We start from the raw sequence: 56,115 nt of genomic DNA, 5'->3' as shown, positions 1-56,115 counted from the left end.
GCGGTGGCCGAATAATGCATCAAAGTCAACTAAGTTTAAGAAGCTAAGACCTGTAAAGTCCATATTTAATGTATCTACAAGCTTATCCATTCCATCCATGTTAGACTTCGTACGAAGTGATTCAGTTACCCCTTCACCATCATAAATATCAGAGATTTTACCAATAGCAATTACATCGTAGTCACTATCTTTTAATTCGTTCATTACTGTACGGCCGAATGGTTTTAATGCATAGTCATGACGATTTGGTGTACGTGTAAAGTTTCCAGGTTCACCAACGAATGGACGAGCAATAACACGACCTACCATGTATTTCTCATCTAATGTTAATTCACGTGCAATTTTACAGATTTTATATAACTCATCAAGTGGCACTACTTCTTCGTGTGCTGCAATTTGCAATACGCTATCAGCAGAAGTATAAACGATTAAAGAGCCTGTTTCCATTTGCTCTTGACCAAGTTCATCAAGAATCTCAGTTCCAGAAGCTGGCTTATTACCGATAATTTTACGGCCTGTTTTTTCTTCTAATTCATCAAGTAATTCTTTCGGAAATCCTTCTGGGAACACTTGGAATGGTGTATCAATGTAAAGGCCCATGATTTCCCAGTGACCTGTCATTGTATCTTTACCAGTAGATTTCTCTTGCATTTTTGTGTAATATCCAAGTGGTTTCTCTACTTTAGAGATACCTTTCATTTCTCGAATGTTACCAAGACCTAATTTCACCATGTTAGGCATTTGTAACCCATTCATATGTTCAGCAATGTGACCAATTGTGTCAGATCCTAGATCACCAAATTGCTCAGCATCTGGTGCTTCACCGATTCCCACAGAGTCCATTACGACTAGGAATATACGTTTATATTTATTCATAACTGCGACCTCCTATAAGTTCAGTTCTACTTCTTGTAGTATGTTCAAAACGCTATAAAGTGAAACTGTTATCCAAAAGAATTCTCATTGTCAAACAGTACTTCTTTAAATCATTTTCTAACCTATTTCGTTTACTTGAAACGATTCAAAAACATTTCTAGTTTTTTCTAAGTCAGATGTCAGACATCTGATACTGATATCATAACATGTTTACGCTTTCTTTTTAATACATTTTCGTAGAATTTCTCATTTTCTTCACACTTCTATTGTAATCCATTCTGCAACGAAGTGCTAATTTTTTTATGATTTATTTCTTCATATTAAAAATAAAAAGTAGCTCTAAAGAGCTACTTTTTATTTTACTTCTATTGTTTCTTCTTTATGTTCATGCAATTCGCCTTTTCTTACATGTACTTTCACTTTGTAAGCACCGTTCTCTTTGAAAGTATGTTTCGTTTCATACTCTCCTTTATTCCCTTCTTTCGCTGGAATAAATTCGTGTTTTTCAACACCATCTTTCCAAATCTCTAGTTGTACTTCAGCACCAGTTAATGCTTCTTCTTTTTGCTTTAAATGAACTTTCATTGTAGATTCAGCATTTGCCTTTATGTCTCCAGCCATAAGATGGATCATTGTGTCACTTTTATGATCTCCATGTCCTGCACTGTGATCACTATTTTCTTTTTTCGCATCTTCTACTTTCGCATTTCCTACAGCAACTTTCACTTCTGGCATAACGTGCATTTCACGTGCATTTGTGTGAGCAATAATATGGTATACTCCATCCGTTTCGAATGTTTTCTCTACTGCATAAACACCTTTTCCTTTATGCTTACCATCTAACATCTCGTGCTTTTCGTCGCCATCTTTCCAAATTTCAAACTTTACATCATCGGCATCCGTTACTTTTTCTTTCCCTTGTGTAACAAGTGCTTGTACTTCTGTTTTTTCACCTGGTTTAATTTCTTTCGGATTTGTTTGGACTGCTACTTTTACAGCTTCAAGTTTCTGTTCTTTTTTCGGTTCTTCTTTGTTTGTATTACAGCCAGCCAACGCTAGCATCGCGATAAATAAAGTTATAATCAGTTTTTTCATCATCATTTCCTCCTTTATACTTTATTTAGTATAGAGGAAATACATTGTAATATTCTAGTCTTCTGCTGAAAACAATATACGAAATGTTTGTGAAGTTTCTGTGAAACGGTCTTCCCCTCTTAATCTATGAAAAAAAGAGCATAGTAACTATGCTCTCGGATGAAACTGTTTATATACATCTTTTAATCTAGTTTTTGAAACGTGCGTATAGATTTGCGTAGTTGAAATATCTGCATGTCCAAGCATTTCTTGTACAGCACGTAAATCTGCTCCATTTTCTAATAAGTGCGTAGCAAACGAGTGACGCAACGTATGAGGTGTAAGTTCTTTTTCAATATTTGCCTCTTTCGCTAATCGTTTTAATATTTTCCAAAATCCTTGTCTTGATAATCGATTACCATGATGGTTTAAAAAGAGTGCATCTACTACTTTTTTCCCCATTAATTCTCTTCTTCCTTTTTCAATATACTTTTGAATCGCTTCCGTTGCTAAACTTCCTAGTGGAATAATTCTTTCTTTATTCCCTTTCCCTATGCAACGAACAAATCCCATCGTTAAATGTACATCTTCTAAATTGAGTGCAATCAATTCTGAAACACGAAGTCCTGTCGCATACAGTAACTCTAGCATCGCCTTATCACGAATACCAAAAGCACTTGTCATTTTTGGTGTTTGAAGTAACGCCTCTACTTCATCAACTGATAATACCTTTGGTAATTTCCGTTCCCCTTGTGGCGTTTCAATATGTACGGATGGATCGTGTTCTACCGCTCGTTCACGAAGTAAAAATTGGTGGAACGAACGAATTGATGCGATATGACGCGCCAATGTTTTCGAAGATTTTCCGTTCTCTTTTAAATACTGCAAAAAGTTAACAATGTGTAAACGGGTCACTTCATGAAAAGTTTTCGTCTGTTCCACATTTTGCAAATACTTTACGTAGCTTTTTAAATCCCGTTCATAAGATACTACTGTATTCTTTGCTAATCCTTTTTCGACAACCATATAATGAATAAAATCTTTTAATTGATCTTCCACTCTACACTACTCCCCATTTTCATAGAAAAACATCATTCTATTTACGAAAGCATCCTTTGCCGGTTCTTCATTCCCTGATACTTTTTCTACAGTCTCTTCTTTAGGTTTTTCATAACGATGATAGCTTTCATATTCTTCATTTATCCATAGTATAGCGAAATAAAACAAAATCGTACAACTTGTAAATAATAAAAATACTTTTATTCCATCAAAAGTTAATTTTAAAGCTCGGCGCATTGTAAATTCCTCCAAAATATAAGTTATTACAACATATGCCAAGCTTTCACCAATTTATACCTTATTCAAATAAAAAACCTCTTCCTAGATAAATAGGAAAAGGTTATTTTTCATCCGTTTCATTTTCTTGACAATTTTTACAAATCCCATGGAATGTTAAACGATGATCTTTCACCTTAAAGCTCCAGTCTCGTTCTACTTTCCTTTCCACTTCACCAAGTAAATCTTCTTGTATTTCTTGTACAGCACCACATTGTGTACAAATCAAATGATGGTGGAAACGCTGCGCACCTTCTTGGCGTAAGTCATAGCGTGAAACACCGTCTCCGAAGTTAATCTTATCGACAACTTTTAACTCAGATAATAGTTCTAAAGTTCGATAGACGGTTGCTAATCCGATCTCTGGCGACTTTTCTTTTACAAGGAGGTAAACATCTTCTGCGCTTAAATGATCTTCTTCATTTTCTAGCAGCACACGAACTGTTGCTTCACGTTGCGGTGTTAATTTGTAGCTCGCTGCATGTAATTGCTTCTTAATTCGTTCAATTCTTTCTTCCATTCGGTACTACTCCCTCCTCGCCACTCTTACACCATTATATCAGAAGAAGGGCTTCTGTCAAAAGAAAAAACAATAAAAACAAATTGATAATTATTCTCAAAAAGTATTTATTTTTTATTAATAGCCTCAACGACTTCTTTCATTAAAACTGGTGATGCGTAAGCCTCCACACTAGAAGCAAGTGCTAACACCACTCCAATTACGAGAAAGAAGCATGTATAACGGATTAATAATGGTAATAGTGGCTCGGTTATTTTTCTAATAAATTGATGCCTAATCATCCGTAAAGAAAAACTTGCAGCAATGGTTGTCATAACGAGAAAGACTGGAATGATAATTAAATTTTGTGGCAAAACAGATACAAATGCTAATAATAGTCCATTCCATCCATGCTGACTTACTAAAAAACCAACTGTAAATCCAACGACAACTCCTTTTACAAATAATAAAATAAAAATAAGTGGTAATCCAATAATTGAAATTCCTAAAATCCAAATAAATCCGATGTATTTTAATTGCGAAAAGTAACTTTCTCGAAACATTTCGCCCGCAATGGCAAATTCTCCTTTAGAGACTTGTCCAAAAAAACGTTGTAAATAAAATGATAAATCTTGTTTTTGATTGATTTGTAAACTATTCACGAGAATGGCTCCGAATATTACTCCCATCAATAATAAAACAGCGTTAAATATATATAATGAAGAGTTTTCCTGTATGTGAGACATTACACGGTCTTGCCAATTTTTTCGCCACATTTTTCTTCCCTCCGTTCACACTCTTATTAAAAATGTATGAAAGAAAGAAAAAAGTATGACGAATTAACATTGAAATTCCGCTCTACTTTGCTAAACTAAAAAGTAGAGAATAGGAGGGATTTCTCTTGAAACCATTATTATTAGATTTTCCAACATTATTTCAAACTGAACGCTTGCAAGTTCGTAAACCATTTCCAGGTGATGGTGCAGAAGTATATGAAGCAATCCAAGCTTCTCTAGAAGACTTAGTACCGTGGATACCAATTAACGCTGAAACAGAAGAGAGTGCTGAAGAAATTGTTCGCGAAGCTCACGGACAGTTTTTACTTCGTGAAACACTTGATTTTCACTTATACGATAAAGTATCTGGTACATTCATCGGAGCAATTACACTAAAGCCTGAAAACTGGGATATTCCAAAGTTTTCACTTCACTTCTGGCTACATAGTGCCTATACAAAACAAGGCTATATGACCGAAGCTGTTAAAGGTGCAATTCAGTTCGCCTTTGATAAACTAGGCGCTAGAAGAATTGAAATTCGTACTGATGCAACAAATATAAATGCATGTAGCTTAGCAGAACGTCTAGAATTCATTCTAGAAGGGACAATGGAAAATGATTTCCTAGCACCAGATGGTAGCTTACGTGATGCACGTGTATATGCAAAAATCAATTAAAAAACACTCGCCTTTGGCGAGTGTTTATTTTTGTAGTTGTAAATATTGTACTGCAAACATCGTCTTCGCATCATGAATACGAAGATCTTTCATAAGAGTAATCGCTTCTTCTAACGATACTTCCATTAATTCCACAAACTCATCTTCATCTAACTCAGCTTTATTTTCTTTTCTTGTCAAACCTGTCGCTTTATATACATATAAAATTTCATCTGCGAATCCTGGAGATGTATAGAAAGAAGTAATGAGCTCCATATTTTCACATACATATCCTGTTTCCTCTTCTAATTCACGAACTGCTGTTACCTCAGGTTTTTCACCAGGTTCTAACTTGCCAGCCGGAATTTCTATAATCGCCTTTTCAAGTGCTTTACGATACTGCTCAACAAGCACAATTTTCCCCTCATCAGTAATAGCAATAATAGCAACTGCACCAGGGTGATTTACAATTTCACGTTTACTCATTGCTCCATTTGGTAATACTACATCATCAACACGAACTTTTATAACTCTACCATCAAAAATTGGCTCAGTTTTTACTGTTCTCTCTGCAAGATTACTCATACTACTTCATCTCCCTGTTCTATTTCCTATTCTTTCCTCATACATTTTACCACATTGAAAGGAGCGTGATAGAAATGAAAGTTTATATTTTACCAAATCGCGTCACTTTAGTCGGAAAAGCATGGCAAATTCGCCATAAGCTAAAGCAATATAGCAAAGAGTATACAACTGTACAAGAGTGGATTACAGCAAATAAAGTGAAACATTAATCATGCTTTTACGGGCAGTTAATGCGAAGCGGAAAGTAAACGTTTGTCAACCTCTTTTCCCTCTCGTACAATAAAGGTAAGGAGGTTGACCTATGAAAAAACGTCAATTAGGAAACTCAGATTTGTTTGTTACAGAAATGGGCCTTGGCTGTATGTCTCTCGGTACATCTGAAACAGAAGCTATGCATATTATCAATGAAGCGATCGATTTAGGAATTAATTTTTTTGATACAGCAGATTTATATGATTACGGATTAAATGAAGAATTTGTTGGAAAAGCCTTGAAGGGAAGAAGAGACCAAATTGTACTTACAACGAAGGTTGGAAATCGTTGGACAGAAGAAAAAAATGGCTGGTCTTGGGATCCTTCTAAAGCTTACATAAAGACTGAAGTAAAGGAAAGTTTACGTAGACTTCAAACTGATTATATTGACCTTTACCAACTTCATGGCGGAACAATTGAAGATCCAATAGATGAAACAATTGAAGCTTTTGAAGAATTGAAAAAGGAAGGTATTATTCGCCATTACGGTATTTCTTCTATACGCCCAAATGTCGTTCGTGAATATGCAAAACGCTCAAACATCGTTAGTGTACTAATGGAATATAACCTTTTAAATCGTCGTCCAGAAGAATGGTTCCCCCTTCTAAATGAACACCAAATTAGCGTCATTGCCCGCGGGCCACTTGCAAAAGGAATTTTAACTGACAATAATGCAAGAAAGATAGAAAGAGTAAAGGAAAAGGATTATCTCTCTTATTCTTACGATGAATTACATGCAACTCTAGCAAGTGTAAAAGAAATGATTGGAGAACGCTCTTTAACAGGAACAGCTATTCAATATTGCTTACATAATAAGACTGTTGCAGCTGTTATACCTGGTGCAAGCTCTCTTCAACAATTACAGGAAAATATACGAGCTAGTCAACAGTTACCTTTAACGAAAGAAGAATATATACAACTTCAAAAGATTGTTAAATATGACACATATGCTTTGCATCGTTAAAAATATCGAATTACCGATAAAACAGAAGACTGTCTCCAGTATTAGGAGACAGTCTTTTTTATAACGTATCATATTTATCAGGATTCGTTCCTACATGTAAATCACGATTCAACGTGTTAATTTGACGTATCTCTTCTTCAGTTAGTGCAAAATCAGAAATAGTAAAGTTTTCTTTAATACGAGATGGTGTAACAGATTTAGGAATTGTAACAATCCCGCTTTGAATATCCCACCTTAATATAACTTGTGCAGGTGTTTTTTCATATTTGTTAGCAATAGCCTGAATGATCGGATGCTGGAATACTTCTCCGCCCCTCATTAACGGACTCCATGCTTCCATTTGAATTTGCTCATCTTGACAATAATTTCGCAACTCAAATTGCGTCAACATCGGATGAAGTTCCACTTGGTTTACCATCGGCTTCACTTTGCAATTTGGTAATAATAGTTCTAAATGATGTTTATGAAAATTAGAAACACCAATCGCACGCACTTTACCTTCTTCATACAATTTCTCTAAAGCTCGGTACGTATCAACATACTTCCCTCTTACCGGCCAATGTATTAAATATAAATCTACATAGTCCATTTGTAATTTTTTCAAACTCTTTTCAAACGCCTCGAGTGTCTCCTCATATCCTTGATCGTCGTTCCATACTTTTGTTGTAATAAATATATCTTCTCTTGGAATTCCTGATTCACGTATCGCCTCTCCGACACCGCTTTCATTTTCATATACAGTTGCTGTATCAATCGAACGGTATCCAACTTCTAACGCTGTTTTTACTGCTTGCTTTACTTCGTCTCCTTCTTTCGCTTTATATACGCCTAGACCAATCATCGGCATTTTCACGCCATTATGAAGTGTAGTTGTTGGAATATGCACAGTCGTCTCCCTTTCATTGTTACATTTTTTATAAGCCACAATTTTATTTCAACAAGATTCATCCCAAAAGTCAAAACATACGTACAGTTTACATAACACTTTTATATAGCTAAAAAATAGCGTGAACTCATTCATTCACGTTATTTTTTCTCCATTCTTTCGCTTTTTCATCCACATTGCGCACAAACTCATTTTTTCCTTCCGTATATAACTCGCCATCATATGTATACTTTTCGGCTAATTCTTTCTTTAAGGTTGCATATGCCTCTGCTTCTTCACAATGAGCCATCATATAATCACGAAATGCTAAATGCCTTACTATCTCTGGATTTCCTTTTTCAAACACGTGTAAATGATACGAGCGTTTTTCTTCAGTTCCATGAATAAAATATCGGCGTCTTGAAATACCATTTTCCCCTTTTACGATGTAACCAAGCTCTATAAATCGTTCATTCCACCCATCTACTCTTTCGATATTTTCTACTTCCATGATCATATCAATAATAGGTTTAGCTGCCAGTCCGGGAACTGACGTACTTCCAATATGATAAATTTTTACCGTTTCTGGCATCGCTGATTTTAATCTTTTAGCCTCCATTTGAAATTTTTCACTCCAATGGTTTTCATGTGGAACAACGACAATTTTTCTCATTCTAACTCCCCTTTTCTTACAAGCTCGTCAAAAAATGATCAGTGGTATTTCACTGATCATTTTTTTATTATTTAAAGTCTTTCCAAGTAAGGTTACTTTCACTTAGCAGTTCTTCAAATGATTTATTCTTTTCACGTTCTTTTTGTTCTTGGCGCTTTCTTTCCAGTTCAGCTGCCTCTTTTTCCTCTTCCCTCACTTGCAACTCTTTCTTCTTACTCTTTAATTGTTGCATGAGTGAATCATTTAATTGATCGCCTAATGTAAGTGTTTCTTTCTTTGGTTGATTCACTTGTGATTGTCTTTGCATTTGTCTTTGTTTCTTTTTCTTCATGCTACTCACCTTTTACTTTTTTCTCCATTATAGTAGATACACAATGAAATCGACAATAAAAAAGGGTCTTTACTCTATTATTCACTTTTTGTAAATATGTTAATTTTTCGAAAAGACTAAATTTTTATGTAGCTATAATCCTATGAATCTATTAAAATTATGTCGTATGATGTCAGATTATAAAAAAGGAGAATTATATTATGTGGAAAAAAATTATTCCTGCCGTTGCTGTTTTAAGCACCATTACTTTTTCAAGCGTATTTGCCGCTCCCCCATCTCAGAATCCAGCTGAACAAAACCGCTACATAGACGTACAAATGCTTGGTATTAATGATCTCCATGGACAACTAGATACTGTTAAAAAAATCAATAATAAAGAAGCTGGTGGCGCTGATTACTTAGCTACTTATTTAAAAGAACATAAAAAACAAAACCCTAATACACTTCTCGTACATGCTGGTGATATCGTCGGAGCTAGTCCACCAATTTCAGCATTATTACAAGATGAACCGACGATTGAATTTTTAAATGACTTAAAATTTGATGTCGGTACAATCGGGAACCATGAATTTGATGAAGGCATTGATGAAATGAAACGCCTCATTTACGGTGGATATCATGAAAAAACAGGAAATTTCAAAGGGGCTAACTTCCCCTATGTAGCTGCTAATTTCTATAACAAATCAACTGGCCGCTTATTTTTACCACCATTTACTGTAAAAATGGTAGATGGTGTTCCTGTAGGATTCATTGGGGTTGTTACAACTGATACACCAAATGTCGTTATGCCTACGATGCTTAACAATGTACAAATTACTGATGAAGTAGAAGCAATTAATAAATCAACACAACAATTAAAACGCCTCGGCGTTAAATCTATCGTCGTTCTTGCTCATGTCGGTGGAACAACCGATGAGTCTGGGGTAACAAATGGCGATCTTACTCGAATTGCAAATGAAACAGACCCAGAAGTTGATGTTATTTTCGGTGGACATAGTCATACGTATGTAAATGGTACAGTAAACAATAAACTAATTGTCCAAGCAAATTCATACGGAATGGCTTTCTCAGACGTCGATGTAACAATTGATCGTAAAACAAAGGATATTGTAAAGAAAAAAGCTGAAGTTGTTACAACGTATCATGAAGGTGTAGAACCTGATAAACAAGTAAAGAAAAAACTAGATCAATATAAAGAAAAAATCGCACCACTTGTAAATGAAGTGGTCGGAAAATCTACAGCACCTATCGACCGTAAACAAAATGATGCTGGTGAGTCCACTCTTGGAAATTTAGTTGCCGATGCTCAGCGTCAAACGATGCAAACTCAAATCTCCCTCATGAATCCTGGTGGCATTCGTAATGACTTAGATGCTGGTGATATTACGTGGGGTGAGTTATACGGCATTCAACCTTTTGGAAATCAATTGATTAAAGTAGATTTAACAGGTCAAGACATTCGCGATATTTTAAATCAGCAATGGCAAAAAGGAACAACAAGAATGCTTCAAATTTCAGGTATTCAATATACGTGGGATGCAAATAAACCAAACGGTGAAAAAGTTACAAATATACGTTTAACAAACGGAGAAGAATTATCTCCATCTACAACGTATAGCGTAGTTGCAAATGCTTTCTTAGCTTCTGGCGGTGATGGATTCGTATCATTTAAAAATGGTAAAAATGCAGAAACTGGGCCAAACGACTTTGAAGCGTTAGTCAATTACGTAAAACAATTAAAAGAACCAATTCAGCCAGTTATTGATGGAAGAATTCAAAAAGTAAATTAAGTGTTTCTCTAATAATAAATTTCATTTTTCACGTATAAAGGATTTGTACTGATTCTCTATTTTATACGTAATATACATCATAAAAAGGATACTCGTTCTTCTAATGAACATAGTATCCTTTTCTTTAGTTATCAAAATGTGATGTTTTGTCAACTTCATATTGCTGTAAAAATTGTTGCAACGCCTCTTCTACAAGTTTAGATTTTTGAATTCCTTTCGATTCTGATATAAGGTCCAATCTTGCTAATATTTCTGTATTAATAGAAAAGGTTCGTCTCTTTTTCTCTGTACTTTTACTCACAATTGGTGCAATTACTTCTTCTCTTTTTCTTAATAACTCATAAATGCTTTGTAATTGCTCATAAATTAATAATTGATAATCTGTTTTCTCATATTGAAGGGCGGTCGCTTCTTGGAGTTGTAAGTGACGTGGTTCTTCTCCATCTCCTACAAAAATACGTTTCTTCTGCTCTCCATCATATTCGTATCCAATCAATCTTAATTTCTTCGATAATGTATACGGGCTTATTTCAAGACGTTTTGCTATAATAGCGATGGATTCACGTCTATTTAAACCATCTATAATTTCTCCAATCGTCACAATTTCCCTCCTCCCGTGTTGAAATGACACTAGTATGGTATGTTACAATGATTTTCTAACAGTATATGCAAAATGAATAGCCTGTGCGATTCATACGATTTCACAAAAGGAGGTTTTCAATATGCTTTTTCGTAGCTACACCCCTCAGTTCTATAACGAAAACAAACAACTCATTCCTAATAGTATCGCTACGATAGAAAGCGTTATGATTAATAATCGAAAACAAACTCTCCTTATGCGTGGACAAAACGTAGAGCAACCTATTTTATTATGCTGTCACGGCGGACCTGGGATGGCACAAATCGGATTTATTCGCCATTTTCAAAAAGAATTAGAGAAGCAATTTATTGTTATTAATTGGGATCAGCGCGGAGCTGGTAAATCCTTTTCAATGAAAGATTTCGGAGCAAATTTCACAATCGAACAATTCGTTTCCGATGCAAAAGAAGTGATTCAATATGTACTTAAAAAGTTCAACAAACAAAAACTATTTCTCGCTGGTCATTCTTGGGGAAGTATTATTGGGCTTAACATAGCACATCAATATCCAAAGTATATCGAGGCTTACATCGGTATTGGGCAAATTGTACATATGAAACAAAATGAAGAATTGCTATATCAACATTTAATTCATTCTGCAAAAAAACATGATCATAAAAAAGCATTAGCTTCCCTTTTAAAATTAGGCAAACCACCATTTTTAGATACGAGACGTCTCATTATTCAAAGAAAGTGGCTTGGCACATTTGGAGGCGCAATCCAAAACGGATCTTCCTTTTCTTTCATACGAAAAGGTTTCTTTTCTCCCGAATATACGCTATTAGATTGGTTCAAGTTTCTCGCAGGAAATTTAAAATCTGGAATTTTATGGGAAGAAATGCTGACAATCGATTTCTTTTCTTCTATCTCAAGTTTATCTATTCCAGTTTATTTTTGTTCTGGTCGCTATGATTATCAAACTCCTTATGCACTCGTTCAGGAATATTGCGATATTATTGAAGCGCCTATAAAAAAGATGATTTGGTTCCCAAATTCAGCACATTCTCCTGATTTAGAAGAACCAGAATTATTCGCTAATTCTTTACAATCAATTAAACAAGAGCTAGCTTTTCAGCATTAGTAACAAAAGGCTCTTTTACATTTCATAGAAAACATTTTATAATAATATGTCGCAAGTATGTATAAACATAGCAAAATGTTTCATATTTACTTGTCTTAACAGGATAAAAATTTAGGGAGATTACATTTATTATGAACGCTGTACTCGTCGCAGTAGCAATTATGCTATTGCTTAGTTTGTTACGTGTCCAGGTCATTGTCGCCATCATTGTTGGAGCTTTAACAGGCGGACTTATCGGCGGACTCGGTATTTCAGAAACGATTAACACTTTTACAACTGGTCTTGGAAACAGTGCTCCAATCGCTTTAAGTTATGCAATGCTTGGTGGTTTCGCTATTTCCCTTTCCAAAACAGGACTTCCAGATGCTATGATTCAAACTGCATTAAAATGGATTGGCAATGAACAAGACACGAAAAAACAAGTTTATTCTAAAATACTTATTTTATTCATTATTTTAACGATGGCTTGTTTCTCACAAAATGTGATTCCTGTTCACATTGCTTTCATCCCCATCTTAATTCCAGCACTTTTAAAAGTATTAAATGAGCTGAGAGTGGATCGCAGACTTGTCACATGTATTATTACATTTGGATTGATTACTCCTTATATGTGGATCCCTGCAGGGTTCGGAAAAATTTATCATGACGTATTGCAAACCAACGCTGCGCAAAGCGGCCTTACATTTGATGTCACACTTATTCCAAAAGCAATGACTATTCCAGCAATCGGTATGATTATTGGATTATGTGTAGCGGTATTCATTACGTACCGAAAACCTCGTACGTATGAAACAGAACAAATTCATACTACCGAAAATGAAATCGTTCCCTATACAAAACGTAGCATTACTTTCGGGTTATTATCTATCATTGCTACATTAACTGTTCAATTAACAACAGAATCAATGATTTTCGGTGCTTTAGCAGGTATTATCGTCTTATCAGTTAGTGGCAGTCTACCACTTAAAGAAGCAGATGCGATATTAACAAGCGGAATGCGTATGATGTCCTTTATTGGCTTTGTTATGATTGCTGCCGCTGGATTCGGCGCTGTTCTTCGAAAAACAGGACATGTTGAATCTCTAGTGCAAACGAGTGCACATATAATCGGAAATAACAAACCACTCGCTGCATTTCTTATGCTCGTTATTGGACTTCTCGTTACGATGGGAATTGGTTCATCCTTTTCAACCATCCCTATCTTAACAACCATTTTTGTACCTCTTTGCATTCAGCTTGGATTTAGTCCAATGGCCACAATTGCAATTATCGGTACAGCCGGAGCACTAGGTGACGCAGGATCTCCAGCATCGGATAGTACCCTTGGACCAACATCCGGTTTAAATGCTGATGGTCAGCACCATCATATATGGGATACATGTGTACCCACTTTTCTACATTACAATATACCGTTACTTATATTTGGCTTTATTGCCGCAATTACATTATAAAAAGGTGCGTATAAAACGCACCTTTTACTTTTTTATTTTTCCTTTTAATTGTTGAAAAGCTACTTTTCCGTTATCTTTGACATAGCTTTCAATTGTCGGTAGTGATGAACCTATCCATTCACACTCTATACTCCCATTCGGTCCAACAATTTTTAATTTATCTGGTATATGTATATTTAGAAATCTCGCTGACCGAATTAACTCAATAGCAATCTGATCACTTGAGGCTACAATTCCATCTATATACGGATTGTTTTGCAATAATGTAATAAATTGTTTATTTGTATACCCTTGTACACATTCTTCTCGATAAGAGATTCCTTCATCCCAAACAGCGTCTAAAAACCCTGCTATATGATCTTCCATTTCTTCACTTTCTTCTCCCTCACCGAAATATGCAAGAAAGTGACACCCTTTCTCTTTTAATAAAGAAACAGCTCTCTGTCCACTTTCATAATAATTTCCATGTGATTGTTGCTCATCGATCACAACAAATGGAAATGGAATTTCTCCTACACTTTTAAAAACTGCTCTCGTCAAAATAACACCTGCAATGTTATTTTGCTTCAGCATATGTATGTATCTATCTTTATTCTCTATATTACAAATAATGATTTGATAGCCTTCTTTATATGCTATTTCCTCAATACAATGTAGCAAAGTGATGTTTGATTGGTTACATAAATTATCTACAAGTAATGCAATTATCGTTGAACTCTCTTTAAATAGTGGCTTCGCTGCACTGTTTGGCCTATAACGTAATTCTTCAATTGCTTCCTTTACTTGTTTTACTGTGTCCTCATGAACGTATCCTTTTTCATTAATAACTCGTGAAACGGTTGCGACTGAAACACCTGCCAATTTTGCAACATCACGTATAGTTGCCACATCGTCACCCCTTAATATGGTAATAGATTACAATTTTACGGTAACCTAAATTACACTATCCGTCAAGATTAATAACTCATATTTCTGAAAATTGTTACATCATTTCACTAAACGATACTCCAACTGAATTTCATGTAAAATTGGGATATTATCATATCCCATACGTGGAATTTCTTTCTTTATTTTTCGTGCCTCCTCTACCGCATTCACATATAAATTAGTCATTACAAAATTACGTTTTTGGTAAAATCGTAACGCATTCATATTATCATTTGTTGTAATAAGCCAAACCTGTCTGCACCGTTCTTCTTCTGCAACTTGTAATACACAATCCACAAGTTTCGTCCCTATTCCTTTTCTTTCTTCAAAGCTATCTAGCGATACAATTTCGCATATATTTCCGGTCACTTCATACGTTATAATTCCGATTATTCTGTCATCTGAGAGAGCAACAAATCCTGGCAACTCTTCTAACTGATGTTCCTTACCACGTGAAACCATCAATGAACTTCCCCAGTTCTCACACATGAACATTCGGATTGTTTCTTTCATCGCTGGCGTAATTTTTTGTATATGCAGCATTTCCTATTTCTCCCCTTTTATATCATTGTGATACAATATAAGTGTATCACATGTAACGGTATTTGGAGGATGAGGTAAAGTATGAAACGTTTTTTTGCAGCACTGTTTACTATACTAGGTGCAATAACTGCCCTTGGGATTTTCTTTACAAATAAAGTGATGTACTTAAAGAAAAAAACAGAGGAAGAAGTACTCGAAAGAGAAACGAAAAAACATTTTCGTATAGAGGATTTTGATGCTCTTCATAAAGAAGAAATTCATATCCCTTCACAATTCGGATACGACCTTCACGGATATTACATTCCTGCTGGTCATTCCACCAATAAGTTTATGGTTTTTTGCCACGGTGTATCTGTAAATAAAATAAACTCTGTAAAATATGCAAACTTATTCTTAAAAAGGGGATATAACGTCCTCATTTACGATCATCGTCGTCATGGTAAAACTGGCGGAAAAACAACAAGCTATGGATACTATGAAAAACATGATTTAAAATCCGTAGTTGACTGGCTAAAAAACCGTTTTGGCACCAATATTACACTTGGTATTCATGGTGAATCTATGGGAGCTGCAACACTTCTTCAATACGCAGGACTTGTAGAAGATGGTGCTGATTTCTATATTGCAGATTGTCCTTTCTCTGATTTTCAAGGACAATTACAGCACCGTTTAAAGGTTGAATTCCATTTACCAAAATGGCCTTTATTACCTTTAGCAAACGCATTTTTGAAAGTTCGTGACGGTTATACAATTCGTGAAGTTTCACCAATCGACTGTATAAAAAACATTAACAATCCCGTTCTCTTTATTCATAGTAAAGATGACGACTATATTTTAGCTGATATGACAAAAGCATTATATGAAGCGAAAGAAAATAATAAGCAGCTTTATATTGCAGAACACGGTGCACACGCTTGCTCTTATAACGAAAATAAAGAAGAGTACGAAGCAGCCGTCGATCAATTTTTAAACACATATGTGAAAGAAACAAAAAACAGGCTTGCATAAGCCTGTTTTTTATTGCGCTAAAACGTCTGTAACTTGTTCCATATTTTCAGAAATCCATTGCATTGCATCATCTAACGTTGGGAATTCTGTCGTTTGAAATGTTACTTCATCTTGAAGTAACCAAACATCCTTTGCCTCTTGCCCTACACCTGCAATGGACCAATGTAACAAACTATATGGATGATTATCATTCAAAAATGATGCCCACGTGCGCTCATTTGCAATGTTTCGTAATGTATGTAATTGTTTATCCATCTCTCGTCACCTTACTCTAGTCAGTTATGAAAACTATTATAACACTCTCTTCTTTCTCAAACAAAGTGCTCTTTTTATATTGTCAAGCACTTCCCTTGATTATATGATGAAATTAAGCGTTTGGGAAGGAGGGATAACGTTGGCAAAAGTACAAATTAAAGTAAATGATAATGGCTCTTTTCGCGTTACAGGGGACGTGGAATTAGTCGACTCACAAGGGAATGTATTCCCAGCAAAACCGGCATTTTCTTTATGCCGTTGTGGTTTATCAAAAAATATGCCTTATTGCGACGCTTCGCATAAAGGTAAATTCGAATCTGTTGTTAGAGCACCAGAGGCAGAATAATTTTACATGTGACATGCACATTTTTTTGTGCATGTTTTTTCTTTTTAGCAACTCCGTTATATCCCTTCTCCTTACAACATTTCTAATACTTTTGTCTCCATCCCAGCCTACATATATTTTCACACAATTCTTCACATTCGAATACTTTTTACTAGCCTTTTATTTTTTTTGTGCTATAATTTGAGCAAACAGCATCCTTCGGGGTCGGGTGAAATTCCCAACCGGCGGTGATGAAGTGCAAACTTCTAAGTCCGTGACCCGTTTTCAAATCGAAAACGGTGGATCTAGTGAAATTCTAGGGCCGACAGTATAGTCTGGATGGGAGAAGGATATGTTTTCTAGTAATTTTATATAGCGAATACACTTTTATTTCAGTATGCATATATATATAGATTCAATTCAAATCTATATATATGTTTTATTTTGTATACTTTTCTTTCTATGCTGAAATAAAAAGATACGACTAGCGTTTGAAAAATTCGATATTTTGCTAGGTTTCTTCCTTATGCCAAAATATCAATCATCGTTAGGTTTCTTTCCTATACTTTCGTATTCGAACTATATTTCTAGAAATCACGTCTCCCAAACCCCAAGGATATAAAATCCTTGGGGTTTTTTGATTTTTTTAGGAGAGGTGAAGAAAATGACAGATCAAGAATATATGAGGATTGCCCTGCAATTAGCAGAAGGAACATCCGGGCAAACAAGTCCAAATCCTATGGTTGGTGCTGTTGTTGTAAAAGACGGAAACATCGTCGGTATGGGAGCCCATTTACGTGCTGGTGAAGAACACGCCGAAGTTCATGCTCTTCATATGGCTGGTGAAAAAGCAAAAGGAGCTACCGTGTATGTAACACTTGAACCATGTAGCCATTTTGGAAAAACACCACCTTGCTGTGATTTACTGTTAAAAAAAGGAGTTAAACGGGTGGTAATTGCTACTCTTGATTGCAATCCTCTCGTTTCTGGTAATGGAAAACGGAGATTAGAAGAAGCTGGCATCGAAGTAACTACCGGTGTTCTTGAAGCAGAAGCGGTTTTATTAAATCGTTACTTTTTTCACTACATGAAAACGAAACGCCCATTTGTAACAATAAAAACAGCGATGAGCTTAGATGGAAAAACAGCAACTGTAACTGGTGAAAGTAAATGGATTACAGGTGAAGAAGCACGGGCTGATGTTCATCAATATCGTCATACACATGATGCAATTCTTGTTGGAGTGAATACAGTTATAGCTGATAATCCGCATTTAACAACAAGAATTCCTAACGGGGGGCAAAATCCTATACGCGTTATTTTAGATACCCATTTACGAACGCCACCATCTTCTCATGTCATAACAGATGGTTTAGCACCGACATGGATTATAGTTGGTAAGGATGTAAATCCAGAGAAAATAGCTTCTTATGAATCTGAAAATATAGCTATATTCCAAATAAAAACGAAGCAAATTAAAATACAGGATGTTTTACACCTACTCGGCGAAAAACAAATTCTTTCTCTTTTCGTCGAAGGTGGGCAAACAGTTCATGCAAGCTTCTTACAAACAAAGCATTTCAATGAAATTGTAACTTATATAAGTCCCAAATTAATTGGTGGAAGTAATGCCCCTACTTTATTTGGTGGAAATGGTTTTTCAACATTACAAGATGCACTTTCCTTGAAAATTCAAGAGATGAAACAAATTGGCGATGATATAAAAATTGTTGCAAATGCTCGAAGTGAGGTGACGGAATGTTTACAGGAATTGTAGAAGAATTAGGAACGATTGCAAACATGCAACAAAGCGGCGAAGCGATGAAGTTAACGATTCATGCCAATAAAATTTTATCAGATGTTCACTTAGGTGATAGTATCGCGGTTAACGGTATTTGCTTAACTGTAACAAGCTTTACACCTACTTCATTTACAGTTGATGCAATGCCCGAAACGATGCAATCAACATCACTTCGCCTGCTCAAATCACACTCTAAAGTAAATTTAGAGCGAGCAATGGCTGCAAACGGACGATTCGGTGGACATTTCGTTTCAGGACATATCGATGGCATCGGAACGATATTAAACAAAAAACAACACTATAATGCCGTCTATTACAAAATAGCTATTTCTGATGAATTGCTACGCTATTGTTTGCATAAAGGGTCCGTTGCTGTTGATGGAACGAGTTTAACAATATTTGATATAGACGAATCTTCCATTACAATTTCACTCATCCCGCACACAGTAAGTGAATCTGTTATTGGAGAAAAGAATGCCGGTGACATCGTAAACATTGAGTGTGACATGATTGGTAAATATATCGAACGCTTTATTTCTAAACCAGTAAAACGAACAGGTTCAATGACCGAAAGCTTTTTACAAGAAAACGGATTTCTATAAGGGGGAAGCATTATGTTTCATCGTATTGAAGAAGCTCTAGAAGATTTAAAACAAGGAAAAGTCGTGATCGTATGTGATGATGAAAACCGTGAAAATGAAGGCGATTTTATCGCTTTAGCAGAGTATATTACGCCAGAAACAATTAATTTTATGATTACACATGGACGTGGTCTCGTTTGTGTACCAATTACAGAAGGGTACGCAGAACGTCTACAATTAGAACCAATGGTAGCTCATAATACAGATTCGCATCATACTGCATTTACAGTGAGCATTGATCATGTTTCTACAACAACAGGGATTAGCGCGCACGAACGTGCAACTACGATACAAGAATTGTTAAACCCCGCATCAAAAGGTGCTGATTTCAATCGTCCTGGACATATCTTTCCATTAATTGCGAAAGAAGGTGGTGTCCTGCGCCGTGCTGGTCATACAGAAGCTGCTGTCGATTTAGCACAGCTTTGCGGAGCAGAACCAGCTGGCGTCATTTGCGAAATTATTAATGAGGACGGTACGATGGCACGCGTACCTGATTTAATACAGTGTGCAAAACAATTTGATATAAAAATGATTACAATAGAAGATTTAATTGCTTATCGCCGCCACCATGAAACATTAGTGACGCGAGAAGTGGAAATTACATTACCTACAGATTTCGGTACTTTCCATGCAATTGGCTATTCTAATTCATTAGATACGAAAGAGCATATCGCACTCGTAAAAGGTGATATTTCAACAGGAGAGCCTGTACTTGTTCGCGTTCATTCAGAGTGCTTAACAGGAGATGTATTTGGCTCGTGCCGCTGCGATTGCGGACCACAACTCCATGCTGCACTTGCTCAAATTGAGCGTGAAGGAAAAGGCGTTCTTCTTTATATGAGACAAGAAGGACGAGGCATTGGGCTTCTTAATAAGCTTCGCGCTTATAAGTTACAAGAAGAAGGCTTCGATACTGTAGAAGCAAATGAAAAGCTTGGCTTCCCTGCTGATTTGCGGGATTACGGTATTGGCGCTCAAATATTAAAAGATTTAGGTTTACAACATTTACGATTGTTAACGAATAATCCAAGAAAAATTGCTGGCTTACAAGGTTACGATTTAGAAGTAATCGAGCGCGTACCGTTGCAAATGCCAGCAAAAGAAGAGAATAAAGCGTATTTACAAACGAAAGTAAACAAATTAGGACATTTACTAAACTTATAATTAAAGGAGAGATTTATTATGGTATTCGAAGGTCATTTAGTTGGTACAGGATTAAAAGTTGGGGTTGTTGTTGGACGCTTTAATGAATTTATTACAAGTAAGTTACTTGGCGGCGCTTTAGACGGATTAAAGCGTCACGGTGTAGAAGAAACTGATATCGATGTTGCTTGGGTTCCTGGCGCATTTGAAATTCCTTTAATCGCTAAAAAGATGGCTAATAGCGGGAAATATGATGCTGTTATTACGTTAGGCACTGTAATTCGCGGTGCTACAACACATTACGATTACGTTTGTAATGAAGTAGCAAAAGGTGTTGCATCTTTATCACTACAAACAGACATCCCCGTTATTTTCGGTGTATTAACGACTGAAACGATTGAGCAAGCAATTGAACGCGCGGGCACGAAAGCTGGTAATAAAGGCTATGAATCTGCCGTTGCTGCGATTGAAATGGCTCACTTATCAAAACAATGGGCATAAAAAAATAAAAAAGAGGCTGCGGCCTCTTTTTTATTTCTTCACTTTTTTCCGTACATCTTTTATTAATTCATCCATTGTTTTTCCTTCTGTTTGTATACGAAGCGTTTGTGCTGTTCTCCATACATTCTCTCTTTTCTTCGCTTCTTCTATAATAGTAATTTCTTTTCGTACTTCCTTTAAATCTTTCCCTTCTGTTTTCAAACCAAAATGTTCAGCTTTCGTTCGAAAATGTTGTTCAATTCGTTGTTGCATCTCTTTTTGTTCAGGATTTTCGGCGGCCTTAACTGGATCAGCACTTATTGCTTTTAGTAAAATGAGACAAGTCATAATCGCTAATATATATTTGTGCATGTAAAATCCTCCAACCCAATATAAATTACATATTTACTATGTACAATTGGTGCTTGGAAAATTCGTCCACCAAAATTCTTTTTTCCGCTCAAAAGCCACTAGTATCAAACGTTCACAACTATTTATTACATTTTATTTACAAAAAAAAGCAAACTCTTTTACAAGTTTGCTTTTTTCTATCTTATAGTGCACACTCTTCAATCTCAAATCCTAAATCTTCAATCATACCCCAGTCTGCAGTCGGTTCTTGTCCAGCTGTCGTTAAGTAGTCTCCAACAAAAATAGAGTTTGCTGCAAATAAACCGATTGGCTGTACAGAACGTAAATTGATTTCACGCCCTCCTGAAATACGAATTTCTTTCGTTGGGTTTACAAAGCGCATCATCGCCAGCACTTTTAAACATTCTACTGGTGTTAACTCTTTTTGTCCTTCAAGCGGCGTACCCTTTACAGCAACAAGGAAATTACATGGAATTGAATCTGCATCTATACGTTGTAATTCGAATGCAATTTCAGCTCGCTCTTCTATTGTCTCTCCCATTCCAAAGATCGCCCCAGAACATGGTGAAATACCGGCTTGTTTCGCTTTTTGAACTGTATCAACACGATCGTCATACGTATGAGTAGAGCAAATGCTTTCGTAATTATTCGCATGTGTATTTAAGTTGTGGTTATAACGATGTACACCCGCTTCGGCTAAACGTCCTGCTTGATCTTCGTTTAAGAACCCTAAACAACAACAAATCTTCAAATCTGTCGTTTCACGAATCTCCTTAACTGCTCCAATTACGTGATTTACCTCTTTATCTGTCGGGCGACGACCAGATGCTACAATACAATATGTACCCGCTTTACGACGAATTGCTTCATGTGCCCCTTCTACAATCTTTTCCTGCGTTAGCCAAGCATATTTATCAATCGGCGCCTCTGAAATAATAGACTGTGAACAATATCCGCAATCTTCAGGACATAATCCAGATTTCGTATTAATAATCATATTTAATTTTACTTTCTTACCAAAGTGATGATGGCGAATAATGTAAGCAGCATTCATAATTTCTAAAACTTCTGTTTCATCAGCTTCTAATATCGCTATTGCATCCTCTTTCGTAATCATTTTCTCTTCTATTACGTCATATGCAAGTTTTTTCCAATCCCTTTTTGTTTGTACTTGTTTCATTTCATCTCTTCCCCTCTTTTGTTATATGCATAAATAAAGCGTGATACGTCGCCATTATCCCTTCATTTTCCGTGAAGTCTCTTTCGTATATGCGAAGCATTGCACGAAAGAGTGAGGGACTTTGACAATATGATCCTTCATTGCTATTAGTTGCTCCTACTTTTCGAATAGAATGCAGAAACTCCTTAACTTCTGTAAAACTCTCTATGTAACATGTTTCAGAAACATGCACATCCCCTGTTTCTATCTTACATATATGAAGCAACTGATCTTTTGAATAAAAACGTTGACCAATCGATGTTTCATTTTTTATATTTCTTTCTTCTTTCGCACGTTGGAACGAAGCATGCAATTCTTGAAACGTTTCATGTCCAAACGTTGAAAAGAGTAATATCCCATCTATAGACAAATGTTGAAATAAATTTCTTAACACTTGTTGTAAATTATTTAACCATTGAAATGTAGCATTTGAAATAATGACATCATATGATTCTTCTAATCGTAATCGCTCAATATCTTCACAGTGAAACGTTACATTTTTTACATTTTGTCTAGTTTGCGCAATCGCAATCATACTTTCAGCAAAATCAACTGCTGTAATATGTGCTTTCGGAAATAACTTTGATAATTGCTCTGTTACATACCCCGTCCCGCATCCCAGTTCTAAAATACGTATTGATGCCGTTTCACTATATCGTTCCTTTAAGATTGAAAGTAATGAATGTGCCATCTTTTTTTGTACATTTGCATATCGATCGTAAGATACGGCTGCCCCATTAAACCGTTTTTGTAGTAACGTTTTGTTGATCATGTCGTATCCCCTCTACAAATTGAATTATCTCATTTGCGCAATATTCAAAATTCGCCACACATAATGCATGCCCTGCTTCACTTACTACTTTCAGCTCGCTGCTGCTATTTTCCGTCATACTACGTGCCGCAGACAATGGGCATATTACATCCTGTTCTCCGTGAATAAGTAGTATAGGTACTTTAATTTCTTTTAGTTCTTCTCTCATATCTGTTTCTATTAAATAATCCAAACCTAGTTGTAAAGACTGAATAGAATCACCTTTAAAACGGTCTACAATGTCTTCAAAGTTTTTATTCTCTTTTAGCTCATCTTTCGTAAACATATTTTCATAAAACCGCTTGAGCGTATCTTCTTTCCTTCTCGCCAAATTCCTTTTCAGCCGTTCTACATGCAAAGCATTCCATCCGTTACTGTAATCGCTCGTATTTGTAAATTTAGCAGTACCACCAATTAATACGATGCCTTTTGCCTGAATCTTTTTATAAGCTTCAACTGCTGCTAACGCTCCTAGTGACCATCCAACCAATATTACGTTGTCATTATGCGCTACATCTATAATTCGTTCCGCAAATTCACTTCGTTCTTTCACATTACGCCAATCTATGCATTGAACAGAATATCCTTTAAAATACGGAAGTACTAAATCCCAAATATTCTCTTCCATTCCCCATCCGGGGATAAAAATAATCTTTAGCTCATTCATACGAAAAGCTCCTCTTCTTTCGCAATGTGGATAATTCGGTCAATAGCCCATTTTAAATCAGCTATTGTATGTTGCGATGTAACTGCAAAGCGAATTCGAGAACTATGAACCGGCACAGTTGGCGGACGAATTGCAATAGCCGCAATCCCTGCCTCTTGCAACCTTTTACTAAACCGTAAAGCATGTTCATTTGAACCGACTACAATCGGTACAATATGAGTTGAACTATTCCCAATATCAAAACCAGCATCCCTTAATTTAGTTCTGAAGTATTCTCCGTTTGCTATAAGGTTCTCTCTTCTTTCGTTATCTTCTTTTACAATTTCAATTGCTTTTTGCACCGCTCCTAACGTACTTGGTGGTAAAGCTGTAGTAAAAATAAAGCTTCTCATCATATTTTGTAAATACTCTATATAAATTTCATCACCTGTCAAATACGCACCATAACACCCTAAAGCCTTGCTAAACGTCCCCATATGTATATCAATTTTTTGAGCAAGATTTTTTTCTATATGAGATAACCCAGCTCCGCCGATTCCATATATTCCACTCGCATGTGCTTCATCGACTATAATGATTGCCCCGTATTTCTCTTTCAGCTGTACTAAATCTCTCAAATACGCAGTATCACCATCCATACTAAAAACGGTATCTGTTACGATTAATTTCCTTTTTTCAGGCGAAGCCATTTTCAACAACTTCTCTAAATGATCCAAATCATTATGACGATACCTTTTATGCTCTGCCCCGCTTAATATGATTCCATCAACAATACTTGCGTGATTTAACTTATCACTAAAAACAATATCGTTCCGAGAGGCTAAAGAAGATATGGCACCTATATTTGCCGTATATCCACTATTTACAATTAAAGCTCTTTCAGTACCTTTCCAGTCACATATGCTTCTCTCAACCTCTTCATATAATGGATGATTTCCTACAACGAGACGAGAGGCAGTCGCTCCAGTTCCATATCTTTTTGTACAGGCAATAGCAGCTTCTTTTAACCTTTCATCTCCAGCTAACCCTAAATAATTATTTGACGCTAAATTTAACATCCTTTTTTTATCTCGAATAAGCCAAGTCTCTTCTGCCTTCTCTGTTACATATAAATCACGATACTGCCCTTGCTCATGTAATTGTTGTAATTTAGATTGAAGGTGCGCCCGCCACGTTTGATTCATTTTGGATAAACTCCTCTAATTTTGAAATCATAATATGTTCTTTTGCAGATTCTAATACTTCTTCTTTCGTAAACTCACCTGCAAAGAATGGCAATAATCCTAAAACTGGTACCCCGCTCAGCTCTTCAATCATCTCTTTATTTTCTTGCACTCTTTCCATTTCACATTCTTTGCAACCTGATAAAATGACACCCGCTACGGTTAAACCATGCGCCTTTGCGTAAGCAATCGTTAACACTGTATGATTTACTGTTCCTAATGTAGGACGAGCTACTACAATAAGAGGCAACTGTAATTCTTTTGCAAAATCAATTACTAAAGCATCTTCTGTATATGGGACAGCAAGCCCACCTGCTCCTTCTACAAATAAGCTATTAAACTCTTTTAATAGTTCATTATAGTAATCAGTAATTTCTTTTAACTTTACTACTCTTCCAGCTCTTTTCATGGCAAGTCTCGGAGCAAGTGGTTCTTCAATAGAATAAGGGCAAATTTCATTTTCTGGTGTCGGTACACCTGATAATGCTTTTAACCTTGCCGCATCTCCCTCAGGGTTTGATGCAACATGCCCACTTTGCAACGGTTTATACACCCCTACGTTATATCCTAATTCTCTAAATACACCTGCTATAGCACCTGCAACTACTGTTTTTCCAACTTCAGTATCAGTTGCTGTTATGAAAAAACCACTCATTATTCTCCCTCCGTAACATCCGAGATTGCCTTATATAAAATGCGTAACATATCATCAATCTCTTCAAAAGTAGAAGCAAGTGGTGGCATAAATACAATCGTGTTACCTAGCGGTCGTAAAATCATACCCAGCTCTCTTGAGCGTTTACATACTTGAACACCGACTCTTTCTGTCCAGTCAAACGCTTCTTTCGTTTCCTTATTCTTCACAAGCTCAATACCAACCATTAATCCGCACTGACGAATATCACCTACATGTTTATACGCAAAGAGCTTTTCTAATTGCGCTGTCACATAATCCGTTTTACGTGCCACTTCTTCTATTAAATTTGTTTTTTCATATAGTTCTAGATTCGCGATTGCTACGGCACACCCTAACGGATTACCTGTGTAGCTATGTCCATGGAAAAATGTTTTTTGTTCTTCATATTCTCCTAAGAAGGCATTATATATTTCATCTGTCGTTACCGTAACTGCAATTGGTAAATATCCACCTGTTAAACCTTTCCCAGCAGTTAAAATGTCTGGCGTCACATTTTCATGTTCACACGCAAACATTTTCCCTGTACGCCCAAATCCAGTCGCTACCTCATCTGTAATAAATAATACATTGTACTTTGTACATAAATCGCGCAGTCCTTTTAAATATCCTTTTGGCATTGTAATCATTCCGCCAGCACCTTGCATTAATGGCTCTACAATGATGGCAGCTACTTCTTCATGCTTTTCTTTCAACAATTCTTCCATTTCTTCTAAATGGATTTTTACAATTTCCTCCTTATTATTTCCGTAAGGAGAACGATATGTATATGGATACGGCATTTTAATCGCATCAAATAAGAGCGAACTATACACTTGGTGAAACAAGTCTATTGCTCCTACTGAAACAGCTCCAATTGTATCACCGTGATATGCTTCTTTTAATGTAACGAATCTTTGTTTCATTGGTTTCCCTTTATGCTGCCAATATTGGAAAGCCATCTTAATTGCAATTTCAACAGCGGTAGAACCTGAATCAGAATAGAATACCTTCTTCAATCCATCTGGTACAACCTCAATAATTTTTTCTGCTAATAAAATAGATGGAACGTTAGCAAGTCCTAACATAGTAGAATGAGCAATTTTATTTAATTGCTCACGAATTGCTTCATCTAATTCCGGTACTTGATGTCCGTGAACATTTAACCATATAGATGAAACACCATCCCAATATTCATTACCATTTACATCGTATAGTTTTCTTCCCTCTCCACGTTCAATAATGACAGGATCTTCTTCTAAATAATCTTTCATTTGTGTAAATGGGTGCCATACGTAAGCTTTATTTTTCTCTGCTAATTCTTCATATGTATAAGATGATTTTTCAATCGTTCTACTATTTATTGTCACAATTGTCACCCCTAATGTTAACTTGTTTATAAATATAGTTAACATTAAATCCGAATGACTGTCAATTATTTTAAAATCAAATAGTTCTTAAAAAAGAACAACTTATCCTACGATAAGTTGTTCTACTTTCCATGCTGTATCTTTCCAATTTCTAAAATAATTTCTTCATCTTTTTTCCCCTCTGTATCAATTCCAAGTTGCTTAGCGTGCTCAATTAATAAATCATGACGCTTCTCAAATCTAGCGGTATTTACTTCTTTCGTAACCTCTTCTTTTGTTTTCCCCTCAGTAGAAACTCCTAGTTTTTCTGCTGCTTTTTCCATTGATTTCTTCTCTTCTATTTCTTTTACTTTCTTCACTTCTGACTGTTGTATTTGCTTTTGTTTCAACTGCTCTGATTCAGCCGCAAAAACTGTGTAAATTCCAGCACTTCCTCCAATAACTAATAAAGTGGTAAAAAGAATTATTTTTTTCTTCACTCTTTCCTCCCCCTTTCAAATTCATTATAACGTACATTTTTACAGCATTAAAAACAATTATCCTTTATTTCCCTAAAAAAACATTTAATATTTTTATTGACATGTAAGATGAAAATATGATAAAAATTTAACTAACATCATATGAATCGGCGTTGATAGGATTTAGTAGTATTTCGATTTCTGATTTCAGAGAGCTGGTGGTCGGTGCGAACCAGTACAGAGCGAATTATGAATTACCCCCTGGAGCTTCTTTTACGAAACGTGAGGAGTAGTGAAAGACGGTTATAGACCGTTATGTCTAAAGAGTGGTGAAACGACACTGTTTCACAATTTAGGGTGGTACCGCGAATTTTTCGTCCCTGCATATATTGCAGGGGCGTTTTTTATTTTATAAGCGCATATCATATGACCCTTTATTTTGTGACGCATTCATTTCACAAGCTAGGGTGGTACCGCGATTTCTTCGTCCCTGCATAATTATATGCAGGGACGTTTTTTTATCCAATCATTTCCGTATCATATAGAAGGACTAACAATTACCGGTAATTTGTCACAAAATTCTAAATTTTAGAAGGAAATATACAATATTGGCGAATTTTATATAAAAAAGAGCTATTTCACATTACTTAGGAGGGGAAAACAATGGTTTCAAAAATTGAGTCTGTTCTTTTAACAATTTTTATCTTTTTCTGTATTGGTTTTAGTGTTATTCAATTAGAAGTTTCACCACACATTCCAATTTTATTTGGTATCGTTCTTTTATTAGCATTTGGATTCCTGAAGAGAATCTCTTGGTCTACTATGGAGAAAGGGATGATTAGTAGTATTTCAGCTGGTATTCCATCTATATTTATTTTCTTACTTGTAGGCGTATTAATTAGCGTTTGGATTGCAGCTGGAACTATTCCCACTTTAATGGTATACGGCTTCCAACTTGTATCTCCAAAAATTTTCGTTCCAACTGTTTTTGTTGTTTGTGCAATTGTTGGAACGAGTATCGGTAGTGCTTTTACAACTGCTGCAACTGTAGGACTTGCCTTTATGGGAATGGGTACTGCCCTTGGATACGATCCAGCTCTTATTGCTGGTGCAATTATTTCTGGTGCATTCTTCGGAGATAAAATGTCTCCTTTATCTGATACAACAAACTTAGCGCCTGCTGTAACAGGTGTAGATTTATTTGAACATATTCGTAACATGCTTTGGACAACAGTGCCAGCTTTCATTATTGCTTTTATCGCATTTTTCATTTTAGGAAGCGGATCTGGTGGAAACGTTGATTTCTCAGCATTTATTAACACACTAGAAAAAAATGCAACGATTTCTATCGTTACACTGATTCCTATTTTATTACTGTTCCTATTCGCATTTAAAAAGGTACCCGCAGTTCCAACATTACTTGCAGGAATTGTGGTAGGGATTATTATTCTCTTTATTTTTAAACCTAGCACTTCTTTAGCTGATTTAATAAAAATTATGCAAGACGGTTACGTTTCTAAAACTGGTATCAAAGACATTGACAGCTTATTATCTCGCGGTGGCCTGCAAAGTATGATGATGTCAATTGCTCTTATTTTCCTAGCTCTTTGTATGGGAGGATTATTACAAGGAATGGGTATTATAGCGCAGCTGATGAATATTATCTCTAGCTTCGTAAAAACTAGTACACGCTTAATTATTTCTACTGCTTCAACTGCAATTGGTGTAAACTTCTTACTTGGTGAGCAGTACTTATCCATCGTTTTAACAGGACAAGCATTTGCTAATAAATACGATGAAGTCGGTTTAGAACGTCGTAATTTATCACGAGTATTAGAAGATGCTGGTACAGTAATTAATCCACTCGTACCATGGGGTGTAAGTGGCGTATTCTTAACAAACGTTCTTAGCGTTCCAACATTCGATTACCTGCCATACGCAATCTTCTGTTTAGCATGTCCAGTCGTAACCATTATTGTCGGCTTTACTGGATTCGGTCTTTCATGGAAAAAAGAAAAAGCAGTACCAGTTTCATAATATAACAAAAAGGATTACCAAATCGGTAATCCTTTTTATATTTCTTGACTATCTATTCGCTTTCTTTCTTCTAAATAACAGAAGTAATCCCGCTCCAACAAACGCAAGACCAGCTCCAATTGTAGAAGCAATACTTGCACCTGTTTTCGGTAAATCACGTTCATCTTTTTCAGCTTCTTTATTTTCACTTACAGTTGTTGTTTCTTTTGTATTTTGATCATCTGTTGTAGTTTGTCCAGATCCAGTATTGTTTCCATCTTGCTTTGGTTCATTACCATTATTACCTTCTTCTGTTGGCGGTGTTGTTGGGTTTTCTCCATCACCTTTTGGTGGTGTCGTTGGATTTTCTCCACCACCTGTTGGCGGTGTTGTTGGGTTTCCTTCACCAGTTTCTTTATCATCATTTTTCTTCGTTATATCAATTGCATATTTCGCAAATTCATTTTCAGATGGTCCAACATATGAAATCTTTCCATCTTTCTTTATATACTTTTGTGCATTTGGTGAAGAATCAAATGTTGTATTTAATTTATCTGCAACAATCGGTTTAAATGTCCAATTTTGATCAGCTGCTGGATCAATATCTTTTATTTTTTGCATATACTTCACAATGATTTGACGTGTTTCATCTTGTGATTGGTATACAACTTCCCCTTTACTTACACCTGGGAACGTTTGGCTACTTCCACGATAGTTATTTGTAGCGACGATGAACTCTTGCTTGTCAGCTACTGGCTTACCTTCATATGTCATATTTACAATACGATTCGCATTTGCATTTACAACTTTTCCATCTTTATCGTATTTCGCCGGTTGTGTTACATCAATTTCGTATTTTAAGCCATCTAAAATATCAAAGTTATATGTAGGATACCCTATATTTACTAACGGCTGTTCTTCTGTTTTCTTTGGATCAATTTGATTAAACTGACCTGCAGACATTTCAAGCCATTCTTTCACTTGTGCCCCATTTACTTTTACAGCATATAACGTATTTGGATATACATATAAATCTGCAACGTTTTTAATCGCTAACGTTCCAGCTGGAATATCCGTATAATATGTAGCACCGTTTCGGCCACCTGCTTTAAATGGTGCGCCTGCAGATAAAACCGGAATATCTTTAATCTTTTCGTACTCTGGTTTTTTAAGTTCTTGTTCTACATACCATTTTTGCGCATTGGTCACAATTTGTACGGAAGGATCATCTTGTACTAATGAAAAATAACTATTAATTGGTGCTTTCGTTTCACCTACATGTGTATTTACATATTCGATTGTCTTTTCATGTTCATCTTTAATTTCATTAACTAATTTTTGATCAGATTCTACTAATGGGGTACCTTTACTATTAGCAATCGGGCGAAGTTGTGGCTTAGATTGATCTTTTTGCACTTCCCATTTTCCGTTTACCTTTTTCAATTGCATATCAATAATACCTAAGTTACTACCAAAAACACCCGGCATTACAACTGGAACACCATTAAATACATCCTGCACTTCAGTATGTGAATGTCCCATTAATACTGCATCTACGCCAGGAACTTGTGTTGCTAAATGATATGATGCATTTTCCATTTTATTCGCTTCTTTATATTCGCTCTTATCGACGCCTGAATGAGCCAATGCAACGATAATATCTGCACCCTCATCTTGCATTTTTTTCACCATTATTTTTGCTGTTGCGACGATGTCTTTCGCTTTTACTTTTCCTTCTAAATTCGCTTTATCCCAGTTCATGATTTGTGGTGGAACAAATCCCATTACACCAATTTTCACTATTTGTTTTTGGCCTGCTTCATCCACTACTTCTTTCTTTAAAATATGATATGGTTTAAAATAATTTTCATCGTTCTCTTCCTTATCATCATGGTCATCTTTATATACATTCGAGTTAATAACCGGGAAATCCGTTTTTTCAATCACTTTGTTTAAATAGTCTAAACCGTAGTTAAATTCATGATTCCCAAGAGAGATGACGTCATACTTCATTAAATTCATTACACGATATAATGGATGTGTATAACTAGGATCCACACGATTCTTCGGATCTTTTATTTTATTTGCTACATAATCTCCAAGCGGTGTCCCTTGTAATGCATCTCCATCATCAAATAGGACAGAGTTTTTCGCTTCTTCACGTGCTTTATTAACGAGTGTTGCCGTTTGTACGAGACCTACTTTATTATCTGTTTTCGTTTGATAATAATCGTAATTCATTAAGTTAACGTGAATATCTGATGTTTCTAGAATTCGTAAGTTAACTGTACTCTCCCCAGTGTTCTCATCTGCATGAGCTGTTGCTGGCATTACTTGCGGTGCTATAACACCAATCGCAAGAGTTGCTCCAGCTAGCATTTTTTTTGACTTTTTCACAAAAAATCCCCCTTATACAATTACCAGAAATAATGAAATGAATCCCTATCTGTCTCTAACCACATACCTTTTTTCTTCTATTAGAGACACAATTTTCATTTCACCCTGCGCTAACGAGTAGTCCCCTTAAACGCCCGATTGATGAAGACTAACAATTAATAGGAAATAAAGCTCCCACTAATTAAAATTTCACCTTATCTGACATTATCATATATAAAGTTCTTTCCTATCGTCAATATTTTTTGACAAACTTCAACAAATTTTCTGTAAAGTTATTATAAACTTTTCATAAACATATAATATGCCCTTACATTGCTAATACTGCTGAATATGATACAATTACCAATTACAAGGAGGATGAATTTATGAAAAAAGTCATCTTAACAATTGTTTGTCTCCTCCTTCTGATCATTTCTTATTCTTATTTTGAAAAGAACGACGAGACAAAACAAAATGAACCCGAAGAAAAAACAGAAAAAACATCTACTCCAAGTTGGATTGATAAGCAAACAAACGATTCCTTTTATCATCTCGTACTAGGTGATTCGCTCGCCAAAGGATATGGATCAACACAAGGTGGATTTGCTGAATTAGCCTCTAAACAAATAGAAGCACAAATTCATAAACCAATTACTGTAGAAAACCTTGGGATAAACGGTCTTACAACAGATCGTCTCGCTAAAAAAGTTCAATCAGAAGATGTAAAGCAAAAAATTAGAGCAGCAAATATCATTACAATTAATATTGGGGGAAATAATTTATTTCGCTTAAATCGTGATGTCGGTGTTATAGACGGTATTAAAATGTTAAATAAAGAAAAAGCTCATTTTGAAGCGGATGTAAAAAATATTGTAAAGACAGTCCGAGATCAAAATCCGGATGCTTTACTCATTCTTTCTGAACTCTATAACCCGTTACAACTCGATGACTCCATCGCAAGTTATGCAGATATGTTTTTAGACGGCTGGAATGAATCCGTTTATTCCATTGCAAAAGTGAATCAACCATCTATCGTTTTGCCAATTCGTAAATTAATATCGAATGATAAAAAAGAATTGCTCTTTGACCAAGTACACCCAAATGATAAAGGCTATACGATTATTGCCGATTCATTTACAAAAAAAGTATTGGCCTACAAATATTAAAATTCCCATGAAACAATTCTATTTTTATAACATGTCTTTTTTGTTACAATGATAGTGGAAGGGGGCCTTTATATGGAATCACGCGAGTGGGAACGTATTGTTGATCATCTTCTTTCGCTAGTGCCTCTTTTTTATCGCAAATTTATGCTTCCTGGAGAATTTTCTTCTCAAAGACATATGCCGCCATCACATACACAAGTATTACTGCTTTTGCATGAAAACGGCACATTAGCAGTTTCCGAAATCGGCAAGCGGCTAGCGATTTCACGGCCTAACATGACACCTCTATTAAACAAACTTATTCAAGAAGAACTAATAGAGCGTCATTATAGCGAAAAAGATCGACGGGTCATTTTAATTTCCCTAACAGCTGAAGGGAAATTATTAGTAAATCAGTATCAGCAATTCATTTTAGACAAACTAAAAGAAAATTTCCAAACATTATCTGAGGAAGAGCGCGAAAAGCTCATCCATTCTCTTCAAACCATTCAAAATTTAATTTTGAAAACAAACGTATAAAGCTGCTTCTAAATAGAAGCAGCTTTATGATTCGTAATAGTTACCATAGTACACATTGGAATATGGCCATGTTGTTAAATATGGTTTTTTTTCCTGTGTAGGCTGTTGTTGTGGTAATTGTGGTATTTGTGATAATTGCTGTAATTGTTGTTGCCGATATAATTCGTATTGTCTACTCGTATCATAAACCGGATAATAATTTACATATGGATATACTTGAGGTACGTAATAATAATACATTATCCTCTCCTCCTTTTTCTTAAACATATTCAAAGGAGAAAATGGATGTGACATTGTTTATAATTGTACAAGTGGTTCTCTCACTCGTTTCTTCCTTTTCTTCAAGCGTAACTTACGGTTCTTTTCGTATAAATAATGCACAACGAAATACGAAATGAGACCAAACACAACTCCTAAAATCGTCATTCCAATTAATACATACACTTCACTTTGTAATAAGCTCTTTAATATCGTAAAAATGTGACTTGAAAACAAGTCCGATATCTTAAATGGTTCATGATGAATTTTCTGTACATGAAATGGATAAATCATTTTTCCTAGCGCATACGCAAGCGGAAATAAAAATACTGGGAGAAACGATATTTTCCCAATAATATTGCCAATAACTGCCGCAGGAAAAGATCCCTTTGCTAGCCTGACGATTGGATAAAATATTACATATACGAGCGATGCCGTATAAATGACTAACATTTCTAAGCCGAATCCTATAGCAAACCCTAACGATACTTTCTTTGCGCCTTCTGGCGATCGAAGCAACTTATAATATTGAAACTTTAATATTCTCCACATCCGCTGAAAAAACGAATATGTTTTCTTAGTTGTTTTCACCCTCATCATCTCTTTAACTATATTTTTATATGTAGTATGTCCTTACACACTCTGAAAAACAAATTTAGTTTTCTCTTTTATTATAAATGATATCGAAATGGTTAACTAAATATACATATGACATTTTAATATAAAAAAACCTCCCTTTTAGGAAGGCTCTTCTACATTTTTAAATAAACTCACTAATAACGCTTTTTGAGCATGCAATCGATTACCAGCTTGCTCAAAGACGATAGACTGCGGTCCATCTATAATTTTTCCTGTTACTTCTTCTTCACGATGGGCAGGTAAACAGTGTAAGAAACGATATGTTTGCTTCGCATGCTTAACAAGTTCGTTATTGATTTGGTAAGGTTGAAATAAAGAATATTTCTCTTCTTCGCCCTCTTGCCCCATGCTCATCCAAACGTCAGTATAAATGAAATCCGCTTCATTCACCGCTAATTCAGGATTATGCAAAACTTCAATCTCAGCTCCTGTTTCCTTGGCAATCGCTAACGCTTTTTTTACAATCTCTTCATTCGGTTCATATCCTACAGGCGTTGCAACAGTCATATGCATTCCGACTTTTGCACTCGCTAGCAACAATGAATGACATACATTATTTCCGTCACCTACGTAAGCCAATTTTATTCCTTTAAATGTATTTGTTTCTTCATATATTGTCATGAGGTCTGCCAATGCTTGACAAGGATGATGATCATCCGTTAAACCGTTAATAACAGGAATACTCGATTCTTTTGCAAGCTCTTCTACATCCGCGTGCGAGAATGTACGTATCATAATCCCGTCAATATACTGCGATAATACTTTCGCAGTATCTGAAACAGTTTCTCCTCTTCCCATTTGCATCTCTTTTCCACTTAAAAACATACCATGTCCCCCGAGTTGTACCATTCCCGCTTCAAAAGATACACGAGTACGAGTTGAATGCTTATCAAAAATAAGCCCCAATATTTTGCCTTGTAATAAAGGCTCTTGCTTATTCTTTTTTAAATATATAGCGAACTCAATTAAAGAAATAATTTCTTCTTTCGTTAATTCTTCTAGTGTTAAAAGATCTTTCGTATTTAATTTCGGTACTTGTACAGTTGACATGAAACTTCCCCCTTATATGATTGATACGTTTTTTGTACAAACTACTTTTTTTATTATATATACTGCCTGTTCTAACTCTTCATTCGTGACAATGAGTGGCGGTAATAGTCTTATAACATTAGGGCCTGCTTGTAATACGAGAAGCCCTTCGTTTTCTAGTTGTTCTATAAAACTTGCAACTTCATGCTTACACTCAATCCCAATCATAAGCCCCTTACCACGTATATTTTGAATACATTCGACATGCTGTAATTCCTCTTGCAACTTCTCTAATACGTACTCGCCCTTTTCTTGTACTTCTTTTAAAAACGATGGTTTTTTACTCACTTGCAATACTTCTTTCGCTGCAGCCATCGCGATGTAATTCCCGCCAAAAGTTGAACCGTGTGATCCTGCAGTAAACGACGTTCCGAGCTCTTTCCGGCCAATCATCGCTCCGACAGGAACCCCATTCCCAAGTGCCTTTGCAACGGTAACGATATCAGGCTCTATTCGCACTTGTTCATAAGCGAATAGTGTTCCAGTTCTTCCTATCCCCGTTTGTACTTCGTCTATAATAAATAAGGAACCGAACTTATTACATAATGTTTCAATCTCTTTCAAAAAAGATAGATCGGCAGGTATTACTCCTCCCTCTCCTTGAACAACTTCTACCATTACCGCCGCAACTTCTTCATTCATTACTTCCTCTAATGCTTTAATATTATTAAAAGGGATATGTAAAAAAGATGGAAGTAATGGACCAAATCCTTCTTTTACCTTATCTTGGCCTGTTGCACTCATCGTTCCAAATGTTCTACCGTGAAAAGACTGCTGGCATGTTACGACGAGAGATTTTCCAGTATGCTTACGTGCTAACTTTAAAGCCGCTTCATTTGCCTCTGCCCCACTATTACAGAAAAACACATAATCTAATGCTCTATTTTCTGTTAATAATGACGCAACTTCTTCTTGTAAGCTGTTTGTAAACAGGTTAGATATATGCCATATATCATCAAGTTGATCTTGTACACCTTTGAGAACAGTAGGGTGACAATGTCCTAAATTACATACGCCAATTCCTGATGTGAAATCTAAATATTCCTTACCGTTATTATCAATAACTTTCGTTCCAGTTCCCTTTACAAACTCAATAGTTCTTCTGCCATACGTTTGAAAAAGATGACTCGTCATGCAATACTCACGCCTTTCGTTACCGTCGTTCCAATACACTCTCCCGTAACCTCAGTAAAATCTTTTGTACCATTCACAATACTTATCTTTTGCACTCCCATTTTTAATGATGCTAGTGCCGCCTGTACTTTCGGAATCATCCCACCTGTAATAACACCTGTTTCTATAAAAGTAGCAATTTCAGATTCATCCGTTTCCTTTACCAAATTCCCTTCATGTAATATTCCATCTACATCCGTAATAAAAATCAGCTCTTTTGCCCCTAACGCGGCCGCAATCCCAGCTGCAGCATTGTCCGCATTTATGTTATAAATTTCATTACCATTTACCCCGATTGGAGCAATAACAGGAATATACCCCATATTTATTAATCCTTTTAATAAGGCTGTTTCTACATAACTTACTTCTCCCACATATCCTATCTCCTCGCTGACAGGTTGAACTTGAAGTAAATTGCCGTCACACCCTGAACAACCTACAGCAAGTAAATTATGCTTTTGTAAATTCATTACGAGTTTTTTATTCGTACTTCCGCATAGCACCATTTGAACAACATCCATAACTTCTTTTGGTGTTACGCGTAATCCATCTCTTTTTTCTACGTTGATGTTACAATCTTTTAATTTGGCATCAATTTCTGGCCCACCACCATGAACAATCACTACTTTATACTTCTGTTGCAATTTCTTTATACAATCAAAAAACACAGCATTTAATTGATTCAACATACTACCGCCGCATTTCACTACAATATAATCGCTCATCTTCTCTCTCCTTATGTACGATAACAAGCATTTATTTTCACATATCCATAGCTTAAGTCACAGCCCCAAGCTGATCCTGTCTCTTCACCTAAGTGTAAGTACACATTAATCACTATTTCATCTTCTTGTAATCTCTCTTTCATTTCTTCTTCAGAAAATGTTTGAGGCTCACTATTTTTTAATACCGATATAGATTGAAGAGTAATGTCAATTGTATTCGGATTAATAGCTACTTCACTTTGTCCAATACTGCTAATAATTCGTCCCCAGTTTGGGTCTTCACCATATATTGCTGTTTTCACAAGACTCGAACCGACTATTTGCTTTGCAATTTTTTTTGCCTCTTCATTCGTTTGAGCTCCTAGCACATTTACTTCTATTAACTTCGTAGCGCCTTCACCATCTTGCGCAATTTTTTTTGCTAAATCTTCACATACCTTCTGTAAAGTACATACGAAAGTTTCCCAATCTGTATGTTCCATATTTATCGGGCTTGTTTCTGATAATCCACTTGCCATAACGATGACCATATCATTCGTAGAAGTATCTCCATCTACCGTAATTTGATTAAATGTATGATTCGTAATTTGGGATAATGCTGTTTGCAATACGTCACGCTCTATATGAGCATCTGTCGTAATAAAACTAAGCATCGTTGCCATATTCGGATGAATCATCCCTGAACCTTTTGCAACACCCGCAATCGCCACTTTCTTCCCATCAATAATCATTTCATAACAAGTTTCTTTCGTGATAAGATCCGTCGTTAAAATTGCTTCAGAAAAAGAATATGCTTCACTTTCTTCCTTCGTCGGTATAAGAGTTGCAATCCCCTTTCGGATTATATCCATCGGCAGTGGAACACCAATTACACCTGTTGAAGCTACTGCAACGTAATTTTCTTTCACTCCAAAATGTTCCGCCCCTAACGCGCGCATCTCGTATGCGTCTTGTAATCCTTGCATTCCAGTACAAGCATTTGCATTTCCACTATTAACGATAATTGCTTGTAACTTCCCTTCTGCCGTTATACTATCCTTCGTTACTTGCAAAGGGGCTGCTTGTATTTGATTCGTTGTATACACAGCGGCACATGATGCTGGTACGTCACAAACGATTGCCCCTAAATCCTTTTTCTCCTTTTTCAGACCATTTACAGTACCAATTGCCGAAAAGCCTTTAGGCGTTACAATTGAACCATTTTCTAATTTTGTAATAGACGCTACTTTAATCATCATGTCCCCCCTATAGATAAAGCGGCATATGTTGTAAACCTGTTGTCTCTTCTAGTCCCGCTATTATGTTTGCATTTTGAATCGCTTGCCCAGCCGCGCCTTTCATCATATTGTCTATAACAGAAACGACCGTAACTCTTTCAGTTCTTTCATCGTAAGCTATGCCAATATCACAATAATTTGAGCCTCTCACTTCTTTTGGACTTGGAAATTTCCCTTGCGTACAAATTCGGATGAAAGGCGATTGTTCATACGTTTCTTCATACAATTTTTGAAGTTGCTTTATTTCCATCTTTTGTTTTACTTTTGCATAAAGTGTAATCATAATTCCTCGTGATATCGGTATTAAATGTGTGCTAAATGTAATTGGCTGTGATTCACTATTCCATTCTGTAAGCATTTGCTCAATCTCTGGAACGTGCTGATGCTGGTTTACTTTATAGATATGTAAGTTATCGTATAGCTCAGGAAAATGAGTCATTGTTGTTGGTGTTTTTCCTGCTCCTGATACCCCTGATTTCGCATCAATAATAATCGAATCTTCTTCAATCATGCTACTACGTATTAACGGCGCTATCGCTAGCAATGTGGCTGTAGCAAAACATCCTGGGTTTGCAATTAAATTTGCCTTTTGAATCTCAGTCCTTTTCCATTCACTTAACCCATACACTGCTTTTCTAAGAATTTCTTCTTTCGCTGCTGGCCTTTTATACCACAGTTCATATGACGAAGGATCTATCATACGAAAGTCTCCAGATAGGTCAATTACTTTTAAACCTTCTGCTATTAACTTGGGAGTTAACTCCGCTGATACTCCTGCTGGTGTTGCTAGAAATACGATTTCTGCTTCTTTCCCTATTGTCTTCACATCAATTTCTTGTAACGTATGAAAAAGGACATTTCGAAGATGCGGATATACATTTGTTATACACTCACCAACTTGCGAAAAAGAATGAAGAGATGCTATAGAAAAATATGGATGTTGTTCTAATAAACGAATTAATTCAATGCCCCCATATCCAGTGGCTCCAATAATTGCGACTTTCATAAGTTCCTCCTCAAATCGATTCTTTAAATTAAGTATGATTATAATATTGTATATTTATAGAGTCAATTAAATATTTATAAATTTTTAAATCTAAAAAAACTTAATTTTATTAGAAAAATAATATACTCAACCGAATTTTTATACAAAAATAGTGCATAGTAGTTTTTTTATTTCACTTCAAGTACAATAAAACAATACATACGTACATACAGGCGGGAAAAAATATGAACGAAAAATTAATTGAGAAAATGATTATAAAAAGTTTTCAGCAATATCAATGCAGTCCAATATCAAAAGAAGATCAGGAAATGCTAGTGAAACATATTCAAACGGTGACTCATTCAAATATTGAAATTGATTTATACGAGGAGATTGAGGATATTGTTTATGATTATGTGACTGGAAAACAATAAAAAACAGGAGATTTCCATGTGGAAATCTCCTATTTTTTACTTAATGATTTACCTGCTACACGTTCAAATAAACCTGGGAATAAAGCATAAAGTTTTGGACCAATTCCCATCCACTTCGGTAAGTTTACTTCACGTTTTTTCGTGTGCATCGACTTTACGATTTGTTCTGCTACGTATGTTGGTTTTAACATGTAACGTCCCATATTCTTTACATATGTACCAGATTGATCCGCTATTTCAAAAAAGTTTGTATCTATCGGACCTGGATTAATTGCTGTAACATAAATATCTGTATTCGCTAATTCCATGCGTAAACTATTCGTAAATCCTAATACAGCATGTTTCGTTGCTGCATACGCACTTGATTTCGGAGTTGCAATTTTTCCGGCAAGTGAAGCAATATTAATAATATGTCCTTCGTTCTTGTTTACCATATAAGGTAGTACCGCTTTCGTACATGCTACTAATCCAAATACATTTACTTGGAACATATCTTTTACTTCACCCATTGACGCATCTTCAAACGTTTTAAAAATACCAAATCCCGCATTGTTTACTAATATATCAATACGTCCCACTTCTTGTAATACCTTTGAAAAAACAGACTGTACTTCCATCTCTTCACTTACATCTAATACATAATAATAGCAAGGCGTATTATAAGTTTCTTTAATTTTGTCTACTAACGCTTGTAGTTTCTCTTCTGTTCGAGCCATTAATACTGGAGTCGCTCCCTGTGCTGCAACTTGCATTGCAACTTGCTCACCAATCCCACTAGAAGCACCTGTAATGACGATTACTTTATTTTGTAAACGTCCTGTCATTGCTGTCACCTACTTTGCATAATAAATCAATTGTTGCGATGACTCATCAATCATCACTTGTTGATTATATGCTAAATAGTCCAATTGTCCAACCGTTTCTGAAATAGTAAGTGGTAATTGTTCTTTATATAATACCGGAAATAGTTTTACACATACTTCAAATGCTGTCATTGGTTTTTCCTTTAATAACTCAAGCACTTTAAAAGCACGTGTTTCTTGCTTTTGTAATCTCGTTTCAATAAGTTGTTTCACATTTAGAACATCTTCCCCATGCCCTGATAAAATGCGTGAAATATTCATTTCGCTTAAACGCTGTAATGTTTGATTATATTGTAGTAATGGGCGTGCCCGCTCTGTTTGCCCTTCATATGGCGGTTCTAGTATTGGATTCGAAGAAATATGACTAATGAGAGCATCTCCACCAATTAATATTCCATCAGATTCTCTATATAAAGAAATATGAGTAGAAGCATGACCTGGTGTTTCAAGTACTATAAATCCAGGCAAAGAATCAATACGATCTCCTTCTCTCACAGTATGCGTTAACGATCTATTACAAGAATATTTAAGTGTCCTCGTCGTCAATAACGACTCGTCTTTCAAAAATGCTGCTGGCACACCAAACTGTAAGGCCGTCTCTCTAAAAAATTCATGATACCGCTTTAAAAATTCTGGATTTTGTGTAATCCAAGGCTCATTCCAAGGATGTCCAATAATATTCGTCTTCTCAGAAAATATATTTAAAAGTCCACAATGATCTGCATGATGATGCGTAATGACTACTGTTTCAATATCTTCTATCGTATGTCCTAATGCACCTAATTGACTTTCTAACGCATTCCTTGCCTCTTCTGTATTCGTCCCTGTATCAATTAATGTTAATGTCTCCCCCTCAACTAAAAACACATTCACAGTTTCCACTGCAAATGGTACAGGAATCTCCATTCGGTGAATCGCCGTCATGCTTAGCCCCCCTGTCTCTTTCCGGTTCAAAAATGAATACTTCTTCAGTTTACAACTTCTATATATATTTGTCATTATTTTCAGATAAAAAGAGGTGTTTCCTATAAAAAAACGAATGTATGTACATTTATAAGAATTTCTAACCAAAATTAAAGGAGGAACATCATGTCTATTCAAAACATTTCCTTTCTCGGTGCAGGCTCTATTGCCGAAGCTATTATTGGTGGCTTGTTACATGCAAATGTCGTTAAAGGTGAACAAATTACTGTAAGTAATCGTTCTAACGAGACAAGATTACAAGAGCTACATAAAAAATACAGTGTCAAAGGTACTCATAATAAAAAAGAATTACTTACTGATGCAAATATTCTTTTTCTAGCAATGAAACCAAAGGATGTTGCAGAGGCGCTTACCCCTTTTAAAGAATACATAAATAATAACGTGCTTATTATTTCATTACTAGCAGGTGTTTCTACTGACTCAATTAGAAAACTACTTCAAAAAGACGTTCCAATTATTCGTGCAATGCCAAATACATCCGCAGCCATTTTAAAATCAGCTACCGCTATCTCCCCTTCAAAACATGCAACAGCGGAGCATATTCGCACTGCAACATCTTTATTTGAAACAATTGGTCTCGTCTCTGTTGTAGAGGAAGAAGATATGCATGCTGTCACTGCATTATCCGGAAGTGGACCTGCTTATATTTATTACGTAGTGGAAGCTATGGAAGAAGCTGCAAAAAAAATTGGTTTAAAAGAAGATGTTGCAAAATCACTTATTCTTCAAACGATGATTGGTGCTGCTGAAATGCTAAAAGCAAGTGACAAACACCCTTCTATTTTGAGAAAGGAAATTACTTCTCCTGGTGGAACTACCGAAGCAGGTATTGAAGTATTACAAGAACATAAATTTCAACAAGCACTTATTTCTTGTATTACACAGGCAACGAAACGATCACATAATCTTGGAAAAACATTAGAACAACTAACAAAAGAAAAATAGAAAAAGGAGCTCAAGTTTATTTGAGCTCCTTTTTCTATAATTACACTTAGTTATTGTTCTTCCCAAAAATCTCTTCTTGCAGGCGACGACCAGTCGGCGTTGCTGCAAGTCCACCTTCTGCTGTTTCACGAAGTGCTACTGGCATCGTTTGTCCGATTCTAAACATTGCCTCAATTACTTCATCACATGGAATTGTACTCGTTACACCAGCTAATGCTAAATCTGCTGAAATCATCGCATTCGCAGCTCCTGCTGCATTACGTTTTACACAAGGTACTTCTACAAGTCCTGCAACAGGATCACACACTAAACCAAGCATGTTCTTTAATGAAATTGCCATCGCTGTAGCTGCTTGATCTTGTGTTCCACCAGCCATCTCAACTGCGGCTGCAGCCGCCATTCCACTTGCTGAACCAACTTCAGCTTGGCATCCTCCCGCTGCACCAGAAATACAAGCGTTATTCGCAACAACCATACCGAAAGCTCCTGCTGTAAATAAGAATTCAATCATTTCTTCACGTGTAGGCTGCAATTTTTCTCTTAGTGCAAATAGTACACCTGGCACTGTTCCAGCAGACCCTGCTGTTGGTGTTGCACAAATAATTCCCATCGCCGCGTTTACTTCATTTGTTGCAACAGCTTTGCTTACTGCGTCCAAAATCGTATCTCCTGATAAGCCTTTTCCACTCTTCATATACGCTTGAACTTTTACAGCATCTCCACCAGTTAAACCAGTTGGTGATTTCACGCCGCGAATACCACGTTCTACTGCTTGCTCCATCACGACTAAGTTCTTTTCCATACCAGCAATTACTTCTTCACGTGAAATACTTCTTGTTTCCATTTCACATTGAATCATAATTTCTGCGATTTTTACATTTTGTTCTTTAGCTTGCGCCACTAGTTCCGCTGCGTTCCGAAACATGGTGTGTCCCCCCTGCAATTATTCCATAATAGTTACTTGACAAATATTTTGTTGCGCTTTTATTTCTTCAATCACTTCATCTGCTAATAATTCATCTGTTTCAATGACCATAAGCGCTCTTCTTCCTTTTTCTTTACGAGAAACACTCATTGTACTAATGTTAATCTCATGTTTCGCAAGGATTGAAGCTACCGCTGCAATAGCACCGAAGCGATCGTTATTTACAATAAGTAGTGCTGGGCTCGTGCCTGATAATTGAAGATCGAATCCGTTTAATTCTACAACTTCAATTTTACCGCCACCAATTGAGCAAGCAACAACTTCAATTTCATCTTCACCTTTATACAAACGAATTCTCGCTGTATTTGGGTGAGGTGCATTGGCATCTTCTTCAATGAATTCCACTTCAATTTCGCGCTCTTTTGCTATTTCTAGCGCCTCTGGAATACGTAAGTCATCTGTTTCAAATCCTAATATTCCACCGATTAGTGCTACATCCGTACCATGCCCTCGATACGTCTTTGCAAATGATCCATATAACGAAATGCTTACTCTTTCTGGTTCATGACGAAACAGCTGGCGAGCAACTTGCCCCATTCTTGCTGCGCCTGCTGTATGTGAACTTGATGGTCCAATCATAACTGGACCGATAATATCAAATACTGAGCGATACTTCATCATAACTCCCCCTAAACCTCTATGAAAAAATTTATTCTACTATTCTATTAAGCTGCTACATCTGTCGCTTTTCCAGTTGTACCACGAATTTGTTCTGCTGTACGAATTGGATAGTTTTTGAATAAAAGTAATCCAATATAACCTGAAATAATACCAGTTATCATAATACATAAGAATCTTAGCATTATTTTCATTTAAAAATGATACAAGATAATCCAGAATAAAGTCTGGTAGCAATCCAAAGTTTAACACAGAAGCCATTGCAAGCATAGCATAAACAAGTGATATAACCATTGCTAATGCAACTAAATTTGCACCCGCTATTCCGCCTAGACTACCTGCTGATGTTCTGAACTCTTTTAAAGAGTGGTGTACCAATTAAATCTCCACCACCTTATTAATAAAAAGCTTCTACTAAGGAACTCGCAATAGCTACACTTGCTAATCATATCGTTTAGCTAAAAAGTGAAAAAGACTTATGACAAATAATAGTAATATCTTTCCTATTATAATTCTCGTGTTACTCTCTCATGATTTAGTCAACTTCACTTGTTACGATAATGACTAAAATACATGCGACTTATCATAAATTATAACCTGCCCTCATTATAGCTTGTTTTTTATAAAACGCTTACTTTTGTTGAATTTTAAAAGTTCTGAATAAAATTCCATTTCTGCTATTTGTATCACTTGTATGTCATCTGACTTATATAACAGTTTTTCTAAATAATCATTATTTCGTATTTTTATCCTATATATTCAAAGCATCCTAATTTTCTGTATCATCCAAGTATAAGTATAAAATAATAACAGTTTTATTTTTAAATTTTTTTAGACATAAAAAAATGGCAACCTACCGTTACCATTTTTTACAAAATTATTATTTTTCTACTGGGAATGATTTCAAATCTGTCGCTATTTCTGTATTAGAAAACAACTCTCTAGCCTCTTTCAATAATTCCTTATATGTATCTCCTTGATAGCGAGAACTAATGTGAGTTAATATTAGTCGCTTCGCATTTGCCTGAAGTGCAATGCTCGCAGCTTGCTTAGATGTAGAATGAAAATAATCATACGCTTGTTGCTCATCTTCTGCTGCGAAAGTCGCTTCATGGACAAGTACATCTGCATCTTGCGCAAGCTCCCTACTCGCTTCGCAATATCGCGTATCACCTAAGATAGTAATAATTCTTCCTTTTTGAGGTGGGCCGATAAACTCATTTCCATTTAATATCGTGCCATCCTCTAATTCAACTACTTCACCATCTTTTAAACGTTTAAAGATTGGACCTGGTTTCACACCCATCTCAAGCAACTTATCAACTAAAAGAGCACCTTGTATATCTTTCTCTACAATACGATATCCAAAGCATTCTATACCGTGTGACAATCTTTTCGTTTCTACATAAAATTCATTATCTTCAAATACGGTACCTTCTTCTGTTATCTCCACAACTTCAAGTGGATATTTCACATGTGTCGTACTTACCGATAATGCCACTTCAATAAATTGTTTAATTCCTTTCGGTCCATACACCGTTAAAGGCGTAGTTCCTCCTTGAAATGAACGGCTACCTAATAAACCAGGCAATCCAAAAATATGATCGCCATGTAAATGCGTAATAAATATTTTTTCAATGCGGCGCGGACGTACAGATGTATGTAATATTTGATGTTGCGTGGCCTCGCCACAATCAAATAACCAAGTTTGTCCTCGTTCTTCTAACAATTGTAAAGCAATTGCTGAAACGTTCCTTCCTTTTGAAGGAACACCTGCACCAGTTCCTAAAAATACAAATTCCACTTTCTTTCCTCCAGCTCTAAATATACTCTATCTCTCATCTTACGGAATGTTATTTCAAATGGCAAATTGAATTTACATAACCAAACATCTAGACAACTATATAACACGAACGTTATACTCAAAAAATTTAGCTATCGTTCGTGTTTTGTGTTAAAATAATTATACTACATTTTAAGGGAGCGTTTTATTATGAAAGAAGTATTTCGTTTACAAACTGATTTTTCATCTTCATTTGATCGCTGGGTAAGTTCTTTCGTGTCTGATCACCCAGCACAATTAGAATGGACAACTTTAAAGGAATTAATCCATGAATATACAACATCACATACAAATGATACGTTACCAGCATATATTTCTTCAGCTTTCACATATTACGCACAACGCGTTTCAACAGCAAATAACTCAGAGATTGTTATTTTTGAAAATCATACAATCTCTTAATCTATCGTAAAAAGCACTGGTTACAGTGCTTTTTATTTATACTTATTTAGCAAATCGGCATATTCCGTCAAAAAATTTGTATACATACTTAAATCAAATTCATCTAAAATTATCTTTTTACTTGAGTTATTATTAAATAATTGTTTTGCTTGTAGTGCAAAAACGACACTTTCTATTTTTATAAAAATAGAAAGTGTCATGATATTTACAGCTTCATGACACCTTCTACATAAACTTATTTTCTAATTTTTGCTGAAACGACTTCTCTTGCTTACGTAGTAGTTGACTACCTCGTTGTAAAATCGGTGTTCCATACTTATCGTTAATTTGATCAATGACAGCAAGTAGTGGTTCTTTTTTCGCATCCTCTTCAAATGAAAATAAATCTAATTGTTTCACCGATTCTGTCTTCCACTCTATTTCAGTAGCTGTAACACCTAGTAAACGAACGGAATCACCATCCCAATGTTGCTTCCATAAACGGGATGCTGCTTGAAAAATATCGCGTTCTTCCCAAATTGCATTTTTCAATTGCTTACTCCGTGTTACTGTTCGCCTATCATGGTATTTAATCATAATTTGAATATTATAGCTGACAAGGGTTCGCTTTTGTAATCTTTTACTCACTGATTTTGATAACCGTTCTAACATATCAAGTAATTCTTTCTCTTCATCCATATCCTTTGAAAAAGTCATCGAGTTACCGACACTTTTATGTTGGCCCATTTGACTCGGATCCACTTCCCTATCATCCGTACCTTTTGCACGCTTTTGTAAATCAATACCGTGCTTGCCAATTTTAGCGCGAATGATATGCTCGTCTCCCTTCGCTAACTGTTCAATTGTATGTATATGAATTTCATTTAATTTTTCAGCTGTTTTTTCTCCAATCCCATGCATTGCTTCAACTGAAAGTGGCCAAATCATTTCTGGAATATCACGTTTTCGAAGTACGGTAATACCGAGAGGTTTTTTCATATCAGAAGCTGTTTTTGCTAGGAAAAGATTTGGAGCGATTCCGATACTACACGGAAGCTGCAACTCTGTTAATAGTGCTTGTTGAATCATCTTTGCTATTTCAAGAGGCGAACCAAGTGCGTAGCAATCTGTAATATCTAAATATCCTTCATCTATTGAGACTGGTTGTATCTTTTCTGTAAAACGAGAAAGGACTTGAAACATTTGAAATGAAGCTTCGCGATATAATGTGAAATTAGGACGCCTTACAACTAATTGCGGGCATAACCTTTTCGCTTCCCAAAGGGGCATCGTCGTACGTATTCCGTATTCTCTCGCCTCATAACTACATGTTATAATAATTCCTTTTCTCTCTTTTTCATTTCCAGCAACCGCTAATGGCTTTCCTTGTAATGATGGATCATGAGCAATTTCAACAGATGCGAAAAAGCAATTCATATCTACATGTAAAATAACACGACCATTTTTCGGATACATTTCTCGCATAGTACTCACTCCCTAATCAGAACGTTCGTTCTTTTATTATATCAAATTTTGCACAATAGTTATAATAATTACTTGTTCTTTTTTATAATCGATATAAATCGAAACTTTAATCAACTCTCACTAATCGGACTTTTACGGGCAGCAGGGCCCCCACCTAACTTCTTTACTTTCGCTGAATTTTGAGGTAGTGGTCTTACTGTCCGGCAAATAGCGGGATAAACTCAACTATACATTCCCTGTAGTTATATTAATCATTGCAATTAATTATTTACTACTTCCGATTTTCAATATGAATACGTTAAGGTTATTCCCTCGTCTAGTACATGTAGCAACAACGTATATACTTCCATAGTTTTTCTTATATTCGCTTATACGTCTTGTCAAAGCAATCGAATCAAAATAAAAAGCGTGTAAATCATAATTGATTTACACGCTTTTTCTATTCCATTACTTCGCTACTTCTTCAATAATTGCAACAACTAATTCTGCTGTTTTTGCTAATTCTTCAACAGGAATCTTCTCGTTTGTTGTATGAATTTCTTCATAACCAACCGCTAAGTTAACTGTTGGGATACCATGTCCTGCAATTACGTTTGCATCACTTCCGCCACCACTTTGATGAAGAGAAGGTGTACGACCAATTTTTTCAGCTGCACGTTTTGCAACTTCTACAACGTGATCGCCATCAGCAAATTTAAATCCTGGGTACATAACGTTTACTTCAACGTCTGCATGACCGCCCATTTCTTTTGCAGTTGTTTCAAATGCTTCTTTCATTTTCGCAACTTGTGCTTCCATTTTCTCATTAATTAAAGAACGAGCTTCTGCAAAGATTTGTACATGATCGCAAACGATATTCGTTTGTGTACCACCTTCAAAACGTCCAATATTTGCAGTCGTTTCAGAGTCAATGCGACCAAGTGGCATCTTCGCAATTGCTTTCGCTGCGATAGTAATTGCAGATACACCTTTCTCCGGCGCTACACCAGCGTGAGCTGTTTTCCCGCGAATAATTGCGTTCACTTTCGCTTGTGTTGGAGCTGCAACAACGATTTCACCAACTTTTCCATCGCTATCTAATGCGTAGCCATATTTCGCTGTAATACGCTCACGGTCTAATGCTTTTGCACCAACAAGACCTGATTCTTCTCCGACTGTAATAATAAATTCTATTTTACCATGAGGGATATTTTTCTCTTTTAAAACACGGATTGCTTCGAACATTGATGCTAATCCAGCTTTATCATCCGCACCTAAAATTGTTGTACCATCTGATACGATATATCCATCTTTAATAGAAGGCTTAATTCCATTACCAGGAACTACTGTATCCATATGAGAAGTAAAGTAAATTGTATCAACACCATCTTTTGTTGCTGGTAAAGTACAAATTAAGTTACCTGCACCATGACCAGTTACAGCCATTGTGTCATCTTCAAATACTTCTACACCTAAATCTGTAAATTTCTTCGTTAATACTTTGCAGATTTCTGCTTCAAATTTCGTTTCAGAATCTACTTGTACTAATTCCATAAATTCATTTACTAAACGTTCTTGATTAATCATAAGACTGCGCCTCCTGCACTACCATTATGTATGTAACACTATTAATTATAACAGAATTTCGCAAAAGTTTCGAAATACAAGACAAAAAACAGATGGTTTACATGTCTAGATAACCATCTGCTTTCTATTACTCATTTAACAATACCCAGCGCATATGATCTTCCCACACGCCATTTACCATTAACATCTTCCTAGACACGCCTTCATATTGAAAACCTATCTTCGTTACTACTTGTATAGATGCTAAATTACGAGGCATAATCGGAGCTTCTATACGATGTAACTGAAATTCCCCAAAAGCAACTTGAATTGCTTTTCTAAGCGCTTCTGTCGTATACCCTTTGTTTAACTCTGCTTTATCTAATTTATAACTGAGTACACAAGATTGATAAATGCCACGAACGATTAAATTAAATGAAATACACCCAATTATTTTCGTATCATCACCCTTTTTAAAAATCCATAGTCTGATGATTTTCCCTTCTTCGAACTCTTTTCTATCCTTTTGCAACTTTTTCTTTTGATAATCTAGCGTAAAAAAATCATCCGGTCTATACTCTTCCCAAGCTTTTAAAAATTCACGATTTCTGTCGTAATATTGAAGAACTGTTTCAGCATACGACTCATCAATTTCCCTTAAGTATAAACGATCTGTTTCGTATATTTTCATCATCGTATCTCCATTCTTCAGCTTGCCCAACTAAAAATTAACAATATACCCTTTTACTATATTCTCTATACACACTCAAATTTCCTGTTATATTTTGCAATCCCCTCCCGAATTTTGTCCTCACTCTCCCCTTGTCCATAATTTCATTTCTCGTTACAATGAAATTGTACTGATTTGCAAGGAGGTATAACGATGCATAAAAAAGCTCAAAAAGTTATGGTTTATGTGATGCTGATTTCTATGCTTGTAACAACATTACTTGCTGGCGCGAGTATGTTTTGGTAAAAAGGGCGATGTGTTCGTCCTTTTTTTACTTTTTACACATGACAAAATAAACCATCTCGACATCGAGATGGTTTATTTTATATAAAACACAATCGCTACAATACTAAAGGAAAATGACATTACAAGTGCTATTACAAAACTTGTATATTGTTTCTGCTGAAATGCTCCAATAACAAAAGTTAGATTAAGTAATGCCATACATACAATCGCTACAAGATAAGAACATATATTAAAAGTTGCCAATATGAATGTAATAACAAATAGAAATCCCATAAAAAACTGCATATACGAAAGTTTTGGATTCAAGTACATATGAGCAACCCCTTTATCTAATTTTATCTTTCTATATTCTCATTAACGCACGGTTATGTACACATGTCAAGACAACTTATTATAATAGAAAAAGCCAACCTTTTCGTTGGCTTTTTCATATGCAACGGCTCCTTTTTCTTTTGCCAATTGCTGAAATGATTTTTTCGATTTCACAATCCATACTTTCGTTCCAATTGGAATGCGATCAAACAAATATTCCACATCGTTTTTCTTCATTCTTATACACCCTTGTGAAATATACTTTCCAATTGAACTCGGTTGGTTTGTTCCATGTATTCCATATTTACTTCCATCAGTTCCTCTTGCATTAAATCCAATCCACCTTGACCCAAGTGGATTTTTTGGCGACCCACCTGGAATATCCTTCGCAATATAATACGGATCCTTCGCTTTCATTACAACATCAAAAGTTCCTTCTGGAGTTAATTCATTCGTTTTCCCTGTCGCTACTGGAAAAACCTTTTGAATCTTTCCATCGTCAATGTAAGCTAATTTATTCGTTGCTTTATTTACAATAATAAAAGGATCTCCGGCACGTGGATTATCCCCAAGAGGCCAAATCGGCGATAAAGAAAGACATAATATGATAGAGAGAAGATACGGCATAGATAATTCCTACCTTCTATATAAGTTCTTTTATATTATCCTTTCCCTTAAAGCGACTTTTAATGAGTAAATATTGTTCCATTTCATACACAAGTTGAACAAGTTTCGCACGTATCTCAAATTCTTCGCGTGTAGCTGGTAATGGCATGTCTCTAAATAATCCCCTCATTTCTTGAAGCTGCCTTAAGGAAATAACGCCAGTACTCTCAGGGCTAATAGCATTACCAATGTTTTCAACAACATCTGCAATCATATCAGCTTGTTCATATGTCCATGATAAAGAAGCTGCTAGTGGTATCATTCGCTCTAAAATTTCGAATTGTTGCATACGCATATTAAAATAACGATAGTAATAATCATCTTCTCGCATAAATGCATTCTCAAGTTTTTTAAACGATAAATCTCTTGCTTCATTTAACATATTCTCGGTTTCAATGAGTTCTGCCCCACTCCAACTACTTTCTCGATTTCGTAAATACACAACCATTTCAAACAAAATCGTTTTAAAATTGCTCTCTATTTTATCCTGATACTCTTTTAGCTTATTTTCACTACTCGGCATATACATATTTACTAATAACGCCATGCTAATCCCTATCGTTAATATAGCAATTTCATTTCCAACTATAAGCCATGTAATTTGCTTCAATGAATATAGATGCATAACAATAACTGAACTCGTGACAATGCCTTCTTGAATTTTAAGCATTACTGCAGTCGGAATAAATGTAAGTAACAATATGCTAATTGCAAGTGGTGTATAGCCGATCGTTTCAAAAATACAAAACGCGAATACCATTGATAATACACAAGCTAGAAAACGATGTAACGACACTTGAAGCGATTTGCGCTTCGTATTTTGTACACATAAAATAACTAAAATACCTGCTGAACTATAAAATTCCAACCCTAATAACTGAGCAATAAAAACTGCCGCGCCTGTCCCTATTGCTGTTTTTACTGTACGGTATCCAATTTTAAACATATCATTACTCCTATATGTATAAACGTATTTACAGCTAGTATAAAAAAAGGATGACACAATGTCATCCTTTTCTACTTATTATTCACATAACCTTTTCATATTACAATATTTTTTGTAAAAATTGTTGCGCACGTTCACTTTTCGGCGCTGCAAAAAATTCTTCTGGCGCACTATCTTCTACAAGCTTTCCTCCGTCCAAGAAAAGAACACGATCTGCCACTTCTTTTGCAAAGCCCATTTCATGTGTAACGATAGCCATCGTCATTCCTGTCGTAACTAACGATTTCATGACTTCCAACACTTCTTTCACCATCTCTGGATCTAGCGCCGATGTCGGTTCATCAAATAACATAACTTCGGGTTCCATTGCTAACGCTCTTGCAATTGCTACACGTTGCTTTTGTCCTCCCGAAAGACGATTTGGATACGTATCTTTTTTATCTACTAGTCCAACCTTTTCTAAAAGTTTCTCAGCTTTCTTTTCAGCTTCTTGCTTCGTTACCCCTTTTACATTGGTAGGAGCATACGTAATATTTTCTAATACAGTCATATGAGGAAATAAGTGAAAATGTTGAAATACCATACCGACATTTTCACGAACATGCATAACATTCGTTTTCGGATTCGTTACTTCTTCCGTTCCAATCCAAATGTGACCATCCGTTGGTGCTTCTAACATATTCATACAACGTAAAAATGTTGATTTTCCTGATCCAGAAGGTCCTATAATTGCAACTACTTCCCCTTTTTCAATCGTTGTTGTAATTCCTTTTAATACTTCGTTTTTACCAAATGATTTATGAAGGTTTTCAATTTTAATCACTTTTCTTCATTCTCCCTTCAATTGCCTTCCCGACTAATGTAAGAATAATGACTAACATATAATAAATCAGTCCAACAAAAAGTAATGGTTCAAGATATTTAAATGTCTCACCGCCTACGATGTAAGCACGACGCATTAAATCAGTCGCGCCTATTACTGTTACTACAGCCGATTCTTTCGTAAGTGTCGCAAATTCGTTCACAAGCGCTGGTAATATATTTTTTAATGCTTGAGGGAAAATAATATTTCTCATCATTTTTCCGTATGGTACCCCTAAAGCCATTGCTGCTTCTGTTTGTCCTTTATCCACCGCTTGAATACCAGCACGAATTACTTCTGACATGTATGCACCTGAATTCAAGCTAAATGCAAGTACAGCAGCTAAGAATGCTGGTATTTCATAACCAATTATTTGCGGGACACCGAAATAAATAATCATTAATTGCAATACAAGGGGTGTACCACGAAAAATTGATGTATAAAAATCTGCTGCTATATTTAATGCTCGTATTCTAGCAATTTTACAAAGTGCTAATAGCGTTCCTAAAATAAATCCTGCTAAAGCTGATACTGCTACAATTTTCAAAGTAACTTCTAAACCTTTTAGTATATATGGTATCGAAGGCGTAATCGCCGAAAAATCTAAGTTCATTCTTTTCATTCCCCTCACAGAAAAGTGAAAGGCAGCTTATTTTCCGCTGCCAAACCATTTCTTCACTAATTTATCCATTTCTCCATTTTCTTGCATTTTTTTAATTACTTTATTAAATTCAGCTGTTTTATCACTGTTTTTCGGAAGGGCAATTGCTGCTCCAACTTCTTCTGGCGCTTCTTTAATTTCAACTCCTTGTAAATCTTTCATTTTCTCTAAATAATTTTTAGCAACTGTGTCTTCTATAATTGCAGCGTCAAAACGACCAGCTTTAATTTCTTGTACGATTTCTGGTATACGGTCACGTCCCTCAACCTGGAAATCTACTTGTTTTTTAAATTCTGCTGCTTTCTCTTCTTGAATAGACCCTGTTTGTACTCCTACTTTTTTCCCTTTTAAATCCTCTACAGATTTAATGTTAGAATCCTTTTTAGAAACGACCATATTTTTCGCAACAAAATAAATATCTGTAAAATCAACATTATTTTTACGCTCTGCAGTTGGCGTCATGCCTGCCATTACGAAATCAACTTTTCCTGAACTAAGAGATGCTAATAAACCACCAAAATCCATATCTTTCACTTTCACTTCATACCCAAGTTCTTTTCCGATATATTTAGCAACATCAACATCAAAGCCGATAATTTCATCGCTCTTTGACGCATCTACATATTCATAAGGTTTATAATCTGCTGAAGTTCCCATTACGAGTACTTTTTTATTTCCTTTTGTTTCTTTCGATTCCCCATTACTACAAGCGCTGAATATACTTACAATTAAAATAAGTGCAAACGATATTGATACTAACTTCTTCATCTTTCTTCCCCCTAATAATGTATATTTAAAAGTTTAATAGAATATTTATTCGATGTTTGTATTGTATCAGCACTTTTATTTTTATGCAATATATAAAATAAAAATAAATAACAAAACAATATAAACGCTATTTTTCATGTATAAAATGATGCATAAAATAACACAACTATGCATATTCCATAAATTTTAATAATAAATAAAAAAGGCGGCACATCCACTTGATTGTGGACGTGCCGCCTTTTCTCTTATTTTTTATAGTTCTTCACAATTCTCTTCAAAATATGATTGTAGTTTCGCAATAACTTGCATCGGTTCATGACCTTCAATTTCATGACGCTCTACCATCGTTACAATTTTTCCATCTTTTAATAAAGCAAATGATGGAGAAGAAGGTGGGTACCCTTCGAAATATTCACGCGCTCTTGCTGTCGCTTCTTTATCTTGACCTGCAAACACCGTTACAAGGTGGTTAGGACGTTTATCATAATGTACGGAATGCGCAGCAGCAGGACGAGCAATACCACCTGCACAACCACATACAGAGTTTACCATTACAAGTGTTGTTCCATTTCTTTTAAACGCTTCTTCTACCGCTTCTGGTGTCGTCAATTCTGTATATCCAGCAGAGACAATCTCTTCACGCGCTTGGCGGACAACATCATTCATAAAAAAGTTAAAATTAATCACTCTTTTCCCTCCTCTAAAACTACCTATTTGTATCTTACCAGTTAATGTTTATGAAATACAAGTAAGTTTACTTGTATTTCAGTATAGAAAAGGTGTTAGAGCTCCTGCTCTAACACCTTTTCTTTAATGACCACGATGTTTTTGCTTTGCTTTTTGTACTTTCA

General features: G+C 35.8%; 66 protein-coding genes, 1 pseudogene, 1 riboswitch and 1 other annotated feature (2 of these 69 only partly in view). Of the genes and pseudogenes, 19 read left to right on the top strand and 48 right to left on the bottom strand.

The window, feature by feature from the left end; all coding sequences use genetic code 11:
* The 6 genes from deoB to spoIIM all read right to left on the bottom strand — a co-directional run.
* Window positions 1-876 carry the 5' portion of a phosphopentomutase gene (gene deoB, locus BLT20_RS06845; RefSeq protein ID WP_001046079.1) on the bottom strand. The gene continues 309 nt to the left of window position 1, outside the view, so the window shows 876 of its 1,185 coding nt (coding positions 1-876); the start codon lies at window positions 874-876; its stop codon lies beyond the left edge, outside the window.
* 354 nt (window positions 877-1,230) lie between these two features.
* Window positions 1,231-1,971, bottom strand: a complete 741-nt coding sequence (locus BLT20_RS06840) for a FixH family protein (protein WP_000733456.1) — start codon at window positions 1,969-1,971, stop codon at window positions 1,231-1,233.
* Between the two features lie 147 nt (window positions 1,972-2,118).
* Window positions 2,119-3,009, bottom strand: coding sequence for a site-specific tyrosine recombinase XerD (gene xerD, locus BLT20_RS06835; protein ID WP_000390088.1), 891 nt, complete (start codon window positions 3,007-3,009; stop codon window positions 2,119-2,121).
* A gap of 6 nt (window positions 3,010-3,015) precedes the next feature.
* Window positions 3,016-3,246 carry a YqzK family protein gene (locus BLT20_RS06830; RefSeq protein WP_001250432.1) on the bottom strand — a complete coding sequence of 77 codons (231 nt, stop codon included), beginning with the start codon at window positions 3,244-3,246 and terminating at the stop codon, window positions 3,016-3,018.
* Window positions 3,247-3,349: 103 nt separating this feature from the next.
* The gene (locus tag BLT20_RS06825) at window positions 3,350-3,805 is read right to left on the bottom strand and encodes a ferric iron uptake transcriptional regulator (RefSeq protein WP_000392657.1); all 456 of its coding nucleotides are present in this window, start codon (window positions 3,803-3,805) and stop codon (window positions 3,350-3,352) included.
* Window positions 3,806-3,912: 107 nt separating this feature from the next.
* Window positions 3,913-4,530, bottom strand: coding sequence for a stage II sporulation protein M (gene spoIIM, locus BLT20_RS06820; protein WP_013142149.1), 618 nt, complete (start codon window positions 4,528-4,530; stop codon window positions 3,913-3,915).
* Window positions 4,531-4,685: 155 nt separating this feature from the next.
* Here spoIIM and BLT20_RS06815 point away from each other — a divergent pair, with 155 nt between their 5' ends.
* Complete coding sequence (locus BLT20_RS06815) at window positions 4,686-5,237, top strand: GNAT family N-acetyltransferase (RefSeq protein ID WP_000803479.1); 552 nt, start codon at window positions 4,686-4,688, stop codon at window positions 5,235-5,237.
* A 24-nt stretch (window positions 5,238-5,261) separates the two neighbouring features.
* Here BLT20_RS06815 and BLT20_RS06810 read toward each other — a convergent pair whose 3' ends face one another.
* Window positions 5,262-5,801 (bottom strand): NUDIX hydrolase, encoded by a 540-nt coding sequence (locus BLT20_RS06810; protein WP_000067042.1) that lies wholly within the window; start codon window positions 5,799-5,801, stop codon window positions 5,262-5,264.
* 74 nt (window positions 5,802-5,875) lie between these two features.
* Here BLT20_RS06810 and mciZ point away from each other — a divergent pair, with 74 nt between their 5' ends.
* Window positions 5,876-6,010, top strand: a complete 135-nt coding sequence (mciZ, locus tag BLT20_RS06805) for a Z-ring formation inhibitor MciZ (RefSeq protein WP_000870302.1) — start codon at window positions 5,876-5,878, stop codon at window positions 6,008-6,010.
* A gap of 92 nt (window positions 6,011-6,102) precedes the next feature.
* On the top strand, window positions 6,103-7,017 hold the full coding sequence (locus BLT20_RS06800) for an aldo/keto reductase (RefSeq protein ID WP_000747215.1): 915 nt from the start codon (window positions 6,103-6,105) through the stop codon (window positions 7,015-7,017).
* 58 nt (window positions 7,018-7,075) lie between these two features.
* Here the strand turns inward: BLT20_RS06800 and BLT20_RS06795 are convergent, their stop codons facing one another.
* From BLT20_RS06795 to BLT20_RS06785, 3 genes are all read right to left on the bottom strand, one after another.
* The gene (locus BLT20_RS06795; protein ID WP_000547993.1) at window positions 7,076-7,903 is read right to left on the bottom strand and encodes an aldo/keto reductase; all 828 of its coding nucleotides are present in this window, start codon (window positions 7,901-7,903) and stop codon (window positions 7,076-7,078) included.
* A 127-nt stretch (window positions 7,904-8,030) separates the two neighbouring features.
* Entirely contained in the window at window positions 8,031-8,555 is a 525-nt protein-coding gene (locus tag BLT20_RS06790; protein ID WP_001227191.1) for a GrpB family protein, read from the bottom strand.
* Window positions 8,556-8,622: 67 nt separating this feature from the next.
* Entirely contained in the window at window positions 8,623-8,886 is a 264-nt protein-coding gene (locus tag BLT20_RS06785; RefSeq protein WP_000727561.1) for a YqkE family protein, read from the bottom strand.
* Window positions 8,887-9,086: 200 nt separating this feature from the next.
* Between BLT20_RS06785 and BLT20_RS06780 the strand changes: the two genes are divergently transcribed.
* The gene (locus BLT20_RS06780; RefSeq protein ID WP_000265549.1) at window positions 9,087-10,676 is read left to right on the top strand and encodes a bifunctional metallophosphatase/5'-nucleotidase; all 1,590 of its coding nucleotides are present in this window, start codon (window positions 9,087-9,089) and stop codon (window positions 10,674-10,676) included.
* 124 nt (window positions 10,677-10,800) lie between these two features.
* On the opposite strand, the gene BLT20_RS06775 is transcribed toward BLT20_RS06780, so the two are convergent.
* Window positions 10,801-11,277, bottom strand: coding sequence for a ribbon-helix-helix domain-containing protein (locus BLT20_RS06775; RefSeq protein WP_000151931.1), 477 nt, complete (start codon window positions 11,275-11,277; stop codon window positions 10,801-10,803).
* Window positions 11,278-11,398: 121 nt separating this feature from the next.
* On the opposite strand from BLT20_RS06775, the gene BLT20_RS06770 reads away from it, so the two are divergent.
* Together BLT20_RS06770 and BLT20_RS06765 are read left to right on the top strand one after the other, a co-directional pair.
* Window positions 11,399-12,397 (top strand): alpha/beta fold hydrolase, encoded by a 999-nt coding sequence (locus BLT20_RS06770; protein ID WP_000898969.1) that lies wholly within the window; start codon window positions 11,399-11,401, stop codon window positions 12,395-12,397.
* Between the two features lie 131 nt (window positions 12,398-12,528).
* On the top strand, window positions 12,529-13,848 hold the full coding sequence (locus tag BLT20_RS06765) for a Na+/H+ antiporter family protein (RefSeq protein ID WP_000994817.1): 1,320 nt from the start codon (window positions 12,529-12,531) through the stop codon (window positions 13,846-13,848).
* Window positions 13,849-13,872: 24 nt separating this feature from the next.
* Here BLT20_RS06765 and BLT20_RS06760 read toward each other — a convergent pair whose 3' ends face one another.
* Together BLT20_RS06760 and BLT20_RS06755 are read right to left on the bottom strand one after the other, a co-directional pair.
* A complete protein-coding gene (locus tag BLT20_RS06760) occupies window positions 13,873-14,736 on the bottom strand; it encodes a LacI family DNA-binding transcriptional regulator (protein ID WP_000201363.1) in 864 nt (287 codons plus the stop codon).
* Between the two features lie 99 nt (window positions 14,737-14,835).
* Window positions 14,836-15,318 carry a GNAT family N-acetyltransferase gene (locus BLT20_RS06755; protein WP_000902429.1) on the bottom strand — a complete coding sequence of 161 codons (483 nt, stop codon included), beginning with the start codon at window positions 15,316-15,318 and terminating at the stop codon, window positions 14,836-14,838.
* A gap of 81 nt (window positions 15,319-15,399) precedes the next feature.
* Between BLT20_RS06755 and BLT20_RS06750 the strand changes: the two genes are divergently transcribed.
* Window positions 15,400-16,326 (top strand): alpha/beta hydrolase, encoded by a 927-nt coding sequence (locus BLT20_RS06750; RefSeq protein WP_000819231.1) that lies wholly within the window; start codon window positions 15,400-15,402, stop codon window positions 16,324-16,326.
* 9 nt (window positions 16,327-16,335) lie between these two features.
* Here the strand turns inward: BLT20_RS06750 and BLT20_RS06745 are convergent, their stop codons facing one another.
* Window positions 16,336-16,581: a DUF2552 family protein gene (locus BLT20_RS06745; RefSeq protein ID WP_000360793.1), complete on the bottom strand. Its 246-nt coding sequence runs from the start codon at window positions 16,579-16,581 to the stop codon at window positions 16,336-16,338.
* Between the two features lie 139 nt (window positions 16,582-16,720).
* Between BLT20_RS06745 and BLT20_RS30090 the strand changes: the two genes are divergently transcribed.
* The 5 genes from BLT20_RS30090 to ribH all read left to right on the top strand — a co-directional run bounded on the left by BLT20_RS30090 (window position 16,721) and on the right by ribH (window position 20,995).
* A complete protein-coding gene (locus BLT20_RS30090) occupies window positions 16,721-16,927 on the top strand; it encodes a CDGSH iron-sulfur domain-containing protein (RefSeq protein WP_001151582.1) in 207 nt (68 codons plus the stop codon).
* Window positions 16,928-17,117: 190 nt separating this feature from the next.
* Window positions 17,118-17,261: riboswitch (FMN riboswitch) on the top strand.
* Between the two features lie 309 nt (window positions 17,262-17,570).
* Window positions 17,571-18,683, top strand: coding sequence for a bifunctional diaminohydroxyphosphoribosylaminopyrimidine deaminase/5-amino-6-(5-phosphoribosylamino)uracil reductase RibD (ribD, locus tag BLT20_RS06735; protein WP_000131977.1), 1,113 nt, complete (start codon window positions 17,571-17,573; stop codon window positions 18,681-18,683).
* A complete protein-coding gene (ribE, locus tag BLT20_RS06730; protein WP_000493913.1) occupies window positions 18,665-19,309 on the top strand; it encodes a riboflavin synthase subunit alpha in 645 nt (214 codons plus the stop codon). The genes ribD and ribE overlap by 19 nt, the downstream gene beginning before the upstream one ends.
* Before the next feature lie 12 nt (window positions 19,310-19,321).
* Window positions 19,322-20,515 carry a bifunctional 3,4-dihydroxy-2-butanone 4-phosphate synthase/GTP cyclohydrolase II gene (gene ribBA, locus BLT20_RS06725; protein WP_000468990.1) on the top strand — a complete coding sequence of 398 codons (1,194 nt, stop codon included), beginning with the start codon at window positions 19,322-19,324 and terminating at the stop codon, window positions 20,513-20,515.
* Window positions 20,516-20,533: 18 nt separating this feature from the next.
* Complete coding sequence (ribH, locus tag BLT20_RS06720; RefSeq protein WP_000230900.1) at window positions 20,534-20,995, top strand: 6,7-dimethyl-8-ribityllumazine synthase; 462 nt, start codon at window positions 20,534-20,536, stop codon at window positions 20,993-20,995.
* A gap of 30 nt (window positions 20,996-21,025) precedes the next feature.
* Here the strand turns inward: ribH and BLT20_RS06715 are convergent, their stop codons facing one another.
* The 8 genes from BLT20_RS06715 to BLT20_RS06680 form a co-directional block, all read right to left on the bottom strand.
* On the bottom strand, window positions 21,026-21,346 hold the full coding sequence (locus BLT20_RS06715) for a hypothetical protein (RefSeq protein ID WP_000549778.1): 321 nt from the start codon (window positions 21,344-21,346) through the stop codon (window positions 21,026-21,028).
* Window positions 21,347-21,527: 181 nt separating this feature from the next.
* Window positions 21,528-22,526, bottom strand: a complete 999-nt coding sequence (gene bioB / locus BLT20_RS06710; protein WP_000815840.1) for a biotin synthase — start codon at window positions 22,524-22,526, stop codon at window positions 21,528-21,530.
* A 1-nt stretch (window position 22,527) separates the two neighbouring features.
* Window positions 22,528-23,337, bottom strand: coding sequence for a malonyl-ACP O-methyltransferase BioC (gene bioC / locus BLT20_RS06705; RefSeq protein ID WP_000608910.1), 810 nt, complete (start codon window positions 23,335-23,337; stop codon window positions 22,528-22,530).
* Window positions 23,303-24,043 (bottom strand): alpha/beta fold hydrolase, encoded by a 741-nt coding sequence (locus BLT20_RS06700; RefSeq protein ID WP_001004169.1) that lies wholly within the window; start codon window positions 24,041-24,043, stop codon window positions 23,303-23,305. The genes bioC and BLT20_RS06700 overlap by 35 nt, the downstream gene beginning before the upstream one ends.
* Window positions 24,040-25,227 (bottom strand): 8-amino-7-oxononanoate synthase, encoded by a 1,188-nt coding sequence (gene bioF / locus BLT20_RS06695; RefSeq protein ID WP_001077295.1) that lies wholly within the window; start codon window positions 25,225-25,227, stop codon window positions 24,040-24,042. Before bioF ends, BLT20_RS06700 begins: the two co-directional genes overlap by 4 nt.
* Window positions 25,193-25,921 carry a dethiobiotin synthase gene (gene bioD, locus BLT20_RS06690; protein WP_000012470.1) on the bottom strand — a complete coding sequence of 243 codons (729 nt, stop codon included), beginning with the start codon at window positions 25,919-25,921 and terminating at the stop codon, window positions 25,193-25,195. The genes bioF and bioD overlap by 35 nt, the downstream gene beginning before the upstream one ends.
* Window positions 25,921-27,354 carry an adenosylmethionine--8-amino-7-oxononanoate transaminase gene (gene bioA / locus BLT20_RS06685; RefSeq protein WP_002026289.1) on the bottom strand — a complete coding sequence of 478 codons (1,434 nt, stop codon included), beginning with the start codon at window positions 27,352-27,354 and terminating at the stop codon, window positions 25,921-25,923. The genes bioD and bioA overlap by 1 nt, the downstream gene beginning before the upstream one ends.
* Window positions 27,355-27,431: 77 nt before the next feature.
* Complete coding sequence (locus BLT20_RS06680) at window positions 27,432-27,788, bottom strand: hypothetical protein (RefSeq protein WP_000726905.1); 357 nt, start codon at window positions 27,786-27,788, stop codon at window positions 27,432-27,434.
* Window positions 27,789-27,931: 143 nt separating this feature from the next.
* Window positions 27,932-28,152: a binding site (T-box leader), on the top strand.
* Window positions 28,153-28,430: 278 nt separating this feature from the next.
* Between BLT20_RS06680 and nhaC the strand changes: the two genes are divergently transcribed.
* Window positions 28,431-29,804 carry a Na+/H+ antiporter NhaC gene (gene nhaC, locus BLT20_RS06670; protein ID WP_000253736.1) on the top strand — a complete coding sequence of 458 codons (1,374 nt, stop codon included), beginning with the start codon at window positions 28,431-28,433 and terminating at the stop codon, window positions 29,802-29,804.
* Between the two features lie 48 nt (window positions 29,805-29,852).
* Here the strand turns inward: nhaC and cpdB are convergent, their stop codons facing one another.
* The gene (cpdB, locus tag BLT20_RS06665) at window positions 29,853-32,180 is read right to left on the bottom strand and encodes a bifunctional 2',3'-cyclic-nucleotide 2'-phosphodiesterase/3'-nucleotidase (protein WP_061685103.1); all 2,328 of its coding nucleotides are present in this window, start codon (window positions 32,178-32,180) and stop codon (window positions 29,853-29,855) included.
* A 365-nt stretch (window positions 32,181-32,545) separates the two neighbouring features.
* Here cpdB and BLT20_RS06660 point away from each other — a divergent pair, with 365 nt between their 5' ends.
* Both BLT20_RS06660 and BLT20_RS06655 read left to right on the top strand, forming a co-directional pair.
* Window positions 32,546-33,325 (top strand): GDSL-type esterase/lipase family protein, encoded by a 780-nt coding sequence (locus tag BLT20_RS06660; protein WP_000755838.1) that lies wholly within the window; start codon window positions 32,546-32,548, stop codon window positions 33,323-33,325.
* Window positions 33,326-33,397: 72 nt separating this feature from the next.
* On the top strand, window positions 33,398-33,844 hold the full coding sequence (locus BLT20_RS06655) for a MarR family winged helix-turn-helix transcriptional regulator (protein WP_000445819.1): 447 nt from the start codon (window positions 33,398-33,400) through the stop codon (window positions 33,842-33,844).
* A gap of 24 nt (window positions 33,845-33,868) precedes the next feature.
* Here the strand turns inward: BLT20_RS06655 and BLT20_RS06650 are convergent, their stop codons facing one another.
* The 7 genes from BLT20_RS06650 to argC form a co-directional block, all read right to left on the bottom strand.
* Window positions 33,869-34,084, bottom strand: coding sequence for a hypothetical protein (locus BLT20_RS06650; protein WP_000291956.1), 216 nt, complete (start codon window positions 34,082-34,084; stop codon window positions 33,869-33,871).
* Between the two features lie 57 nt (window positions 34,085-34,141).
* The gene (locus BLT20_RS06645; protein ID WP_002026296.1) at window positions 34,142-34,702 is read right to left on the bottom strand and encodes a DUF2062 domain-containing protein; all 561 of its coding nucleotides are present in this window, start codon (window positions 34,700-34,702) and stop codon (window positions 34,142-34,144) included.
* Window positions 34,703-34,840: 138 nt separating this feature from the next.
* The gene (gene argF, locus BLT20_RS06640; RefSeq protein ID WP_000108865.1) at window positions 34,841-35,791 is read right to left on the bottom strand and encodes an ornithine carbamoyltransferase; all 951 of its coding nucleotides are present in this window, start codon (window positions 35,789-35,791) and stop codon (window positions 34,841-34,843) included.
* Between the two features lie 12 nt (window positions 35,792-35,803).
* Window positions 35,804-36,964 carry an acetylornithine transaminase gene (locus tag BLT20_RS06635; RefSeq protein WP_000200550.1) on the bottom strand — a complete coding sequence of 387 codons (1,161 nt, stop codon included), beginning with the start codon at window positions 36,962-36,964 and terminating at the stop codon, window positions 35,804-35,806.
* On the bottom strand, window positions 36,961-37,728 hold the full coding sequence (gene argB, locus BLT20_RS06630; RefSeq protein WP_001286792.1) for an acetylglutamate kinase: 768 nt from the start codon (window positions 37,726-37,728) through the stop codon (window positions 36,961-36,963). The genes BLT20_RS06635 and argB overlap by 4 nt, the downstream gene beginning before the upstream one ends.
* Window positions 37,729-37,739: 11 nt before the next feature.
* On the bottom strand, window positions 37,740-38,963 hold the full coding sequence (argJ, locus tag BLT20_RS06625; RefSeq protein WP_000598397.1) for a bifunctional glutamate N-acetyltransferase/amino-acid acetyltransferase ArgJ: 1,224 nt from the start codon (window positions 38,961-38,963) through the stop codon (window positions 37,740-37,742).
* Window positions 38,964-38,973: 10 nt separating this feature from the next.
* Entirely contained in the window at window positions 38,974-40,011 is a 1,038-nt protein-coding gene (gene argC / locus BLT20_RS06620) for an N-acetyl-gamma-glutamyl-phosphate reductase (protein ID WP_000861242.1), read from the bottom strand.
* A gap of 224 nt (window positions 40,012-40,235) precedes the next feature.
* Here argC and BLT20_RS06615 point away from each other — a divergent pair, with 224 nt between their 5' ends.
* On the top strand, window positions 40,236-40,424 hold the full coding sequence (locus tag BLT20_RS06615) for a YqzH family protein (RefSeq protein ID WP_001003222.1): 189 nt from the start codon (window positions 40,236-40,238) through the stop codon (window positions 40,422-40,424).
* 29 nt (window positions 40,425-40,453) lie between these two features.
* On the opposite strand, the gene BLT20_RS06610 is transcribed toward BLT20_RS06615, so the two are convergent.
* Window positions 40,454-41,248, bottom strand: coding sequence for an SDR family NAD(P)-dependent oxidoreductase (locus BLT20_RS06610; RefSeq protein WP_000147794.1), 795 nt, complete (start codon window positions 41,246-41,248; stop codon window positions 40,454-40,456).
* A 9-nt stretch (window positions 41,249-41,257) separates the two neighbouring features.
* Window positions 41,258-42,211, bottom strand: a complete 954-nt coding sequence (locus tag BLT20_RS06605) for an MBL fold metallo-hydrolase (protein WP_000125118.1) — start codon at window positions 42,209-42,211, stop codon at window positions 41,258-41,260.
* A gap of 165 nt (window positions 42,212-42,376) precedes the next feature.
* On the opposite strand from BLT20_RS06605, the gene proI reads away from it, so the two are divergent.
* The gene (gene proI / locus BLT20_RS06600) at window positions 42,377-43,216 is read left to right on the top strand and encodes a pyrroline-5-carboxylate reductase ProI (RefSeq protein ID WP_000027263.1); all 840 of its coding nucleotides are present in this window, start codon (window positions 42,377-42,379) and stop codon (window positions 43,214-43,216) included.
* 46 nt (window positions 43,217-43,262) lie between these two features.
* On the opposite strand, the gene sdaAA is transcribed toward proI, so the two are convergent.
* The 4 genes from sdaAA to rnz all read right to left on the bottom strand — a co-directional run bounded on the left by sdaAA (window position 43,263) and on the right by rnz (window position 46,623).
* Entirely contained in the window at window positions 43,263-44,141 is an 879-nt protein-coding gene (gene sdaAA / locus BLT20_RS06595) for an L-serine ammonia-lyase, iron-sulfur-dependent, subunit alpha (RefSeq protein ID WP_000489461.1), read from the bottom strand.
* Window positions 44,142-44,159: 18 nt separating this feature from the next.
* Window positions 44,160-44,819 carry an L-serine ammonia-lyase, iron-sulfur-dependent subunit beta gene (gene sdaAB / locus BLT20_RS06590; RefSeq protein WP_000877445.1) on the bottom strand — a complete coding sequence of 220 codons (660 nt, stop codon included), beginning with the start codon at window positions 44,817-44,819 and terminating at the stop codon, window positions 44,160-44,162.
* Between the two features lie 47 nt (window positions 44,820-44,866).
* Complete coding sequence (locus tag BLT20_RS31305) at window positions 44,867-45,013, bottom strand: hypothetical protein (RefSeq protein WP_370685670.1); 147 nt, start codon at window positions 45,011-45,013, stop codon at window positions 44,867-44,869.
* 686 nt (window positions 45,014-45,699) lie between these two features.
* Window positions 45,700-46,623, bottom strand: coding sequence for a ribonuclease Z (gene rnz / locus BLT20_RS06575; RefSeq protein ID WP_000397455.1), 924 nt, complete (start codon window positions 46,621-46,623; stop codon window positions 45,700-45,702).
* 189 nt (window positions 46,624-46,812) lie between these two features.
* On the opposite strand from rnz, the gene BLT20_RS06570 reads away from it, so the two are divergent.
* A complete protein-coding gene (locus tag BLT20_RS06570; RefSeq protein WP_000665704.1) occupies window positions 46,813-47,064 on the top strand; it encodes a DUF3932 family protein in 252 nt (83 codons plus the stop codon).
* Between the two features lie 32 nt (window positions 47,065-47,096).
* Here BLT20_RS06570 and BLT20_RS30760 read toward each other — a convergent pair.
* The 4 genes and pseudogenes from BLT20_RS30760 to BLT20_RS06550 all read right to left on the bottom strand — a co-directional run.
* Window positions 47,097-47,231, bottom strand: a pseudogene (locus BLT20_RS30760) (DNA polymerase IV); the annotation flags it as partial.
* Between the two features lie 58 nt (window positions 47,232-47,289).
* Entirely contained in the window at window positions 47,290-48,528 is a 1,239-nt protein-coding gene (locus BLT20_RS06560) for a DNA polymerase IV (protein ID WP_001208858.1), read from the bottom strand.
* 447 nt (window positions 48,529-48,975) lie between these two features.
* Window positions 48,976-50,094 carry a tripeptidase T gene (locus BLT20_RS06555; protein WP_000609803.1) on the bottom strand — a complete coding sequence of 373 codons (1,119 nt, stop codon included), beginning with the start codon at window positions 50,092-50,094 and terminating at the stop codon, window positions 48,976-48,978.
* 127 nt (window positions 50,095-50,221) lie between these two features.
* On the bottom strand, window positions 50,222-50,767 hold the full coding sequence (locus BLT20_RS06550) for a GNAT family N-acetyltransferase (RefSeq protein WP_001987197.1): 546 nt from the start codon (window positions 50,765-50,767) through the stop codon (window positions 50,222-50,224).
* A gap of 189 nt (window positions 50,768-50,956) precedes the next feature.
* On the opposite strand from BLT20_RS06550, the gene prli42 reads away from it, so the two are divergent.
* On the top strand, window positions 50,957-51,049 hold the full coding sequence (gene prli42, locus BLT20_RS30505) for a stressosome-associated protein Prli42 (protein ID WP_000549040.1): 93 nt from the start codon (window positions 50,957-50,959) through the stop codon (window positions 51,047-51,049).
* Between the two features lie 72 nt (window positions 51,050-51,121).
* Here prli42 and BLT20_RS06540 read toward each other — a convergent pair whose 3' ends face one another.
* The 8 genes from BLT20_RS06540 to BLT20_RS06505 all read right to left on the bottom strand — a co-directional run.
* Window positions 51,122-51,361 carry a DUF3894 domain-containing protein gene (locus BLT20_RS06540; RefSeq protein ID WP_000281167.1) on the bottom strand — a complete coding sequence of 80 codons (240 nt, stop codon included), beginning with the start codon at window positions 51,359-51,361 and terminating at the stop codon, window positions 51,122-51,124.
* A gap of 66 nt (window positions 51,362-51,427) precedes the next feature.
* A complete protein-coding gene (locus BLT20_RS06535) occupies window positions 51,428-51,988 on the bottom strand; it encodes a L,D-transpeptidase (protein ID WP_001146566.1) in 561 nt (186 codons plus the stop codon).
* 16 nt (window positions 51,989-52,004) lie between these two features.
* Window positions 52,005-52,973: an aromatic acid exporter family protein gene (locus BLT20_RS06530; protein ID WP_000472670.1), complete on the bottom strand. Its 969-nt coding sequence runs from the start codon at window positions 52,971-52,973 to the stop codon at window positions 52,005-52,007.
* Between the two features lie 100 nt (window positions 52,974-53,073).
* On the bottom strand, window positions 53,074-53,796 hold the full coding sequence (locus BLT20_RS06525) for an amino acid ABC transporter ATP-binding protein (RefSeq protein WP_000590206.1): 723 nt from the start codon (window positions 53,794-53,796) through the stop codon (window positions 53,074-53,076).
* Entirely contained in the window at window positions 53,789-54,448 is a 660-nt protein-coding gene (locus BLT20_RS06520) for an amino acid ABC transporter permease (RefSeq protein ID WP_001046916.1), read from the bottom strand. Before BLT20_RS06520 ends, BLT20_RS06525 begins: the two co-directional genes overlap by 8 nt.
* A gap of 36 nt (window positions 54,449-54,484) precedes the next feature.
* Complete coding sequence (locus tag BLT20_RS06515; protein ID WP_000737675.1) at window positions 54,485-55,264, bottom strand: transporter substrate-binding domain-containing protein; 780 nt, start codon at window positions 55,262-55,264, stop codon at window positions 54,485-54,487.
* Between the two features lie 252 nt (window positions 55,265-55,516).
* Window positions 55,517-55,930, bottom strand: a complete 414-nt coding sequence (locus tag BLT20_RS06510; protein WP_001979317.1) for a BrxA/BrxB family bacilliredoxin — start codon at window positions 55,928-55,930, stop codon at window positions 55,517-55,519.
* Between the two features lie 144 nt (window positions 55,931-56,074).
* Window positions 56,075-56,115, bottom strand: the 3' portion of a protein-coding gene (locus BLT20_RS06505) for a YjdF family protein (RefSeq protein ID WP_000366599.1). The gene runs 367 nt beyond the window's last position; 41 of the gene's 408 nt are visible here — the last part of the coding sequence; the start codon falls outside the window, past its right edge; its stop codon occupies window positions 56,075-56,077.

Source organism: Bacillus sp. cl96 (genome assembly GCF_900100505.1).
Taxonomy (GTDB): Bacteria; Bacillota; Bacilli; order Bacillales; family Bacillaceae_G; genus Bacillus_A; species Bacillus_A cereus.
Note: the sequence above shows the minus strand (reverse complement) of the source record. Positions and strands in the feature narration are given on the sequence as shown.

What these genes read in the sequence shown, in the direction of transcription:
- BLT20_RS06840 (WP_000733456.1), bottom strand. Translation starts at nt 1,971, where the DNA reads ATGAAAAAACTGATTATAACTTTATTTATCGCGATGCTAGCGTTGGCT.
- BLT20_RS06830 (WP_001250432.1), bottom strand. Translation starts at nt 3,246, where the DNA reads ATGCGCCGAGCTTTAAAATTAACTTTTGATGGAATAAAAGTATTTTTA.
- BLT20_RS06825 (WP_000392657.1), bottom strand. Translation starts at nt 3,805, where the DNA reads ATGGAAGAAAGAATTGAACGAATTAAGAAGCAATTACATGCAGCGAGC.
- spoIIM (WP_013142149.1), bottom strand. Translation starts at nt 4,530, where the DNA reads ATGTCTCACATACAGGAAAACTCTTCATTATATATATTTAACGCTGTT.
- BLT20_RS06810 (WP_000067042.1), bottom strand. Translation starts at nt 5,801, where the DNA reads ATGAGTAATCTTGCAGAGAGAACAGTAAAAACTGAGCCAATTTTTGAT.
- mciZ (WP_000870302.1), top strand. Translation starts at nt 5,876, where the DNA reads ATGAAAGTTTATATTTTACCAAATCGCGTCACTTTAGTCGGAAAAGCA.
- BLT20_RS06800 (WP_000747215.1), top strand. Translation starts at nt 6,103, where the DNA reads ATGAAAAAACGTCAATTAGGAAACTCAGATTTGTTTGTTACAGAAATG.
- BLT20_RS06790 (WP_001227191.1), bottom strand. Translation starts at nt 8,555, where the DNA reads ATGAGAAAAATTGTCGTTGTTCCACATGAAAACCATTGGAGTGAAAAA.
- BLT20_RS06785 (WP_000727561.1), bottom strand. Translation starts at nt 8,886, where the DNA reads ATGAAGAAAAAGAAACAAAGACAAATGCAAAGACAATCACAAGTGAAT.
- BLT20_RS06780 (WP_000265549.1), top strand. Translation starts at nt 9,087, where the DNA reads ATGTGGAAAAAAATTATTCCTGCCGTTGCTGTTTTAAGCACCATTACT.
- BLT20_RS06770 (WP_000898969.1), top strand. Translation starts at nt 11,399, where the DNA reads ATGCTTTTTCGTAGCTACACCCCTCAGTTCTATAACGAAAACAAACAA.
- BLT20_RS06765 (WP_000994817.1), top strand. Translation starts at nt 12,529, where the DNA reads ATGAACGCTGTACTCGTCGCAGTAGCAATTATGCTATTGCTTAGTTTG.
- BLT20_RS06755 (WP_000902429.1), bottom strand. Translation starts at nt 15,318, where the DNA reads ATGCTGCATATACAAAAAATTACGCCAGCGATGAAAGAAACAATCCGA.
- BLT20_RS06750 (WP_000819231.1), top strand. Translation starts at nt 15,400, where the DNA reads ATGAAACGTTTTTTTGCAGCACTGTTTACTATACTAGGTGCAATAACT.
- BLT20_RS06745 (WP_000360793.1), bottom strand. Translation starts at nt 16,581, where the DNA reads ATGGATAAACAATTACATACATTACGAAACATTGCAAATGAGCGCACG.
- ribD (WP_000131977.1), top strand. Translation starts at nt 17,571, where the DNA reads ATGACAGATCAAGAATATATGAGGATTGCCCTGCAATTAGCAGAAGGA.
- ribE (WP_000493913.1), top strand. Translation starts at nt 18,665, where the DNA reads ATGTTTACAGGAATTGTAGAAGAATTAGGAACGATTGCAAACATGCAA.
- ribBA (WP_000468990.1), top strand. Translation starts at nt 19,322, where the DNA reads ATGTTTCATCGTATTGAAGAAGCTCTAGAAGATTTAAAACAAGGAAAA.
- ribH (WP_000230900.1), top strand. Translation starts at nt 20,534, where the DNA reads ATGGTATTCGAAGGTCATTTAGTTGGTACAGGATTAAAAGTTGGGGTT.
- BLT20_RS06715 (WP_000549778.1), bottom strand. Translation starts at nt 21,346, where the DNA reads ATGCACAAATATATATTAGCGATTATGACTTGTCTCATTTTACTAAAA.
- bioB (WP_000815840.1), bottom strand. Translation starts at nt 22,526, where the DNA reads ATGAAACAAGTACAAACAAAAAGGGATTGGAAAAAACTTGCATATGAC.
- bioC (WP_000608910.1), bottom strand. Translation starts at nt 23,337, where the DNA reads ATGATCAACAAAACGTTACTACAAAAACGGTTTAATGGGGCAGCCGTA.
- BLT20_RS06700 (WP_001004169.1), bottom strand. Translation starts at nt 24,043, where the DNA reads ATGAATGAGCTAAAGATTATTTTTATCCCCGGATGGGGAATGGAAGAG.
- bioF (WP_001077295.1), bottom strand. Translation starts at nt 25,227, where the DNA reads ATGAATCAAACGTGGCGGGCGCACCTTCAATCTAAATTACAACAATTA.
- bioD (WP_000012470.1), bottom strand. Translation starts at nt 25,921, where the DNA reads ATGAGTGGTTTTTTCATAACAGCAACTGATACTGAAGTTGGAAAAACA.
- bioA (WP_002026289.1), bottom strand. Translation starts at nt 27,354, where the DNA reads ATGTTAACTATATTTATAAACAAGTTAACATTAGGGGTGACAATTGTG.
- nhaC (WP_000253736.1), top strand. Translation starts at nt 28,431, where the DNA reads ATGGTTTCAAAAATTGAGTCTGTTCTTTTAACAATTTTTATCTTTTTC.
- BLT20_RS06660 (WP_000755838.1), top strand. Translation starts at nt 32,546, where the DNA reads ATGAAAAAAGTCATCTTAACAATTGTTTGTCTCCTCCTTCTGATCATT.
- BLT20_RS06655 (WP_000445819.1), top strand. Translation starts at nt 33,398, where the DNA reads ATGGAATCACGCGAGTGGGAACGTATTGTTGATCATCTTCTTTCGCTA.
- BLT20_RS06650 (WP_000291956.1), bottom strand. Translation starts at nt 34,084, where the DNA reads ATGTATTATTATTACGTACCTCAAGTATATCCATATGTAAATTATTAT.
- BLT20_RS06645 (WP_002026296.1), bottom strand. Translation starts at nt 34,702, where the DNA reads ATGATGAGGGTGAAAACAACTAAGAAAACATATTCGTTTTTTCAGCGG.
- argF (WP_000108865.1), bottom strand. Translation starts at nt 35,791, where the DNA reads ATGTCAACTGTACAAGTACCGAAATTAAATACGAAAGATCTTTTAACA.
- BLT20_RS06635 (WP_000200550.1), bottom strand. Translation starts at nt 36,964, where the DNA reads ATGACGAGTCATCTTTTTCAAACGTATGGCAGAAGAACTATTGAGTTT.
- argB (WP_001286792.1), bottom strand. Translation starts at nt 37,728, where the DNA reads ATGAGCGATTATATTGTAGTGAAATGCGGCGGTAGTATGTTGAATCAA.
- argJ (WP_000598397.1), bottom strand. Translation starts at nt 38,963, where the DNA reads ATGATTAAAGTAGCGTCTATTACAAAATTAGAAAATGGTTCAATTGTA.
- argC (WP_000861242.1), bottom strand. Translation starts at nt 40,011, where the DNA reads ATGAAAGTCGCAATTATTGGAGCCACTGGATATGGGGGCATTGAATTA.
- BLT20_RS06615 (WP_001003222.1), top strand. Translation starts at nt 40,236, where the DNA reads ATGAACGAAAAATTAATTGAGAAAATGATTATAAAAAGTTTTCAGCAA.
- BLT20_RS06610 (WP_000147794.1), bottom strand. Translation starts at nt 41,248, where the DNA reads ATGACAGGACGTTTACAAAATAAAGTAATCGTCATTACAGGTGCTTCT.
- BLT20_RS06605 (WP_000125118.1), bottom strand. Translation starts at nt 42,211, where the DNA reads ATGACGGCGATTCACCGAATGGAGATTCCTGTACCATTTGCAGTGGAA.
- proI (WP_000027263.1), top strand. Translation starts at nt 42,377, where the DNA reads ATGTCTATTCAAAACATTTCCTTTCTCGGTGCAGGCTCTATTGCCGAA.
- sdaAA (WP_000489461.1), bottom strand. Translation starts at nt 44,141, where the DNA reads ATGTTTCGGAACGCAGCGGAACTAGTGGCGCAAGCTAAAGAACAAAAT.
- sdaAB (WP_000877445.1), bottom strand. Translation starts at nt 44,819, where the DNA reads ATGAAGTATCGCTCAGTATTTGATATTATCGGTCCAGTTATGATTGGA.
- BLT20_RS31305 (WP_370685670.1), bottom strand. Translation starts at nt 45,013, where the DNA reads ATGAAAATAATGCTAAGATTCTTATGTATTATGATAACTGGTATTATT.
- BLT20_RS06570 (WP_000665704.1), top strand. Translation starts at nt 46,813, where the DNA reads ATGAAAGAAGTATTTCGTTTACAAACTGATTTTTCATCTTCATTTGAT.
- BLT20_RS06560 (WP_001208858.1), bottom strand. Translation starts at nt 48,528, where the DNA reads ATGCGAGAAATGTATCCGAAAAATGGTCGTGTTATTTTACATGTAGAT.
- BLT20_RS06555 (WP_000609803.1), bottom strand. Translation starts at nt 50,094, where the DNA reads ATGATTAATCAAGAACGTTTAGTAAATGAATTTATGGAATTAGTACAA.
- BLT20_RS06550 (WP_001987197.1), bottom strand. Translation starts at nt 50,767, where the DNA reads ATGATGAAAATATACGAAACAGATCGTTTATACTTAAGGGAAATTGAT.
- prli42 (WP_000549040.1), top strand. Translation starts at nt 50,957, where the DNA reads ATGCATAAAAAAGCTCAAAAAGTTATGGTTTATGTGATGCTGATTTCT.
- BLT20_RS06540 (WP_000281167.1), bottom strand. Translation starts at nt 51,361, where the DNA reads ATGTACTTGAATCCAAAACTTTCGTATATGCAGTTTTTTATGGGATTT.
- BLT20_RS06535 (WP_001146566.1), bottom strand. Translation starts at nt 51,988, where the DNA reads ATGCCGTATCTTCTCTCTATCATATTATGTCTTTCTTTATCGCCGATT.
- BLT20_RS06530 (WP_000472670.1), bottom strand. Translation starts at nt 52,973, where the DNA reads ATGTTTAAAATTGGATACCGTACAGTAAAAACAGCAATAGGGACAGGC.
- BLT20_RS06520 (WP_001046916.1), bottom strand. Translation starts at nt 54,448, where the DNA reads ATGAACTTAGATTTTTCGGCGATTACGCCTTCGATACCATATATACTA.
- BLT20_RS06515 (WP_000737675.1), bottom strand. Translation starts at nt 55,264, where the DNA reads ATGAAGAAGTTAGTATCAATATCGTTTGCACTTATTTTAATTGTAAGT.
- BLT20_RS06510 (WP_001979317.1), bottom strand. Translation starts at nt 55,930, where the DNA reads ATGAATGATGTTGTCCGCCAAGCGCGTGAAGAGATTGTCTCTGCTGGA.